This window comes from Burkholderia sp. Bp9012, from assembly GCF_003853825.1.
Lineage (GTDB): Bacteria > Pseudomonadota > Gammaproteobacteria > Burkholderiales > Burkholderiaceae > Burkholderia > Burkholderia diffusa.
This window is the reverse complement of record NZ_QTQA01000037.1, coordinates 1-56,478: the sequence shown is the minus strand read 5'-3', so window position 1 is coordinate 56,478 and position 56,478 is coordinate 1. Positions and strand designations below refer to the sequence as shown.

Annotated in this window: 42 protein-coding genes, 1 rRNA gene and 1 pseudogene; 21 read left to right on the top strand and 23 right to left on the bottom strand. The window is 67.1% G+C overall.

Going from position 1 to position 56,478, the window contains the following annotated elements:
• Window positions 1-254: 254 nt before the first annotated feature.
• Both rrf and DIE11_RS32730 read left to right on the top strand, forming a co-directional pair.
• Window positions 255-367 (top strand): 5S ribosomal RNA (gene rrf, locus DIE11_RS32735).
• 403 nt (window positions 368-770) lie between these two features.
• Window positions 771-2,195: a DHA2 family efflux MFS transporter permease subunit gene (locus DIE11_RS32730; protein WP_124629507.1), complete on the top strand. Its 1,425-nt coding sequence runs from the start codon at window positions 771-773 to the stop codon at window positions 2,193-2,195.
• A 261-nt stretch (window positions 2,196-2,456) separates the two neighbouring features.
• On the opposite strand, the gene DIE11_RS32725 is transcribed toward DIE11_RS32730, so the two are convergent.
• The 3 genes from DIE11_RS32725 to DIE11_RS32715 all read right to left on the bottom strand — a co-directional run bounded on the left by DIE11_RS32725 (window position 2,457) and on the right by DIE11_RS32715 (window position 6,214).
• Window positions 2,457-3,200, bottom strand: coding sequence for a 2OG-Fe(II) oxygenase (locus DIE11_RS32725; protein WP_124629506.1), 744 nt, complete (start codon window positions 3,198-3,200; stop codon window positions 2,457-2,459).
• A 290-nt stretch (window positions 3,201-3,490) separates the two neighbouring features.
• A complete protein-coding gene (locus DIE11_RS32720) occupies window positions 3,491-5,083 on the bottom strand; it encodes an inorganic phosphate transporter (RefSeq protein WP_124629505.1) in 1,593 nt (530 codons plus the stop codon).
• 222 nt (window positions 5,084-5,305) lie between these two features.
• Window positions 5,306-6,214, bottom strand: a complete 909-nt coding sequence (locus DIE11_RS32715) for a LysR family transcriptional regulator (protein WP_124629504.1) — start codon at window positions 6,212-6,214, stop codon at window positions 5,306-5,308.
• A 127-nt stretch (window positions 6,215-6,341) separates the two neighbouring features.
• On the opposite strand from DIE11_RS32715, the gene metE reads away from it, so the two are divergent.
• Entirely contained in the window at window positions 6,342-8,636 is a 2,295-nt protein-coding gene (metE, locus tag DIE11_RS32710; protein ID WP_124629503.1) for a 5-methyltetrahydropteroyltriglutamate--homocysteine S-methyltransferase, read from the top strand.
• A gap of 159 nt (window positions 8,637-8,795) precedes the next feature.
• Here the strand turns inward: metE and DIE11_RS32705 are convergent, their stop codons facing one another.
• Window positions 8,796-10,121: an MFS transporter gene (locus DIE11_RS32705; protein WP_124629502.1), complete on the bottom strand. Its 1,326-nt coding sequence runs from the start codon at window positions 10,119-10,121 to the stop codon at window positions 8,796-8,798.
• A 53-nt stretch (window positions 10,122-10,174) separates the two neighbouring features.
• A complete protein-coding gene (gene speB / locus DIE11_RS32700; protein WP_124629501.1) occupies window positions 10,175-11,131 on the bottom strand; it encodes an agmatinase in 957 nt (318 codons plus the stop codon).
• A gap of 139 nt (window positions 11,132-11,270) precedes the next feature.
• Between speB and DIE11_RS32695 the strand changes: the two genes are divergently transcribed.
• Complete coding sequence (locus DIE11_RS32695; protein ID WP_124629500.1) at window positions 11,271-12,182, top strand: LysR family transcriptional regulator; 912 nt, start codon at window positions 11,271-11,273, stop codon at window positions 12,180-12,182.
• Window positions 12,183-12,250: 68 nt separating this feature from the next.
• Here DIE11_RS32695 and DIE11_RS32690 read toward each other — a convergent pair whose 3' ends face one another.
• Window positions 12,251-12,715, bottom strand: coding sequence for an Lrp/AsnC family transcriptional regulator (locus tag DIE11_RS32690; protein ID WP_044848788.1), 465 nt, complete (start codon window positions 12,713-12,715; stop codon window positions 12,251-12,253).
• Window positions 12,716-12,849: 134 nt separating this feature from the next.
• Between DIE11_RS32690 and DIE11_RS32685 the strand changes: the two genes are divergently transcribed.
• From DIE11_RS32685 to DIE11_RS32675, 3 genes are all read left to right on the top strand, one after another.
• On the top strand, window positions 12,850-13,473 hold the full coding sequence (locus tag DIE11_RS32685; RefSeq protein WP_059598733.1) for a LysE family translocator: 624 nt from the start codon (window positions 12,850-12,852) through the stop codon (window positions 13,471-13,473).
• Window positions 13,474-13,715: 242 nt separating this feature from the next.
• Window positions 13,716-15,308, top strand: coding sequence for a protease pro-enzyme activation domain-containing protein (locus DIE11_RS32680; protein ID WP_124629499.1), 1,593 nt, complete (start codon window positions 13,716-13,718; stop codon window positions 15,306-15,308).
• 75 nt (window positions 15,309-15,383) lie between these two features.
• The gene (locus tag DIE11_RS32675; protein WP_124629498.1) at window positions 15,384-17,060 is read left to right on the top strand and encodes a S10 family peptidase; all 1,677 of its coding nucleotides are present in this window, start codon (window positions 15,384-15,386) and stop codon (window positions 17,058-17,060) included.
• A gap of 79 nt (window positions 17,061-17,139) precedes the next feature.
• Here DIE11_RS32675 and nadE read toward each other — a convergent pair whose 3' ends face one another.
• The 3 genes from nadE to DIE11_RS32660 form a co-directional block, all read right to left on the bottom strand.
• On the bottom strand, window positions 17,140-17,988 hold the full coding sequence (gene nadE / locus DIE11_RS32670; protein WP_124629497.1) for an ammonia-dependent NAD(+) synthetase: 849 nt from the start codon (window positions 17,986-17,988) through the stop codon (window positions 17,140-17,142).
• 231 nt (window positions 17,989-18,219) lie between these two features.
• A complete protein-coding gene (locus tag DIE11_RS32665) occupies window positions 18,220-19,089 on the bottom strand; it encodes a DMT family transporter (protein WP_059598729.1) in 870 nt (289 codons plus the stop codon).
• 253 nt (window positions 19,090-19,342) lie between these two features.
• Window positions 19,343-19,528, bottom strand: a complete 186-nt coding sequence (locus DIE11_RS32660; RefSeq protein WP_006752380.1) for a hypothetical protein — start codon at window positions 19,526-19,528, stop codon at window positions 19,343-19,345.
• Window positions 19,529-19,733: 205 nt separating this feature from the next.
• Here DIE11_RS32660 and DIE11_RS32655 point away from each other — a divergent pair, with 205 nt between their 5' ends.
• On the top strand, window positions 19,734-20,492 hold the full coding sequence (locus tag DIE11_RS32655) for a DeoR/GlpR family DNA-binding transcription regulator (protein WP_059598728.1): 759 nt from the start codon (window positions 19,734-19,736) through the stop codon (window positions 20,490-20,492).
• Between the two features lie 104 nt (window positions 20,493-20,596).
• Window positions 20,597-22,423 carry a phospholipase D-like domain-containing protein gene (locus tag DIE11_RS32650; protein WP_124629496.1) on the top strand — a complete coding sequence of 609 codons (1,827 nt, stop codon included), beginning with the start codon at window positions 20,597-20,599 and terminating at the stop codon, window positions 22,421-22,423.
• 123 nt (window positions 22,424-22,546) lie between these two features.
• On the opposite strand, the gene DIE11_RS32645 is transcribed toward DIE11_RS32650, so the two are convergent.
• The 3 genes from DIE11_RS32645 to DIE11_RS32635 all read right to left on the bottom strand — a co-directional run bounded on the left by DIE11_RS32645 (window position 22,547) and on the right by DIE11_RS32635 (window position 26,321).
• Window positions 22,547-23,221: a TetR family transcriptional regulator gene (locus DIE11_RS32645; protein WP_059464545.1), complete on the bottom strand. Its 675-nt coding sequence runs from the start codon at window positions 23,219-23,221 to the stop codon at window positions 22,547-22,549.
• Between the two features lie 115 nt (window positions 23,222-23,336).
• Window positions 23,337-24,605, bottom strand: a complete 1,269-nt coding sequence (locus DIE11_RS32640; RefSeq protein ID WP_124629495.1) for an FAD-binding oxidoreductase — start codon at window positions 24,603-24,605, stop codon at window positions 23,337-23,339.
• A 135-nt stretch (window positions 24,606-24,740) separates the two neighbouring features.
• Window positions 24,741-26,321 (bottom strand): amino acid permease, encoded by a 1,581-nt coding sequence (locus DIE11_RS32635; RefSeq protein WP_124629494.1) that lies wholly within the window; start codon window positions 26,319-26,321, stop codon window positions 24,741-24,743.
• A gap of 639 nt (window positions 26,322-26,960) precedes the next feature.
• On the opposite strand from DIE11_RS32635, the gene DIE11_RS32630 reads away from it, so the two are divergent.
• Window positions 26,961-28,472: an aldehyde dehydrogenase family protein gene (locus tag DIE11_RS32630; RefSeq protein ID WP_124629493.1), complete on the top strand. Its 1,512-nt coding sequence runs from the start codon at window positions 26,961-26,963 to the stop codon at window positions 28,470-28,472.
• A 131-nt stretch (window positions 28,473-28,603) separates the two neighbouring features.
• Here the strand turns inward: DIE11_RS32630 and DIE11_RS32625 are convergent, their stop codons facing one another.
• Window positions 28,604-31,063, bottom strand: a complete 2,460-nt coding sequence (locus tag DIE11_RS32625; RefSeq protein ID WP_124629492.1) for a DUF3772 domain-containing protein — start codon at window positions 31,061-31,063, stop codon at window positions 28,604-28,606.
• A 419-nt stretch (window positions 31,064-31,482) separates the two neighbouring features.
• Between DIE11_RS32625 and DIE11_RS32620 the strand changes: the two genes are divergently transcribed.
• From DIE11_RS32620 to DIE11_RS32605, 4 genes are all read left to right on the top strand, one after another.
• Window positions 31,483-32,901, top strand: a complete 1,419-nt coding sequence (locus DIE11_RS32620) for an MFS transporter (RefSeq protein ID WP_124629491.1) — start codon at window positions 31,483-31,485, stop codon at window positions 32,899-32,901.
• A gap of 389 nt (window positions 32,902-33,290) precedes the next feature.
• The gene (locus DIE11_RS32615) at window positions 33,291-34,754 is read left to right on the top strand and encodes a hypothetical protein (protein WP_124629490.1); all 1,464 of its coding nucleotides are present in this window, start codon (window positions 33,291-33,293) and stop codon (window positions 34,752-34,754) included.
• A 161-nt stretch (window positions 34,755-34,915) separates the two neighbouring features.
• A complete protein-coding gene (locus DIE11_RS32610) occupies window positions 34,916-36,028 on the top strand; it encodes a porin (RefSeq protein WP_124629489.1) in 1,113 nt (370 codons plus the stop codon).
• A 10-nt stretch (window positions 36,029-36,038) separates the two neighbouring features.
• Window positions 36,039-37,091, top strand: coding sequence for a nucleoside hydrolase (locus DIE11_RS32605; RefSeq protein WP_124629488.1), 1,053 nt, complete (start codon window positions 36,039-36,041; stop codon window positions 37,089-37,091).
• Between the two features lie 6 nt (window positions 37,092-37,097).
• On the opposite strand, the gene DIE11_RS32600 is transcribed toward DIE11_RS32605, so the two are convergent.
• Complete coding sequence (locus DIE11_RS32600; RefSeq protein ID WP_011354000.1) at window positions 37,098-38,009, bottom strand: LysR family transcriptional regulator; 912 nt, start codon at window positions 38,007-38,009, stop codon at window positions 37,098-37,100.
• A 94-nt stretch (window positions 38,010-38,103) separates the two neighbouring features.
• On the opposite strand from DIE11_RS32600, the gene DIE11_RS32595 reads away from it, so the two are divergent.
• Window positions 38,104-39,453 (top strand): NCS2 family permease, encoded by a 1,350-nt coding sequence (locus DIE11_RS32595; RefSeq protein ID WP_124629487.1) that lies wholly within the window; start codon window positions 38,104-38,106, stop codon window positions 39,451-39,453.
• Between the two features lie 46 nt (window positions 39,454-39,499).
• Window positions 39,500-40,600: an adenosine deaminase gene (add, locus tag DIE11_RS32590; RefSeq protein WP_124629486.1), complete on the top strand. Its 1,101-nt coding sequence runs from the start codon at window positions 39,500-39,502 to the stop codon at window positions 40,598-40,600.
• A gap of 30 nt (window positions 40,601-40,630) precedes the next feature.
• Here the strand turns inward: add and DIE11_RS32585 are convergent, their stop codons facing one another.
• The 3 genes from DIE11_RS32585 to DIE11_RS32575 all read right to left on the bottom strand — a co-directional run bounded on the left by DIE11_RS32585 (window position 40,631) and on the right by DIE11_RS32575 (window position 45,130).
• A complete protein-coding gene (locus DIE11_RS32585; protein ID WP_124629485.1) occupies window positions 40,631-41,083 on the bottom strand; it encodes a nuclear transport factor 2 family protein in 453 nt (150 codons plus the stop codon).
• A 118-nt stretch (window positions 41,084-41,201) separates the two neighbouring features.
• Window positions 41,202-43,430: a penicillin-binding protein 1A gene (locus DIE11_RS32580; protein ID WP_124629484.1), complete on the bottom strand. Its 2,229-nt coding sequence runs from the start codon at window positions 43,428-43,430 to the stop codon at window positions 41,202-41,204.
• Between the two features lie 194 nt (window positions 43,431-43,624).
• Complete coding sequence (locus DIE11_RS32575; protein WP_124629483.1) at window positions 43,625-45,130, bottom strand: PLP-dependent aminotransferase family protein; 1,506 nt, start codon at window positions 45,128-45,130, stop codon at window positions 43,625-43,627.
• A gap of 123 nt (window positions 45,131-45,253) precedes the next feature.
• Between DIE11_RS32575 and DIE11_RS32570 the strand changes: the two genes are divergently transcribed.
• On the top strand, window positions 45,254-45,892 hold the full coding sequence (locus DIE11_RS32570) for an FMN-binding negative transcriptional regulator (RefSeq protein WP_124629482.1): 639 nt from the start codon (window positions 45,254-45,256) through the stop codon (window positions 45,890-45,892).
• 24 nt (window positions 45,893-45,916) lie between these two features.
• Here DIE11_RS32570 and DIE11_RS32565 read toward each other — a convergent pair whose 3' ends face one another.
• Window positions 45,917-46,498 carry a thioredoxin family protein gene (locus tag DIE11_RS32565; RefSeq protein ID WP_124629481.1) on the bottom strand — a complete coding sequence of 194 codons (582 nt, stop codon included), beginning with the start codon at window positions 46,496-46,498 and terminating at the stop codon, window positions 45,917-45,919.
• 227 nt (window positions 46,499-46,725) lie between these two features.
• On the opposite strand from DIE11_RS32565, the gene DIE11_RS32555 reads away from it, so the two are divergent.
• Both DIE11_RS32555 and DIE11_RS32550 read left to right on the top strand, forming a co-directional pair.
• Window positions 46,726-47,466: a response regulator gene (locus DIE11_RS32555; protein WP_124629480.1), complete on the top strand. Its 741-nt coding sequence runs from the start codon at window positions 46,726-46,728 to the stop codon at window positions 47,464-47,466.
• The gene (locus tag DIE11_RS32550) at window positions 47,463-48,785 is read left to right on the top strand and encodes an ATP-binding protein (RefSeq protein WP_124629479.1); all 1,323 of its coding nucleotides are present in this window, start codon (window positions 47,463-47,465) and stop codon (window positions 48,783-48,785) included. Before DIE11_RS32555 ends, DIE11_RS32550 begins: the two co-directional genes overlap by 4 nt.
• Before the next feature lie 67 nt (window positions 48,786-48,852).
• Here DIE11_RS32550 and DIE11_RS32545 read toward each other — a convergent pair whose 3' ends face one another.
• From DIE11_RS32545 to DIE11_RS32530, 4 genes are all read right to left on the bottom strand, one after another.
• A complete protein-coding gene (locus tag DIE11_RS32545) occupies window positions 48,853-49,464 on the bottom strand; it encodes an alpha/beta fold hydrolase (protein ID WP_124629478.1) in 612 nt (203 codons plus the stop codon).
• Between the two features lie 53 nt (window positions 49,465-49,517).
• The gene (locus DIE11_RS32540) at window positions 49,518-50,252 is read right to left on the bottom strand and encodes a metallophosphoesterase (protein ID WP_124629477.1); all 735 of its coding nucleotides are present in this window, start codon (window positions 50,250-50,252) and stop codon (window positions 49,518-49,520) included.
• Window positions 50,253-50,349: 97 nt separating this feature from the next.
• Window positions 50,350-50,886, bottom strand: coding sequence for a GNAT family N-acetyltransferase (locus DIE11_RS32535; protein ID WP_124629476.1), 537 nt, complete (start codon window positions 50,884-50,886; stop codon window positions 50,350-50,352).
• A 42-nt stretch (window positions 50,887-50,928) separates the two neighbouring features.
• A complete protein-coding gene (locus DIE11_RS32530) occupies window positions 50,929-51,561 on the bottom strand; it encodes a LysE family translocator (RefSeq protein ID WP_059598713.1) in 633 nt (210 codons plus the stop codon).
• A gap of 314 nt (window positions 51,562-51,875) precedes the next feature.
• On the opposite strand from DIE11_RS32530, the gene DIE11_RS32520 reads away from it, so the two are divergent.
• Window positions 51,876-53,069 carry a porin gene (locus tag DIE11_RS32520; protein WP_124629475.1) on the top strand — a complete coding sequence of 398 codons (1,194 nt, stop codon included), beginning with the start codon at window positions 51,876-51,878 and terminating at the stop codon, window positions 53,067-53,069.
• A 679-nt stretch (window positions 53,070-53,748) separates the two neighbouring features.
• On the top strand, window positions 53,749-55,671 hold the full coding sequence (locus DIE11_RS32510) for an SMP-30/gluconolactonase/LRE family protein (protein WP_124629474.1): 1,923 nt from the start codon (window positions 53,749-53,751) through the stop codon (window positions 55,669-55,671).
• 34 nt (window positions 55,672-55,705) lie between these two features.
• Here the strand turns inward: DIE11_RS32510 and DIE11_RS37290 are convergent.
• Window positions 55,706-56,046 (bottom strand): annotated as a pseudogene (locus DIE11_RS37290) (c-type cytochrome); the annotation flags it as partial.
• Between the last annotated feature and the right edge of the window lie 432 nt (window positions 56,047-56,478).

Here is a 56,478-nt window from a genome sequence, read left to right as displayed (position 1 = left end):
TCAGGTGTGTAAGCGCAGTAATGCGTTCAGCTAACTGATACTAATTGCCCGTAAGGCTTGATCCTATAACAAGTCTGTTTCGACAGTCGTTAGCGCTTCAGCGCTTTACGAATGTCGAACGTCGAGTGCAAGGCACTCGACGTACAGCGGTTGAACTACCGCGTATGTGTGAGATACAACCTCACAACCCAACGAAATTACTGCTTCTTCCCAGATTGGTTCTGTTGGCCACGCCAGCAGAACAACCCTCTTTGCCTGATGACCATAGCGAGTCGGTCCCACCCCTTCCCATCCCGAACAGGACCGTGAAACGACTCTACGCCGATGATAGTGCGGATTCCCGTGTGAAAGTAGGTAATCGTCAGGCTCCCTAAGCCAGAAACCCCCGCCCGACAAGGCGGGGGTTTTTGCATTTGAGCAGCGAAAATACGAGCGGAATGGCGAGTGCAAGGCGGTTGGAGCTGGCATTGTGATGGCCGATGATGAGCGACATTGATCGATGATCGTCGAAAAATGTCACTTTCTGGCAAAATGCGCCCGAATTGATGTTCCCGTCCCTCGACGTGTCATGCCGACCTGATCGCGTACGCCATTCGGTGACTGCAGCACGATATCGTCATAAAAATCTATGCGCATAAAGTCCATTCGCGCATGCCCGGCAGAGCAGACCAGCAGCCCCTCAGGGTAATATCACCATCCATCCCGATTCCTGGCGTTCATCTGCATAGCCGGCACTCGGTGTCCTTCGTATTTCGTTTCCCGCACCATTCATGATTAATAGCCCTGCCCACCGTGGTAGGACGACCGACTTCTTGCCGTATCTGGTCGCTGCAACGTTCTTCATGGAGTATCTCGACACGACCGTGATCGCGACCGCGCTGCCTCAGATGGCACGCTCGTTCGGCGTCGGTCCGAACGCGCTCAGCCTCGGGATAACGGCCTATATGCTGGCGCTCGCGGTGTTCATCCCGATCAGCGGCTGGATTGCGGATCGTTACGGCTCGCGCACGGTGTTTGCCACCGCCATCTTCGTATTTACCGGCGCGTCGGTGCTGTGCGGGCTGTCCGAGGGCGTGATGACGTTTACGGCCGCGCGCCTGCTGCAGGGCGTCGGCGGGGCGATGATGGTGCCGGTCGGACGGCTGATCGTCGTTCGCAGCACTGAGAAGGCCGAGCTGATGCGCGCAATCGCGACGATCACGTGGCCGGGCATCGTCGCGCCGGTTGTCGGGCCGCCCGTCGGCGGCTTCATCACGACCTACGCGTCATGGCGATGGATCTTCCTGCTGAATGTCCCGTTCGGCATTGTTGCGCTCGTCTGTACCTGGCTGATCGTCCGGAACACACGTGCCGACGAGCAACGACCGCTCGACTGGGTCGGCTTCGTGCTGGGAGGCGCTGCGCTGACCTGTCTGCTGATCGGTACCGAAGCGGCTGGCCAGCAGGACGTCGACTTCACGTGCGCGGGTATTCTGGTGGGCGCGAGCGTGCTGTTCGGCATCGCCGTGTGGATGCACGGGCAACGCTGTGCGCATCCGCTGCTCGATTTCTCGACGCTGAAAGTGCCGACATTCTCGGTGACGGTGATCACCGGCTCCATCACGCGGATGGCGATCAACGCCGTGCCGTATTTGCTGCCGCTGCTGTTCCAGATCGGCTTCGGGCTGTCGCCATTCCAGTCCGGCCTGCTGCTGCTCGCGAGCGCGCTTGGCAATCTTGGGATGAAGGCGGGAACGTCGTGGATCCTCGACCGATTCGGTTTCCGGCACGTTGCGCTCGTCGACGTGACGATCGCAGGTCTCTTCACGATCGCGTGTGGCTGGCTGACAGCGTCGACGCCGCTGGCGGTCACGCTGTTCGTCGTATTCGTCTACGGGCTCACGCGGTCGATGCAGTTCACGACGCTCGCGACGCTGGCATATGCGGACATTCCGGCTCGACAGACGAGCGCGGCCAGCACGCTGTGGAGCGCGGCGCAGCAGATGACGATCGGGATGGGGATTGCATTCGGTGCGTTGTCGCTGCGGTTGGCGGCGTTGGTGCGTGGCGACGCGGCCGGCAGGCATTACGTGCTCGACGATTTTCGCTGGGCGTTCGTTGCGGCGGGCGTGCTCGCGCTGCTGACGTTGCCCGGCTATGCCCGGCTGGCTTCCAATGCTGGCGATCACCTCCGGGCAAATGCGGCCAGCAGGTAAGCAGGATTTCTCATTGCATTGGCGTCGCGACGGGTGTGGGCTTCAGATTATTGAAGCTCACTCGAAACGTCGATCCGTCATGGCGACGATCGTCTGAAGTGCAGTGCGCCCCGTCGCCCGTTACCACCAATGATGCGCAGACCGTGCGGTGGCGGCACGGCACAACACAACGATCCTTGCGCAATGATGCGCGGTGCCTGTTGCGCCAACTCATCCGCATGCCGAATGGCGAGACAACATCACGTTGCACCCCGCAGGCCGTCACTGTGCGTCATGGAAGATGATGCCGACCGTGTGGCGGTGGCCGCTTCGGATTCTGCTCACGCCATGGCGCAGGTTGACGCGATAGACGCCGCGCGTTCCCTGCACGGGCCTGCCGTGGACGGCGAAGAACACCGCATCGCCTTGCGTCAGCGGCACCACTTCCGCGCGTGACTGCATGCGTGGTCGCTGTTCCGTCAACACGAACTCGCCGCCCGTGAAATCCCGACCAGGTACCGACAGCAGGATGGCGACCTGAAGCGGAAAGACATGCTCGCCGTACAGGTCCTGATGGAGGCAATTGTAGTCGTCGGGACCGTATTGCAGGATCAGCGGCGTCGGTCGTGTCTGTCCCGCCGCGTGGCAGCGATCGAGGAATGTCCGGTGCTCTTTCGGATAGCGGACGTCGATCCCGAGTGCCTGGTTCCAGCGATTGGCGATCGGCGCAAGATGCGGGTAGAGCGTCATGCGTAGCGCGGCGACGACGCCAGGCAGCGGATACGCGAAGTACTTGTATTCGCCGCGCCCGAAGCCGTGCCGTGCCATCACGATGCGCGAACGATAGAGCGCATCCCGCGGATAGAGCGAGGCGAGCGCATCGCACTCGCTTGCGGAGATCAGGCCCGGTACTCGCGCACATCCGTAGCGACCGAGCTCGACATCGACGGTCGGCCAGTCGATTGTATCGACGCGTTGCGCGATGTCCGTCGATTCGACGGCAGGTTGCAGATTGGCGATATTCACGGGCGTACCTCGGTTCGTCAGCCATGTGGCGCCGTACGCTCGCGCGGAATATTCGCAAGCGTCGCATGCACGGTTGAAGCCACGATGAAAGTTGATGAACCCAGTCTAGCGGCGTCCGTGTGCCGGCACGCTCCAGATCTTGCGCTTCAATCTGGAAAGGCCGAAAAGGCAGGGACGTGGCACGAACCCATCGAATGCCGAGAAGTGTCGAAGCGGAAAAGCGGAGAAGCGACGGCGAAATCTTCCACGGCAGGCGACCGGCTCTCACCGGCCACCCACCGTTTGCCCGATCACGCCACTGACCGGAACAACCAGTAGAGTCCGCCTGCCAGCACGATCGACGCGGGCAGCGTCAGCACCCACGCGAGCACGAGGCTGCGCACCGTGCTCCACTGCAGCCCTGATCCGTTCGCGGCCATCGTGCCCGCGACGCCAGACGACAGCACGTGCGTCGTCGACACGGGTAGCCCGTACACGTCGGCGGCACCGATCGTCAGCATCGCGACGAGTTCGGCCGACGCACCCTGCCCATACGTCAAATGCTGCTTGCCGATCTTCTCGCCGACGGTCACGACGATCCGCTTCCAGCCGACCATCGTGCCGAGGCCAAGTGCGATGGCGACGGCGACTTTCACCCACGTCGGAATGAACTTGGTCGCGTGGTCGAGTTGCTTGCGATAGTTGTCGATGGCGAGCTTGTCGTCGGCGGTGAGCGCGGGCTGCCCCGACTTCTCGATCAGGCGAATCGCTTCGGATACCAGATACATCGTGTTGCGTACGTTGTCGACGTCGCGTTGCGGCACCGCCGCCATCGACCCCGACGTGCCGACTGCGGTCGCGAGCAACGTGGACAGCTGTTGCACGGCAGGCAGCACGGCGGGCGTCAGTTCACGATGCTGCACGTAGTGTTCGACGTCGGCGCGCGGGTTCGCGGACGGCGCGACGCCGTTCGTATACTTCCCGAACGTCGCGGCAGCCTGGTTCGCGACGGCGACGAACGTCTGCGTTTCGGCTGGCGTGACGGCCTTGTTCAGCGCATACGCGGTCGGCACGGTGCCGATCAGGATCAGCATGATGAGGCCCATCCCTTTCTGCCCGTCGTTCGATCCGTGCGCGAACGACACGCCCGTGCAGGTCAAGATCAGCAGGCAGCGAATCCAGAACGGCGGCGGCTGATCCTTCGGCGGCTCCTTGTACAGATCGGGAATCCGCACGAGCGCCTTCAGCACGAGCAGCAGCAGTGCCGCGCACAGGAAGCCGACGATCGGCGAGAACAGCAGCGACTTGCCGACACCGAGCGCCTGGCCCCAGTCGACGCCGCTTGTGCCGGACGGCCCGTGCATCAGCTGGTTCATCAGACCGACGCCGATGATCGACCCGATCAGCGTATGCGAGCTCGACGACGGTAGCCCGAAATACCAGGTCGCGAGATTCCACATGATTGCGGCGATCAGCAGCGCGAACACCATCGCGAAGCCCGCGCCGCTACCGACCTGCAGGATCAGTTCGACCGGCAGCAACTGCAGGATGCCGAACGCGACGGCGCCGCTCGAGACCATCACGCCGAGGAAGTTCCACATCCCGGACCAGATCACCGCGACGTTGGGCGTCAGCGAGTGGGTATAGATCACGGTGGCCACCGCGTTCGCGGTGTCGTGGAAGCCGTTGACGAATTCGAAGCCGAGCGCGATCAGCAGCGCGGCGCCGAGCATGAGGTACGGGAACAGCGACCCTTCGCGGACCGGCGACAGGTCGGCGATCAGGTGAGTGGCGATATACGCGGCGCCGAATGCGAGCACCAGCAGGAACACGGCATAGCCGACCTGCCTGGTGCGTTCGACTGAACCCGAATTGTTCGGCGCGGACGAAGCAGGATGATTCATGACGGCATCTCGTAAAGGAACCGCGTCCGATCCTAGCTTTCGCTAGCAGTCAGTTTGATGACAGTACGGATGGCGAATCATGGTCTTACGGATGTGTAAGGGGCGGTGCCGTAACGTCGTGACGCAACATGTCGTGCACGGCTCGCGTCGTCGTCCATATAGTGAACACGAGCCTGCGCACCGACATGCGGACTGCCGGAAGTGCATAGTGTGCGAACGCGGCTAGCGCCGCATGCGTGGCGCACTCCACGTCGATTCGCGCGCCAGCGCGACGAATGCGGCCAAATAGTCGATCGACGCATCCGCCTCGCGGATGCCGAGGAAGATCTGTTTCGCAATGCCCTTCTTGCCGAGCTTGACCGGCACGACCGGCATCCGGTCCGCGTATTCATCCGCAAGCCACCTGGGCAGCGCGGCCACGCCCCGGCCGCTCGCCACCATCTGCAGCATGATGTCGGTCGTCTCGATCGACTTGTGGCGCCGCGGCACGATGCCGGCTGGCGTCAGGAACTGGTTGTAGATGTCGAGCCGGTCGGTTTCGACCGGATAGGTGATCAGGACCTCGTCGGTCAGCTGCTCGGGCGTCACGTAGTCGGCGTTCGCGAACCGATGCGCATCCGCGACCACGAGCACCTGCTCGTAATCGAACACGGGATCGAAGCGCAGCCCCGGCTTGTTGAGCGGGTCGGGCGTCACGAGCACGTCGATGTCATGGCCGAACAGCGCGCCGATGCCGCCGAACTGGAAGCGCTGCTTCACGTCCACGTCGACGTCCGGCCAGCGCGACAGGTACGGCGACACGACCTTCAGCAGCCACTGGTAGCACGGATGGCACTCCATCCCGATGCGCAGCGTGCCGCGCTCGCCCTTCGCGTACTGCTTCATCCGCTCCTCGGCGAGTTCGAACTGCGGCAGCAGCCGGTTCGCCAGCTTCAGCAGATACTGCCCGCCCTGCGTGAGCCGCAGGCCGCGTCCTTCCCGGTCCCAGATCGGCGTACCGAGCTGCTGCTCGATTTTCCGGACGGTATGGCTGAGCGCCGATTGCGTGAGATGCAGCGCATTGGCGGCCGCGGTCAGCGAGCCCTGGCGCTCGACTTCGCGGATCACGACGAGATGGAATCGTTCCAGCATGGAGATCGTTCACCCAACAGATACATGAACAACTTTAATGGATGAATGAAATAATGCCATTTTATTTCATGGGATGAAATCCCTATGATGGCTGCCGGATCTTCAATTTCTTCTGGATGGCAGCTTCATGGTTACGACACACAACCTCGGTTTTCCGCGCATCGGCGCGAAGCGCGAACTCAAGTTCGGTCTCGAACGCTACTGGAAGGGCGAATCGTCGCGCGATGAACTGAAGGCCCTCGGCGCCGAACTTCGCCAACGCCACTGGAACGACCAGCGCGACCTCGATCTCGTACCGATCGGCGATTTCGCGTTCTACGATCAGGTGCTCGACATGAGTTTCACGCTCGGCAACTTGCCGAAGCGCGTGCAGGACTTCCATGGCGACGCGCTCGACAACTATTTCCGCGTCGCGCGCGGCCGTTCGGCGCAGTCGGCGGAAGAACACGCGGCATGCTGCGGCGGTGTCGCCGCCGGTGAAATGACGAAGTGGTTCGACACGAACTATCACTACATCGTGCCGGAGTTCCACGCGGACACGAACTTCTCGCTCGATCCGTCGCGCCTGCTCCAGCAACTGGCGCAAGCGCAGGCGCAGGGCGTCGCCGCGAAGCCGGTGATTCTCGGCCCCGTCACGTATCTGTGGCTCGGCAAGGCGAAGGACGATTCCGATCGCCTTGCGCTGCTGCCGAAGCTGCTGCCGGTATATGGCGCGCTGCTCGATACGCTGACCGCGCAGGGTGTCGAATGGGTGCAGATCGACGAACCGATCCTCGTCACCGAGCTCGACGCCGAATGGCGCCTGGCGCTGCGCACCGCGTACGACACGCTCGAGACGCGCCGCATCAAGCTGCTGCTCGCGACGTACTTCGGCCAGCTTCAGGACAACCTGACGCTCGCGGCCTCGCTGCCGGTCGACGGCCTGCATATCGATGCGATCAACGCCCGCGACGAAATCGACGCGCTCGTGCGCGAACTGCCGGCCGACCGCATCCTGTCGGTGGGCGTGATCAACGGCCGCAACATCTGGAAGACGGACCTGAACGCGACGCTCGACTGGCTCGAACCGCTCGCGAAGCAACTGGGCGACCGCTTGTGGCTCGCACCGTCGTGCTCGCTGCTGCATGTGCCGGTCGATCTCGCGAGCGAGGAGAAGCTCGACCCGGAGATCCGTGCATGGCTTGCGTTCGCGCTGCAGAAACTCGACGAACTGAAGGTGCTCGCGACCGCGCTGAACGAAGGCCGCGACAAGGTGGCCGACGCGCTCACCGCGAACGCCGCCGCGATCGAATCGCGCCGTCGCTCGCCGCGCGTGAACAACCCGGCGGTGAAGTCCGCGATCGCCCGCATCGACGCGCAACTCGGCAACCGCGCGAGCCCGTACACGCAGCGCGCGCCGAAACAGTCGGCGCGCCTGAATCTGCCGGCGTTCCCGACGACGACGATTGGCTCGTTTCCGCAGACGGCCGAGATTCGCCTGGCGCGTAGCCAGTTCAAGGCGGGCGCGCTGGATGAAGCCGGCTACCGCAAGGCGATGCAGGCGGAAATCGAGCGCAGCGTGCGCGAGCAGGAGTCGCTCGAGCTCGACGTGCTGGTGCACGGTGAAGCCGAACGCAACGACATGGTCGAATACTTCGGCGAGCAGCTCGACGGCTATGTCTTCAGCCAGTTCGGCTGGGTGCAGTCGTACGGTTCGCGCTGCGTGAAGCCGCCGATCCTGTTCGGCGACATCAGCCGCCCGAAGGCGATGACGGTCGAATGGATCGCGTATGCGCAGTCGCTGACGAGCAAGCCGATGAAGGGCATGCTGACCGGCCCGGTGACGATCCTGAACTGGTCGTTCGTGCGCGACGACCAGCCGCGTTCGGTGTCGTGCTACCAGCTCGCGCTGGCGATCCGCGACGAAGTGCTCGATCTCGAGAAGGCCGGCGTGCGCGTGATCCAGATCGACGAGGCCGCGCTGCGCGAAGGGCTGCCGCTGCGCCGCGCGCAATGGGGCGAGTACCTGCAGTGGGCGGTCGAGTCGTTCCGCATCGCCGCGAACGGCGTGCAGGACGATACGCAGATCCATACGCACATGTGCTATTCGGAGTTCAACGACATCATCGCGTCGATCGCCGACATGGACGCGGACGTGATCACGATCGAGACGTCGCGCTCGGACATGGAGCTGCTCGACGCGTTCGACAGCTTCAGGTATCCGAACGAGATCGGGCCGGGCGTGTACGACATCCACTCGCCGAACATCCCGACGCAGGATCACATCGTCGGCCTGATGAAGAAGGCGGCCGAGCGGATTCCGGCGGAGCGCCTGTGGGTGAACCCGGACTGCGGGCTGAAGACGCGCCAGTGGGCGGAAGTGATTCCGGCGCTGACGAACATGGTCGCCGCCGCGAAGACGCTGCGCAGCCAGGTGCGATAACGCGCGAACGCTGGGTGTACGCCGTCGCGATCGACGATCGGATGGCAACAAGCGGCCCGCATGTGTGGGCCGCTTGTTCGGCGGGGTGGGGACGTTGCGGCGTACCGCGGTACGCGCACCGCAAGCGGGCAGGCGATGCCGCCTGCTCGCTGCGTGAGGTTACGCGGTGCGTGCGCCGCTCGGCAGCGCTTCGTCCGACTTGCCGGGCGCGCCGGCATCGTCGATGCTGACGCGGCGCGAGATCAGCCACACGCACACCGACGACAACACGGCGGCGCTCGTATACTGGATCGCGAGCGGCCACCATTGCGGCGCGGTGTTTTGTGCGATCAGCGTGGCGACGAGCGGCGTGAGACCGCCGGCGATCGCGCCGCACACTTGGTACGCGATCGAGATCGCCGTGTAGCGGATGCGCGCGATGAAGATGCCGCTGACGAAACCTGCGACCACCGAGTAGTAGCCCGATTCCGCGAGCGTCGCGAGGCCGACGCCGACGGTGATCGACAGCGGCGTGCCCATGTGCACGAGGGGCAGCATCACGAACGGTACGATCGCGGCCCAGGCGCCGGTGATCAGCAGCACGCGCGTCGTGCCGAAGCGCTGCGCGATGAACGCGGCCGCGAGCTGCACGACGAACTGCAGTACGGCGACGATCGTCATGCAATGCAGCACCATCGACCGGTCGAGCGACAGGAACTGCGTCGCATAGCTGATCATGAAGATGTTGCTGAAATACACGCCGGCGATCCCGTACACGTTCGCGCCGATCGCGAGCAGCAGCAGCGGCCAGTACTTGAGTGCCTCGCGCACCGGGTTCTGCGCGGTGTTGCCGCTCTTCCTGACTTCCTCGAACTCGGGCGACTCGGACACGCTCGCGCGGATCACGAAGCCGACCGCCAGCAGCACGGCGCTCGCGAGGAACGGCACGCGCCAGCCCCAGCTCATCATGTCGTCCTTCGACAGCGTGCTGATCGCGCCGAACGCGAGCATCGACAGGATCAGGCCGCTCGCGCTGCCGAGCTGCGCGAACGACGCGAAGAACGTGCGCTTGCCTTCGGGCGCATGCTCGCCGGCGAGCAGCACCGCGCCGCCCCATTCGCCGCCGACGGCGATACCTTGCAGCACGCGCATCAGAACCAGCAGGATCGGTGCGATCACGCCGGCTTGCGCATGGGTCGGCAGCAGGCCGATCGCGACCGTCGATACGGCCATCAGCATCAGCGTCGCGAGCAGCGAGCGCTTGCGGCCGAAGCGGTCTCCGAGATAGCCGAACATGACGCCGCCGAGCGGCCGCGCGAAGAAGCCGACCGCGAACGAGCCGAACGACGCGAGCAGGCTGACGAAACGGCTTTCGCCGGGAAAGAACAGCGGCCCGAACACGATGGCGGCGGCGGTCGCGTAGCTATAGAAGTCGTACCATTCGATCGTGGTGCCGACGAACGAAGCGAGCGCAGCCCGCTTCGGTTGCTTGATGGCAGTCCCCATCTGTTATGTGCTCCTCTGGAATCCTCTGATTTTGAATAGGTTGTGCGCCGGGATCAGTCGCGGTACGCGACGCCGGGCAGCACGCACAGCAACTCGTAGGCGAGGTTCGCGCCGAGCAGGGCGGTGGTGCCGAATGGGTCGTACGGCGGCGCGACTTCGACGAGATCACAACCGACGATATTCAGCCCCTTCGCGCCGCGGATGATCTCGAGCGCCTGCGGCACCGTGAGGCCGGCGATTTCCGGCGTGCCGGTGCCCGGTGCGTAGGCCGGGTCGATGCCGTCGATGTCGAAGGTGATGTAGACGGGCGTGTCGCCGATGCGCGCGCGCACTTCTTCCATCAACGGCGCGAGCGACTTGTTCCAGCATTCCTCGGCCTGGACCACGCGGAAGCCCTGCTCGCGGCACCAGTCGAAATCCTCGGCGGCGTAGCCGGTGCCGCGCAGGCCGATCTGCGTGACCTTGTCGCCATGCAGCAGGCCTTCCTCGACCGCGCGGCGGAACGGCGTGCCGTGCGCGATCTTTTCGCCCATCATCGTATCGTTCACGTCGGCGTGTGCATCGACGTGGATCAATGCAACCTTGCCGTGCTTGCGGTGGATCGCGCGCAGGATCGGCAGCGCGATCGTGTGGTCGCCGCCGAGCGTGATCGGCTTGCAGTCGTGCGCGAGAATCGCGTCGTACGCGGTCTCGATGCGCGCGATGGAATCGTGCAGGTTGTACGGGTTGATCGCGACGTCGCCGATGTCGGCGATCTGCAGCGAATCGAACGGCGCGGCGCGCGTGGCCATGTTGTAAGGGCGCAGCAGCACGGATTCCGTGCGGATCTGGCGCGGGCCGAAGCGTGCGCCGGTGCGATTGGAGGTGCCGAGGTCGAACGGCACGCCGACGAAACACGCGTCGAGGCCGGCAGCGCTCGTCACGTGCGGCAGGCGCATCATCGTCGCGATGCCGCCGCTGCGCGGCATTTCATTGCCGCCGAGCGGCTGGAAATGGGTGTGGTCGTTCATGGGCTTGTCTCTTCCGATGTGGGGTTGCCGTATCATTCGACGCGGCTTGGCGCATAGTTTTACGCGTCCGGCGGGAAAGAAGAATGCGAAGATATCGACGTAAACATCGATTTTCATCGATGTATGGAAGGGGAATAGCGTGCTGGGGAATCTGTCGACCCTCGATCTGCGGTTGATCCGCGTGTTTCTCGCGGTCACGGACGCGGGCGGCGTGTCGGCGGCGCAGGCGATGCTGAACGTCGGCCAGTCGACGATCAGCGCGCAACTGTCGTCGCTCGAGACGCGGCTCGGCTACCGGCTGTGCGAGCGTGGCCGCAGCGGCTTCCGGCTCACGCCGAAGGGCGAGCGGTTCCACGCGATGAGCCGCAAGCTGCTCGCCGCGCTCGACGAATTCGGGATGGCCGCGCGGCACATGGACCGCCAGCTGGTCGGTACGCTGAGTATCGGCCTGATCGGCCATACGCCGGTCAGCCAGAACGCGCGGATCGCGGAGGCGATCGCCGCGTTCCGCACACGCGACGAGGCCGTGCGCTTCTCGATCTCGGTGCGTGCGCCGGGCGATCTCGAGGAGAAACTGCTGAACGGCGAGATCCAGATCGCGGTTGGCTACTTCTGGCATCGCGTGCCGACGCTGCACTACACGCCGCTGTTCATCGAGCGGCAGGTCGCGTACTGCGGTCGCGGCCATCCGCTGTTCGAACGCGCTGGCGCGCTGACGCCGGCCGACGTCGCGGGATTCGAATGGGCCTGGCGCTCGTATCCGCTGCCGGAGGCGCAGATGTCGACGACGCCCGATCGCGTGAGCGCGACCGCAGACAACATGGAGGCGGTCGCGCTGCTGATCCTGTCAGGCCATAACCTCGGCTACCTGCCGCAGCACTTCGCGGCGCCGTATGTCGCGCAGGGGCTCCTCGCGCCGCTCAACCCGGATCGGCTGCATTACGAGGTCACGTTCCACATGGTCGTGGCGCGCGACGGGCGCGGCGATCCGCTCGTCGAGGCGTTCCTCGAGGATCTCGAACGCGCGCACCAGTCGCCCGACGTCGTGTGAGGCCGCGTGAGGTCGGACAACGCCGGCAATGTGGACGAGTGTCACGCCTGAGCGAGCCGCTGTCTGCATCACGGCACCGGCAACCCCGCATCGTGTTTCACCTCCCGCAACGACAGCGCCGATTCGATCGACGTGACGCCAGGCAGCATCCGCAGCGAGTCGCGCAGGAACGTGCCGTAGTCGTCGAGATCGCGCGCGACCACCTGCAGCAGGTAGTCGGCCGTGCCCGCGACGTTGTGGCACGCGAGGATCCGCTCGATGCCGAGCACTTCCCGTTCGAACCGGTCGGCGACCTTGCGATCGTGCGTCGCGAACCGAACCAGCACGAACGCGACGACGCCGAAGCCGAGCGCCTGGCGTGACAACTGCGCGCGGTAGCGCTCGATGTAGCCGTCGTTCTCGAGACGTTTCAGGCGCCGCGCGCACGGCGTTTCGGACAGGCCGACGGAATCGGCGAGACGCGCGATCGGCAGGCGGCCGTCGCGCTGCACCGCGGCGAGAATCGCGCGATCGGTTTTGTCGAGTTCGGTCATGTTGGCGGAAACCTTGTCTGGATTCCGTAATTGTGGCGGATTCCGCTATGAATCGCCAATCCTGAGCCAAAGATGGCCAGTAATCCCTCTACCTTCAGCGGCAACATATCGTCATTGAAGGACGGGGGCAGACCATGATTTCCACGCATTTGCTGTTGATTTATCTCGCCGCGCTGGCGGCCATCTACGCGGTGCCCGGGCCCGACATGGCGCTCGTGCTGCAGACCAGCATCGGCCGCGGCGTGCGCCCGGGCATGGCGGCGGCGGCCGGCCTTTCGCTGTCGCGCACCGCGCACGTGACGCTCTCCGCGTGCGGCGTCGCGGCGCTGATCCGCAGCGCGCCGTGGCTGTACGAGGCAATCCGTTACGGCGGCGCGCTTTATCTCGCGTACGTCGCGATCCAGGTGTTCCGCTCCCCGGTGTTCACACTCGGCGACGGTGACGAGGCGGCCCCGGGCGAACTGCGGCAGTCGTTCTTCAAGGGGCTGCTGACGAACTTGCTGAATCCGAAGGCGCTGCTGTTCTGCTCGGTGCTGCTGCCGCAGTTCGTGCGCCCCGAGGCCGGGCCCGTCGTGTGGCAGATGTTCGAGCTCGGCGCGCTGCTGGTCGCGGCCGGCGTGTGCTTCGACCTCGCATGCGTGCTCGGCGCGTCGCGCATCGCGGCGTGGATGCGCGCGCATCCGCTCGCGCAGACGGTCCAGCGCTGGACGTTTTCCGCTGCGCTCATCGGGTTCGCGCTGCGGCTGTCGATGGATTGAGCCGCATCGTCACATCGCTGCCGCTCGGCAGCGATGTGACGATCGACAGAGGCCGCGTGCAATGCCGGCCTTCGTGGCCATGCCCCGCCGCAGAAGGGCGTGCGCGCAAATCGTCTGACTGATCTAAACTCCCTTCAACTTCGCGCATTCGCGAACCGACTGACCGAACGGAACCGACTTCCGCCGGCCATGTCCGATTTCCTGGCTGTTCCGTGCAACGCGGTACCAAGGAGGGTCTGAACATGGCAAGGCATCTTCACGCCGACCGTGAACCCCGAATCGTCGCCGAGTCCAAGTGCCTCGGCCCGTGCGATCCGGCAGAACGCATCCACGTCACGATCATGTTGCGGCGGCAGGAAGAAGGGCAACTCGATACGTTGGTCCACCAGCTCGCCGCCGGCGACGCGCAAGCGAAACCGGTGTCGCGCGAAACCTTCGCGCAACGCTTTTCCGCCAATCCCGACGACATTCGCAAGGCCGAGGACTTCGCGCGTCACCACCAGCTGACGGTCGATCGCGTCGATCCCGTTGAAAGCGTCGTCGTCCTGTCCGGCACGATCCAGCAGTTCGAAGCCGCGTTCAGCGTCAAGCTCGAGCGCTTCGAGCATCAGTCGATCGGCCAGTATCGCGGCCGCTCCGGCCCGATCGCGCTGCCCGACGATCTCGGCGATGTCGTCACGGCCGTGCTCGGCCTCGACAGCCGCCCCCAGGCGCGGCCGCACTTCCGGCTGCGACCGCCGTTCAAGCCCGCACGCGGCGGCGCGGCGGGCGTCACGTTCACCCCGATCCAGCTGGCGTCGCTGTACGGCTTCCCGGCCGGCGACGGTGCCGGGCAGTGCATCGCGATCATCGAGCTCGGCGGTGGCTACCGCGCGGCCGACATCCAGCAGTATTTCCACGGGCTCGGCATCAAGACGCCGCCGACGCTCGTCGACGTGAACGTCGGCACCGGCCGCAACACACCGACCGGCGACCCGAGCGGCCCGGACGGCGAAGTCGCCCTCGACATCGAGATTGCCGGCGCAATCGCGCCGGCCGCGAAGATCGCCGTCTACTTCGCGCCGAACAGCGACGCGGGCTTCGTCCAGGCCGTCAACGCGGCCGTCAGCGACAGGACCAACAAACCGTCGGTGATCTCGATCAGCTGGGGCGGCCCGGAGGCGATCTGGCAGGCGCAATCCGCGCAGGCGTTCAACCGCGTGCTGCAGGCAGCGGCCGCGCAGGGCATCACGGTGTGCGCGGCATCCGGTGACAGCGGCTCGGGCGACGGGCTGCAGGACGGCGCCGATCACGTCGACTTCCCCGCATCGAGCCCGTATGTGCTCGGCTGCGGCGGCACGCAGCTCGATGCATTGCCCGGGCAGGGCATTCGCAGCGAGGTCACGTGGAACGACGAGGCGGCCGGCGGCGGCGCGGGCGGGGGCGGTGTCAGCACGCTGTTCGACCTGCCGGCGTGGCAGCAGGGGCTGACCGTCACGCGCGCCGATGGCAGCAGCGCACCGCTCGCGAAGCGCGGCGTGCCGGACGTCGCCGGCGATGCGTCGCCGCAGACGGGCTACGAAGTGTCGATCGCGGGCACGGCCACGGTGATGGGCGGCACGAGCGCGGTCGCGCCACTGTGGGCCGCGCTGATCGCACGGATCAATGCGGCGGGCGGTACGGCCGTCGGCTGGGTCAACCCGGTGCTGTACAAGAACCCGGGTGCGCTGCGCGACATCACGCACGGCTCGAACGGCGCGTATGCGGCCGCGCAGGGCTGGGATGCGTGCACGGGCCTCGGCAGCCCGAACGGCGCGCAGCTCGCGGCGATCCTGACGCGCAAGCCGTCGAGCTGACGGCCGCGGTACACGGCTTTTCGTATGGCGCGGGCTTCCGGCCCGCGCCTTTTTCTCACCTCCAGGAGCAGCACGATGGGCATCGATTCCGCATCTTCCGGCGGCGTGTATCCGCTGCATCACGGCGACCACAATTCGCATGGCGTGCCGCCGACCATCAATCCGGTCGCGCTGAGCCACGGCCGCGACCAGCCGTTCTTCGATCCGGTCGCGTACGGCAATGGCCCCGACGACTCGGTCACCGACACGACCGAAGCGGCTGCGATCACGCACCACACGATCCTGATCGACGGCAAGCGCCTCGCGTACACGGCGACAGCCGGCCATCTCGTGACGGTCGATCCGAGCAGTTCGCAGCCGGCCGCGAAGATCTTCTACGTCGCGTTCACGGCCGACGGCGCGAAGGAGGAAACGCGGCCCGTCACGTTCTTCTACAACGGCGGTCCCGGATCGTCGTCGGTGTTCGTGCTGCTCGGCTCGTTCGCGCCGAAGCGCATCAAGACCTCGATGCCGGGGTTCACGCCGCCTGCGCCGTACCAGATGGAAGACAATCCGGACAGCATGATCGACCACAGCGACCTGGTGTTCATCAACCCCGTCGGCACCGGCTATTCGGCGGCCGTCGCGCCGAACAAGAACCGCAACTTCTGGGGCGTCGACCAGGACGCGAATTCGCTGAAGCAGTTCATCAAGCGCTACCTGACGAAGAACAACCGCTGGAATTCGCCGAAATACCTGTTCGGCGAGTCGTACGGCACCGCGCGCAGCTGCGTGCTCGCGTACAAGCTGCACGAGGACGGCGTCGACCTGAACGGCATCACGCTGCAGTCGTCGATCCTCGACTACCGGCAGGCCGGCAACCCGGTCGGCGCGCTGCCGACCGCAGCGGCCGACGCGTGGTATCACAAGAAGCTCGGCGTCACGCCCGCGCCGACCGATCTCGGCACGTTCGTCGAGGAAGTCGCGCAGTTCGCGCGTACCGACTACCTGAGCGCACTGCGCAACGTGCCGCATGCCGATCCGGCCGCCGTACGGAAGCTGTCGGACTACACGGGCATCGACACCGCGACGCTGCAGACCTGGGGGCTCGACATCGCGGGCTACGACGCGCGTGGCAATTCGTTGTTCCTGACGACGCTGCTGCACGCGCAGGGGCTCGCGCTCGGTTCGTACGACGGCCGCGTGACCGGGATCTCGTCGGGCATCGCCGGCAAGATCGATCCGAACTCGGGCGGCAACGACCCGACGATGACGGCCGTGACGGGTGTCTACACGGCGATGTGGAACAGCTACCTGAACGAGCAGTTGAAGTTCACGTCGAATTCCGCGTTCACGGACCTGAACGACCAGGCATTCCAGAACTGGGACTTCAGCCATATCGATCCGACCGGCGCGCAGCAGGGCATCGATGCGAAGGGGAACGTGATCCTCTATACGGCCGGTGATCTCGCCGCGGTGATGGCGCTGAACGTCGACCTGAAGGTGCTGTCGGCGAACGGCCTCTACGATTTCGTCACGCCGTTCTACCAGACCGTGATCGACCTGCAGCAGATGCCGCTCGAGGATCAGAAAGTGCGGCAGAACCTGTCCGCGCGCTTTTATCCGTCGGGGCACATGGTGTATCTCGACGGCGGTTCGCGCACCGCGCTCAAACGCGATCTCGCGACGATGTACGACGCGACGGTCAGCGATACGGGCGCGCGGATGCGGATTCGCGCACTCCAAGCGAAGAAGACGGGCGGGCACGCGTAGCGTTGCCCGTCGTGCACGTGCCGCGCGTAACCGCCAGGTTCCGCGCGGCGCGGCAGGGTGTTGCGGCGACGGGGCCGGCTTACGCGGCCGGCCAGTCGAACGGCGTGTACGGCAGCGCGCGCTTGTGGCGCGAGCCGTCGTAGAAGCGCAGCACCGTTTCGTACACGCTGTCGGCCACGGGCTTGCCTTCGAGGAAATCGTCGATCTCGTCGTAGGTGACGCCATACGCGTGCTCGTCGGGGCGCAGCGGACGCAGTTCCTCGAGGTCGGCCGTCGGCACCTTCATCACGATCAGTTCGTCACCGCCAAGCGCGCGGGCGACCGCACGCACACGGCGCTTGCTCAGGCCGGCGAGCGGCAGCACGTCCGCGCCGCCATCGCCGAATTTCGTGAAGAAACCCATCAGCGATTCGGCCGCGTGGTCGGTGCCGATCACGATGCCGCGTCGCGCGCCGGCGACCGCGTACTGCGCGATCATGCGTTCGCGTGCCTTGATGTTGCCGTGCACGAAGTCCTGCTGTGCCGGGTTTTCGAACGCATGGCCGGAGGCGACGAGCGATGCGAGCATCGCGTCGGCGGCCGGCTTCACGTCGACCGTGAACGTCTCGTCCGCGCGCACGAATGCGAGCGCGCGCTGTGCATCGGCTTCGTCGTTCTGCACGCCGTTCGGCAAGCGCATCGCGATGAAGCGGGCGTCGTAGCCGTCGGCGCGCAGCCGTTCGACCGCCAGCTGCGCGAGCCGTCCAGCCGTCGAGGAATCGACGCCGCCGCTGATGCCGAGCACGTAGGTCCGCAGGCCGGTCGAACGAAGGTACTGCGCGAGGAAGTCGACGCGCCGGGCGATCTCGGCATGGACGTCGAAGTGCGGGGTGACGTTCAGTTCGGCGATGATCGCGCGTTGGCGGCTGGCGTAATCGGCGGATGTCATGGAGGGTGGTTCCGGAACGAAATGCAAGGCGCCCATCATAAGCGCAATCGCGGTCCGGCGCCGCGCCGGGCATGCGATCCGGCGACCGCGCGTTGCATTGGCGAGACGCGCTGCATCGTCATGGGGCAGCGCGCGGGGCGCGTCGACTCCGGCGTGCACGCGGATGCTTCGTTTCGATGCATGGAAGGGGCGCGGTGACGGACGCTTCCTGCTTTCGCTCGCTCGCTCGCGTCAGCGCCGCGCGAGCACGACGCCCGCCAGCGCGAGCCCGAAGCCGGCGAGCTGGACGGCCGCGAGCGTTTCGCCAAACAGCAGATAGCCCTGCAGGGCGGCGAGCGGCGGCGCGAGGAACAGCAACGACGTCGCGCGCGCGGCGTTGCCGCGCCGCAGCATCCACATCAGCATCGTGACCGCGCCGCCGGACAGGAACACGACGCCCCACACGAGCGATATCCACAGCGCCGGCGCGCCGATCCAGCGCGTTTCGTGCAGCAGCGCGACGAAGACGGCCGCGACGATCGCCGCGCCGAGGTTCTGCACGGCGACGGCCGTGCGCAGGTCGTTCTGCGCGAGCTTGCCCTTCTGATACAGCGAGCCGGCGGTGATCGAGCCGACCGACAGGATCGACACGGCCACGACGAACCACGCGGGCGCGGCGCCCGGTGGCGGCGCGACGCCGCCCGCGACCTTTGGCGCGAGCACGAGCGCGACGCCGGCGAGCCCGAGTGCCATCCCGAGCCAGCCGCGCGCGGGCAGGCGCTCGTTGAACAGCGGCACTGCGAGCACGGCGGTGGCGAGCGGCTGCAGCGCGCCGAGCAACGCCATCACGCCCGCATTCAGTCCCTGCGCGACGGCCCAGTAGCTGGCGCCGAGATAGACGCCTTGCAGCAGCGCGCCCGCGATCAGGTGGCGCGGCCATTCGCGGCGGGCCGGCCACGGCGCGCGCGCGGCGAGCGCCACCGCGCCGAACAGCACGGCCGTGCCGGCGAAACGTGCGAGCAGGAACAGGTTCGGATCGGCGTAGGGCTTGATTGCCCGTGCGACGATGAAGCCGGTGGACCACAGCGCGACGAACGCCGCGGCGACGAGCGAGTTAAACATGCGTGGCGGGCCGCGATACGGCCGGACGAATCGTGAAGTCGGCCAGTATCGGTCGAACCGGTGCCGCCGTCTTGTCGGATTCTGCACTTGCTCGTGGCGCGTGCGCGCTGCATGCGGTTGCCATGCGCGGCGCGTTGGCCGTGGGCGTGACGTGCCGCGAGCGCGGCGGCGCGCCGGCCATTCCGTTACCGGCCGGCCAGATGAAGGTGCTGCGGCATGAAAGCGCGCCGTGGCGCGCGGAAGGGACGGGCGATCAGTCGAGCGAGAACGTGTCGAGCGGCTGGTTCGCGCGCGCGTCGGTCGCGAAGCGCGCAGCGAGCTGTTCGTAAAGCCGGCGCGCCTCGTCGAGCGTCAGGTCGATCCAGTATGGATCGCCCGCTCCGTCGTTGAGTCGTTCTGGCGAAAACTGGATTTCGAGCACACTGCCTTTGCGATACATTCCCCAAGCCCCTTTATGGTTTGTCGTTCGGCGAAACGCAAAGTGTAGCAACCGCTTGCCGTGCCGATTCCCGCGCATCGGGCAATACAGAATTTCGCTTTCGTGAAACGCGACGACCGCCAGCCGCACCGCCGTCAAATGGCGGTCAAGCGGCCGTAATACAATGCTCGGCTTACCCATTACCAGTCGCCTCGGGCGCATTGCGATGCTGGCGGAACAACGTCATCAATACATTCTGTCGGAGCTCGGACGATCGGGCGCGCTGTCGGTAGCCGAACTCGTGCGCTCGCTCGACGTGTCGCGCGAGACGATCCGGCGCGACCTGAATGCGCTCGCGGCGCGCGGCCTGCTCGTGATGACGCATGGCGGCGCGCTGGCAGCGGACCGCCGCGAGCCGAGCCTGTCCGAGCGTGAAGCGGCGAACGCCGAAGCGAAGCGCACGATCGGGCGACGCGCGGCCGAATTCGTGCCCGACGACGCATCGGTGCTGATCGACTCGGGCAGCACGCCGCACGCGGTCGCGCTCGCGCTGGCCGACCGGCACCGGCTGTCGATCTACACGAACGACTGGCGCACGGCGTTCGTGCTCGCGCGGCGCAACGGCAATCGTGTGACGCTGCTCGGCGGCGAACTGTCCGACGACGAGGACGCGACGTTCGGGCTCGATACGATCCAGCAACTCGCGCAATACCATGTCGATTTCGCGTTCGTCGGCGCGGGCGGCATCACGGCCGACGGCGACTGCACTGACTACTCGCGGCTCGCGGCCGAAGTGCGCAGCCGGATGATCGCGGCCGCCGGCACGGCGATCATCGTTGCCGACCATTCGAAGTTCGGCCGCGTGACGCCGGTGCGGATCAACGGCACGTCGGCCGCGCGCTACCTCGTCACCGAGCGCGCGCCGGACAAGGCCGTGCGCCGCGCGCTGACCGCACGCGGCATCGAGCTGCTCGTGTGCGACTGACGCGCGTCCGACATACAAGGTTCATCGAACCGTCATCGCACGGGAAGAACCACCGTCAACACTGACTCATTCATCTCGACCGGGCCGCCCGGCAGGAGCAACGAATGACCGTCAGCGTACGCAGCTATCTTTCTCCGACCCTGGTCCTGCTGGCCTTCGACTGGCCCGACGCGGCGTTGCGCACCGACTTCCTCGGCTTCGCGATCCGGCGCACGCCGGGTTTCTGGACGGCCGACGGCAAGACGCGGGCGCCGTACAGCTGGCTGCCGAACCGGCTCACGTTCGACGGCCCGGCCGCCGACACGCAGGGCGACGCACCGACCGACCAGGCGCCGATCCAGAAATTCATGTGGTGGGACGCGCGCATCGATCCGCAGGACCGCGATGCGTCATTCCGCTATGACGTCTATCCGGTCGTCGGCACGCCGGAGCACCTGCAGGTGCTCGATGCGGAGGCCGGCGTGTGCGAGGTCGTGTTGCCCGCTCATGTCGTGGATGGTGTCGGTACGTGGTTCAACCGTGCGGTCGTCAGCTCGCAGGCGTTCGCGAAGCAGGTCGCGGCACTGGGGCTCGCGCCGGATGCTGCGCCGAGCGCGGACCAGGCACTGAAGCTGCGCACGTGGCTCGCGAACGACATGGAACAGGTGTTCGCGGCGATGCTCGACCCCGCGTCGCGCGCGGTGTCGGCCGTCTACCATCTGACGGACACGCTGTGGGCGCTGCCCGCATTCGAGGCGTTCGGACGGCAACATGGCGAAGCGTCGCTCGCGATCGTCTACGACGCGCACGAGACTGCGCGCAAGGGCAAGCCGCCGCTGCCGTCGCCGAACCAGCCGGCCGTCGACGCGCTGCAGGGCCTCGCGACGCTCGCGCCGCGCGACCGGACGCACATCATGCACGACAAGTTCATCGTGACCGACGCACCGGCGAATGTGGTCACTGCGGTGACGCCCACGCGCGTGCTGACCGGTTCCGCGAACTTCACGACCGAAGGGCTGACGGAGCAGGCGAACGTGCTGCACGCATTCGATTCGCCGGCGCTCGCGGCGCTGTACAACGCGCGTGCGCACGCGCTGGCTGCGAATCCGCCGATCGCGGAGACGGCGAAATTGTCGGCGGGCTGGTCGGCGCCGATGACGATCGGCAGCGCGCAAGTGCGCGTCGCGTTTTCGCCGGAGCCGGCGGGGCAGCGCACCGAGATCGATACGATCGTCGCCGCGATCGCGGCCGCGAAGCATTCGGTGTCGTTCTGCCTGTTCATGCCGACCGACGCTGCGCTGCGCGACGCATGCTTTGCAGCCGGCGACCGCGGCCTGATGATGTTCGGCCTGGTGAACCGCATCAACGTCGGTAGCGCGACGAAGGCTGATGCCGCGCAGCACGACGGGCAGTCGCTCGATGCGGCGACGCTCGCGAACCTCGAGCTTTACCATCGCCAGCGCGATCGGCGCGACGTGATCGATGCCGCCTATTTTTCGCCGGCAACGGTGCCGCAGGGTTTCGAACCGGAGCTGCGCCTCTTTCCGGGCGAGCCGGCGCCGATGTATCCGCCGGTCGTGATCCACCACAAGTTCATCGTGATCGATGCGGAAGGCGCGAACCCGATCGTCTATACGGGCTCGGCGAACATGAGCCGCAACTCCGAGCAGTACAACGACGAGAACCTGCTCGAGATTCACGACACGCGGATCGCGGCGATCTATCTCGCGGAATTCCTGCGGCTCTACGAGCACTACCGCGCGCGGGCGCTGTCGATCGAAACGAAACGGCATGGCGCCGGTGTGCAGCGGCAGCTCGCGCTCGCACCGGATTCGAGCTGGGCGAAGAAATATTACGTGGCGGGAAGCCCGGAAGAGAAGGCGCGGATCGCGCTGGCGTCGACCGTGCCGACGGACTCGCCCGCGACGCACGCGCGGCGTGAGGCGGCATGAAGCAGCGCGCGGCGTGCGCTCGGCTCGTGCCGGTTGCAGGCGGCGCGGCGAGGTTCGGGAGGTGTGCCGGACGGCGAGTGGAATGCTCGCCGGCCGGCCTTCGGGCGGAATCGCGCGGTGCGCCTACGCGGCGACGTAGCGCAGCACGGAGTCGGTGATCGTCTCGCGATGTCGCGCGCGCAGCCGCGGCGCCGACGGATCGCGGCCGAACGCGGCGCCGAACGTATAACGGTTCGACACGCGGTGGAAGCAGAACGAGCTGATCAGCAGATGCAGGTCGAACGCGTCGATGTCCTTGCGGAAGGCGCCGCTCGCCGCACCGCGCTCGAGCAGTTCCTCGAGCGTCTTGATGATGCTGACGTTGCGGTTCTTGAACGACTTCAGCTGTTCGAGATACTTCGCGCCGTGGATGTTCTCGATCGACACGAGGCGGACGAAGTCGCGGTGCTTGTCGTGATAGTCGAACGTGAATTCGACGAGCCGGCGCATGCCTTCGCGCGGCTCCATGTCGCCGACGTGCAGTTCCTGCTCGAGTGCGCGGATGTCGCCGTACACCTTCTCCAGCACGGCCTCGTACAGGCCTTCCTTGCTTTCGAAGTAGTAGTACAGCATCCGCTTCGTGGTGTTCGTACGCTCGGCGATCGCGTCGACGCGCGCACCGGCGAGGCCCATCGCGGAAAACTCCTGCGTGGCGACGTCGAGGATGTTGCGCTTGGTTTGCTCGGGATCGTATTTGCGCCGCGCATCGGTCGCAAGTGCGCGGCTTTCGGACGTGGCGGCCTTGCTTCCAGCTTTCATGTGACTTTGTTGTGGGTTCGCGGCGGCATGAAAAATCCATTCTAGCATGCGGGAAATGCCGGCCCGGCCGACCTTTCGTTCTAATCGGCCGTGCGGTTTCGGCTGCTGCCGCCGCTCAGCGCCGGCACGACGCGAGCGCGTCGCGGGCCTGGTACGCGGTGTACGTGAGCTGCGCGGCGGCGAGTCCCGCGAGCCCGAACGTGCGCGTGAGCCCGAACGCGGCGAAGCCCGCCGGCACGGGCCGCTCCCCGGCCAGCGCGGCGGCGAGCACTTCGCCGGCGACGGTGGTGGGCGCCATCCCGTGACCGCCGAATGCGATCGCGTGCCACACGCCGTCCGCGTCGCGGCCGATTTGCGGCATCTTGTGCCGCGCGTAGCTCATCAGCCCGCCCCAGGCGTATTCGACCTTCACGCCTTCGAGCTGCGGATACACGCGCAAAAGGTCGCGTCGCAGCAGTCGCGCGATCGCGTCGGGGCCTCGGTCGAGCACGGAGATCCGGCCGCCCCACAGAATGCGCGTGTCCTTCAGCGGGCGGTAGTAGTCGAACGCGAAACGCGTATCGTAGATCGCGTACGGCGCGTCGATCGCGTCGGGCAGGCGCGTGCCGAGCGGTTCGGTCGCGATCACGTAGGTCGCGATCGGCAGCACCGCGCGCTCGATGCGCGGCGACACGCCGCGCGCATAGCCGCCGCCGGCGAACACGACGTCCTTCGCGCGCACCGTGCCCTGCGCCGTGCGCACGACGTAGCCGGCGCCTTCGCGCGCGATGCCGAGCGCGGCCGAGCGTTCGTACACGCGCGCGCCGCCGCGCGACGCGGCCGCCGCGACGCCGAGCACGTACTTGAGCGGATGGAAGTGAAACGCGTTCGGCTCGAACAGGCCGCCGTAATAGCGCTGTGTCTTCAGCCGCGCGCGCAGCGCGTCCGTCGAAACGGGTTCCCAGTCGACGTTGAATTCCTGCTTCATCAGCGTGCGCACGCCGTCGAGCCGCGATGGATCGTCGAACCAGTTCGCGAGCATCACGCCCTCGTCGACGATGTCGCAGTCGATCCCGTAGCGGGCGATCCGCGCGCGGATCAGGTCGACCGCATCGACGGTGAGCCGGTACAGGCGGCGGCCTTCGTCGCGGCCGAGCGTGCGCAGCAGGTCCGCGTTGTCGAGGCTGTAGCCGCCGAACACGAAGCCGCCGTTGCGGCCCGATGCGCCGAAGCCGACCCGCTCTCCGTCGAGCACGACGACGTCCTGCACGCCGCGCTCGACGAGGCCGAGCGCCGTGCACAGGCCGGCGAGGCCGCCGCCGACGATGCAGACCTGCGTGTCGATGGCGCCGGTCAGTTGCGGGTAGGGCTGGCGGGTAACGGTGGCTTCGTAGAAGTTCTGCATGCGTTTTCGGTGATTCGTCACGACGGAAAAACGGACGGCGCGCGTCGATCTTGCCTGAACGCGCGCGTCGCGTCGAATGGGTTTTTCAGTGCAACAGCCGCGGCGGTCGGGCGGCGGCCGTTGCACGACCGGGCGTCAGGCGCCCGGCGTCGGGTTGGGCGGGGCGGCAACGTAGGCCGGATAGCCGGTACTGGCCTTTACCGTCGCTTCGGGCGTCGCGTTGCGCTCGATCCACGGCGCGATCTCCATGTCCTCGTAGCGGACGAGCCGGCATTTGCGCACCAGCGCGTAGCCGAGCCAGATCGCGAGGAAGAACGGCAGGCCGATGTAGGTCGCGGCGATGCCGGCCCAGTCGATCCTGTCGGCGAGGAACGCCTGGTAGTCCTGGCCGAGTGCGACGACCGCGCACAACGCGAATGCGAACAGCGGGCCGAACGGAAACCACTTCGACCGGTATGGCAGCTGGTCGAGCCGATAGCCCTGCTTGAGGAAGCCCTTGCGGAACCGGTAGTGGCTGACCGCGATGCCGAGCCAGGTGATGAACCCGGCCATGCCCGACGTGTTCAGCAGCCACAGGTAGACGGTCTTGTCGCCAAACAGCGACGTGAGGAAGCACAGCGCGCCGACGGCGGTCGTCGCGTACAGCGCGTTGCGCGGCACGCCGCCCGGCGACAGCTTCGCGAACAGCCTCGGCGCGCGGCCTTCGACCGAGAGGTTATAGAGCATCCGCGTCGACGCGTACATGCCCGAGTTGCCGGCCGACAGCACGGCCGTCAGGATCACCGCGTTCATCACGCCGGCCGCGAACGCGAGGCCCGCGTGGCGGAACACGAGCGTAAACGGGCTCACGCCCACGTCGGTGACGTCGCTCTTCAGCAGGCTCGGGTCGGTGTACGGAATCAGCACGCCGATCACGAAGATCGCGAACACGTAGAACAGCAGGATGCGCCAGAAGATCTGGCTGACCGCGCGCGGGATCGTCGTGCGCGGGTTCTCCGATTCGCCGGCCGCGACGCCGATCATTTCGGTGCCCTGGAACGAGAAGCCCGCGATCATCGCGACGCCGAGCATCGTTGCCCAACCGCCCACGAAGGGCGCGTCGCCGATCGTGAAGTTGCCCCAGCCCGCGCTCGGGCCGCCTTGCATGATCCCGAAGATCATCAGCAGGCCGACGCCAACGAACGCGAGCACCGTCAGCACCTTGATCAGCGCGAACCAGTATTCGGCTTCCCCGAAGCCGCGCACCGACAGCGCGTTGAGCGCGAAGATCAGCGCGAGGAAGATCGCGCTCCACCAGACGCCTGGCACGTGCGGAAACCAGTAGTGCATCACGAGCTGCGCGGCGACGAGTTCGACCGCGAGCGTCACGGCCCAGCTGTACCAGTAGTTCCAGCCGAGCGCGAAGCCGAAGCCCTCGTCGACGAATTTCGCGCCGTAGGTCGCGAACGAGCCCGACACCGGCATGAACGCGGCCATTTCGCCGAGGCTCGTCATCAGGAAGTAGACCATCAGGCCGATCAGCATGTACGCGAGCATCGCGCCACCGGGGCCGGCTTGCGAGATCGACGCGCCGGACGCGACGAACAGGCCCGTGCCGATCGAGCCGCCGATCGCGATCATCCGCAGATGGCGCGCCTGCAGTGCGCGGTGGAGGGACGGCTTCGCGGGCGGCGAGCCGGACGGACGGGGCGAGTCGGGGCGGGCATCTGAATGCATGGCGGGTGCTGGGCGCTGTCTCCAGGATTGTTTTTTTGGCTACGAAGCGTGACGCGTCGCCGGCCGCCACGGCGGGCAGCGGCACTGCTGCGCGGGCTTGGTCCGGATCGACTGGAACGACCGGTGCACCGGCCGCGACGCGTATGCCTTCGTCTGTCGTCCGGCCGCTGATCGGCGGCGCGTCGGGGCGCCGGGTGCGGTGCACCTCGACGCCGCACCGATCGTATGTGCCGGCCGCATGCGCGGCAAACGATATTTCCGCACAGGGTGATGCAACTTTGTCATCAACTTATCGCGCATCGAAACCGGCCCGGTGGCCCGGCCACCGGCCCCGGACAGGTCCCATGACCGTACCGAATCAAGCGGTCTCGTCCTGCCCGGGTGTTGCGTTTTGGGAATGAAGTCGTGAGTTAATATCAATAGCGGCCCGACTTGTGGCCACCGACAATGTGTCTCATGGATCGTGCCTCGCGAGGCCGGGGCGTGCCGTCCGGCCGGGTTTCCGGCGGCGACGCCACGCGGCGCACCGGGCCTGCCGAGCTGCGCATCCGCTTGCACAGGGCGCGCGAACGCGCTCCAATCGAATCACGCGGGCGGCGTTGCCGCCGCACCGATCAATCTGTCCCTGAAGAGGAAGTGATGCAATTCAACGACATTCTTGCTGCGCTCGACATCGATCTCGCCCAGTGGAAAGGCAATGCGCTGACCGCGCGTTCGCCGCTCGACGGCGCGACGCTCGCGACGCTGGCGGTTGACTCGCCCGCCGACGCCGAGCGCAAGATCGACGCCGCGCACGACGCATTCCTCAAGTGGCGCACGGTGCCGGCGCCGGTGCGCGGCGAGCTCGTGCGCGTGTTCGGCAACGTGCTGCGCGAGCACAAGGCCGAACTCGGCCGCCTCGTCACGCTCGAAGCCGGCAAGATCACGTCGGAAGGGCTCGGCGAAGTGCAGGAAATGATCGACATCTGCGACTTCGCGGTCGGCCTGTCGCGCCAGCTTTACGGCCTGACGATCGCGTCCGAGCGCCCGGGTCACCGGATGATGGAGACGTGGCACCCGATCGGCGTGTGCGGCGTGATCTCGGCGTTCAACTTCCCGGTCGCGGTGTGGGCCTGGAATGCGGCGCTCGCGTTCGTGTGTGGCGATTCGGTCGTGTGGAAGCCGTCGGAGAAGACGCCGCTCACCGCGATTGCGTGCCACGTGCTGCTCGAGAAGGCGATCCGCGAATTCGAGAAGACCCACCCGGGCGTCGCGCCGAAGGGCCTGAGCCAGTTGGTGCTCGGCATGCGCGATGTCGGCGAGGTGCTGACGTCGTCGAAGAAGGTGCCGGTCGTCAGCGCGACGGGCAGTGTGCGGATGGGCCAGGAAGTCGCGAAGGTGCTGAGCCAGCGTCTCGCACGCGGCATCCTCGAGCTCGGCGGCAACAACGGGATGATCGTCGCGCCGAGCGCCGACCTCGACCTCGTGGTGCGCGCCGTCACGTTCGCGGCGGTCGGCACGGCCGGCCAGCGCTGCACGACGCTGCGCCGCCTGATCGTGCATCGCAGCGTTGTCGACCAACTGCTGCCGCGCATCGAGAAGGCCTATGCGTCGGTGAAGGTCGGCAGCCCGCTCGAGGAAGGCACGCTCGTCGGCCCGCTGGTCGACCGTGCGTCGTTCGACGCGATGCAGAAGGCGCTGGCCGACGCACGCGAGCAGGGCGGCGAAGTGAAGGGCGGTGAGCGCGTCGATGTCGGTCACGCGGATGCGTACTACGTGCGTCCGGCCATCGTGCGGATGCCGAAGCAATCGGCGGTGGTCGAGCGCGAGACGTTCGCGCCGATTCTCTACGTGATGGTCTACGACAACTTCGAGGACGCGATCGACGTGCACAACGCGGTGCCGCAGGGCCTGTCGTCGGCGATCTTCACGAACGACATGCGCGAGGCCGAGCAGTTCATGTCGTCGGCGGGCAGCGATTGCGGGATCGTCAACGTGAACATCGGCACGAGCGGCGCGGAGATCGGCGGCGCGTTCGGCGGCGAGAAGGAAACGGGCGGCGGCCGCGAGTCGGGTTCGGATGCGTGGAAGGCATACATGCGCCGTGCGACGAACACGATCAACTACAGCCGTCAGCTGCCGTTGGCGCAGGGCGTGAAGTTCGACGTCTGACGGAGGGGCCCGCAAGGGCGCGTTGACGTTCAATGACAAGGGCCGGTTGCCGCGAAGGCGGTAACCGGCCCTTGTCGTTTTCAGCGATGCGTGCGCGGCGATGCCCGATCTGCGCCCGCCCGATCACGTATTCATTTGTGATGGGCGGATCCGTCGATTGCCGGCATGTTCTGCACGACCAGCATCTGCGGCGTCGACAGCGTGATCTGCGACGCCCGCAACTGCTTCAGGATCTCGAACAGCAGGTCGCTCTTCGTCGCGCTCGCGATCCGCGGGCTCGCCACGTAGCCCGTGACGCTCAGCGTGATCCCGTCGGGCGCCAGCTGGCTGAACGTGACCGACGGCGCCGGCTTGTCGAGAATCGCCGGATGCTCGCGATACGCGTCGAGCAGCAGGTCGCGCACCTGCTCGGGGTCGGTGTTCAGCGGGAACGTCAGCATCAGCGTCGCGACGCCCTGCGTGCTGTTGCCCATCGTCACGTTGCGCACGTTCTGCGAGATCAGTTGCGAGTTCGGCACGATCACGGTCGAGCGGTCGCTGAGCTGGATCTCGGTCGCGCGCACGTTGATGCGGCGGATGTCGCCTTCGACGCCCGCGATGCTGACCATGTCGCCCACCTTCACCGGCCGCTCGGTCAGCAGGATCAGCCCCGACACGAAGTTCTTCACGATCTCCTGCAGGCCGAAACCGATACCGACCGACAGCGCGCTGACGATCCACGCAAGGTTGCTCCATCTGACGCCGAGCAGCCCGAGCGCCATCAGCACGAGCAGCACGTAGCCGACGTTGGTGAACAGCGTGATCAGCGACACGCGCATTCCCGCATCCATGCCGAGTGCCGGCATGAACTCGCTGTCGAGCCAGCGGCGCACCGAGCGCAGCAGGTAGAAGCCGATCGCGAACCCGATCACCGCGTTCATGATCCGGTCGGGCATGATGTTCAGGCTCTGCAGCCGCTGGCCGCCGATCATCGCGACTGCGCTGTCGAGGAGGTCGCTCGGCGTCGTGCCGAAACCGCCCGTCAGCAACGCGATCGCCGCGACCAGCATCAGCAGGCTCGTGCCGAGGCCGGACACGACGGTATGGGCCTGGTCGAGATGTCGGTCGTCGAGCGCGAACAGGTGCTTGATCTGCCTGCCGGTCGACAGGTTCGCGGAGAACAGGCTTTCGCTCGCGTCGCGCGTCAGCTGCGTCATGATGTAGACGCTGCACAGCACGATCTCGAACCACACAAGCTCGTAGGTGATGAAGCGTGCGACCGTGATGTAGCCGATCAGCAGCGCGCCGAGCGACACGACGATCGCCAGCGTGACGCCCGCATGGATCAGCCCCGCGAGCGTCGAGCGATCCTCGGGTGCCTCGCCGGATGCCGCAAGCGCGCTGCGTACGCGATTCGCGCGCAGGATCGACGCGCCGACGGTCAGCGCGACGACGAGCGAGACGATGCCGCGGCCGAACAGCGTGACGGACAGGCTGGTATCGACGATCCGGTTGATCGATTCGAGCGTGCCCGACATCAGCAGCAGCGCGGCCAGCACGCCGGGGAACGGCTTCATCGCGAGCGCGACGGGATCGGCGAGCGCGGGCAGCCGCCACGACGGATGCTTCGTGCAGAGCAGCGCGCGGCCGAGGCCGGCGATCAGCGCGCAGGTCACGGCGAGCTTCGCGAACTGGTCCCACAGATCGGTCATCGACGACGTGAGCTCGGAGTGGCGGGCGAGCGCGAGATAGAGGATCTGGACGGCGACCGCGGTCGCGAGCAGCGTCGAGAACGCCGTGGCCAGCGCCAGCGCACTGCGGCGCAGCCGGGTGGGCGGCAGGCGGTTCAGGCAGAACCACGCGAGCCCGCGTTCGACGATGCGGCGGCCGCCGAGCCAGACCGCGAGCGCTGCGATCATCAGCACCGTGGTGAGCGCGCGCTGGCCGGGTGTCCAGGACGAGCGCAGCATGTCGCGCAGTTCGTCGTTGAAATCGTCGAGCCGCTGCACGTCGTCCGGCGACAGATGGAACAGCGGCAGCCAGAACTGCGCGCCGAAGATGCTGCCGGAACGGAACGCGAGCTGGTTCTTCAGCAGGCTGCGGTGCAGCTTCGAGAACTGGTCGTTCAGGTTCGCGAGGTTGGTCTTCTGGTCGGCGGCCTGCTTCAGCGCCGCGTCGATCTGCGCCTTGCGCGCGTTCAGCGTCGCCCGCTGCTGTTCGACGGCGGGTGTTTCGGGCGATGCGCCCGGGGCCGGCGGCGGGCCGAGCACGTCGAGCTGCGCCTGGACCTGCGTGCGCTGCGGCGCGAGCTGGCTCTGCAGCTTGTCGACGTCGGCGCTCAGTTCCTGGGTCGCGTCACCGAGCTCGTCGAGCTCCTTGCTGTTGGTCGCGTTCGACGTCTGCTGCTTGATGCGGTCCTGTTGCACCTGCATCTGCTTGAGTTGCGCAACGGCGTCGCTGAGCGAAATCGTCGGCACGGGGACGCCGACGCCGCTTGCGCCCGGTGCGGACGCGGCCGTCGGAAATGCCGACGCGGTCGCGATCGCCGCGAACTGCAGCAGTGCGAACAGCGCGATCCGGCGTGCGTACGTGGATAGTCGTTGTATGGACATGGAATGCTTACGTTTTGCCGACAATGCCGGGTGCCGCAAGGCGCCCGGAAGCCGGGAGTTGGCCCGGTAGCATGTTACCGGGGCATGGCGGCCGCGGCGCTGCCGATCGTGCGCCTTCCCTTTCGCGTACAGCGGTGCCCGCACGGGCATGCGATTGCCGCGCGGGCCCTTGCCGGCGGGGCCGTGACGGTCGCATTCGCAGTCCGGCAGCGCAACGTCGTGACGCCGGCGAACCTTACAGATCCGACAGAACGTTACGCAATTTACACAATAGCCGGCGCGAAAGTGGGGTGTCCGAACCGGTTGGCCATGCAACGCGGCCCGAGCGGCGTGCCGGTACAATGCAGCGAATCGCCCGACGGCGGCCCGCTGGCCGCCGGACAACAAAACACACGACACGATCAGGAGACACGACCAAGATGGTCTCAACGGACAGCTTTCCACAGGCAACCGCCTCGTCCTCTTCCATCGACGCCGGCTCGATTTCGGCCCGCCTCGATCGCCTGCCGCCGACCCGCAGCGTCTGGAAGCTCGTCGTGCTGCTGAGCCTCGGCTTCTTCTTCGAACTCTACGATCTGCTGTACAGCGGCTACGTCGCGCCGGGCCTCGTGAAAAGCGGGATTCTGTCCGCGACGACGCACGGCCTGTTCGGCACCACGGGCGTCGCGAGCTTCATCGCCGCGCTGTTCTCCGGCCTTTTCATCGGCACGATCGCATGCGGCTTCCTCGCGGATCGCTTCGGCCGCCGCGCGATCTTCACGTGGTCGCTGCTGTGGTACACCGCCGCCAACGTCGTGATGGCGTTCCAGGATACGGCAGGCGGATTGAACTTCTGGCGCTTCGTCGTCGGCCTCGGCCTCGGCGTCGAGATGGTGACGATCGGCACGTACATCTCCGAACTCGTGCCGAAGCAGATCCGAGGCCGCGCGTTCGCGTGCGAGCAGGCGGTCGGGTTCGTCGCAGTGCCGGTGGTCGCATTCCTCGCGTACCTGCTCGTGCCGCACGCACCGCTCGGCCTCGACGGCTGGCGCTGGGTCGTGCTGATTGGCGCGCACGGCGCGCTGTTCGTGTGGTGGATTCGCCGCGAGCTACCGGAGAGCCCGCGCTGGCTCGCGCAGCAGGGTCGCGTCGACGAAGCCGATCGCATCATGCGCGCGCTCGAGGCGAAGGTCGAAGCCGAATACGGCCGGCCGCTGCCGCCGCCCGCGCCGGCCGAGCCGGTGCCGCCGCGCGGCAGCTTCCGCGACATGTGGGTGCCGCCGTACCGCAGCCGCACGATCATGATGACGATCTTCAACGTGTTCCAGACGGTCGGCTTCTACGGCTTCGCGAACTGGGTCCCGACGCTGCTGATCAAGCAGGGCATCACGATCACGTCGAGCCTCATGTATTCGAGCGTGATCGCGCTCGCCGCACCGCTCGGCCCGCTGATCGGCCTCGTGATTGCCGACCGCTTCGAGCGCAAGTCGGTGATCGTCGCGATGGCGGCGGCGATCGTCGTCTGCGGGCTGCTGTTCAGCCAGACGACGGTGGGCGCGTTCCTGATCGTGCTCGGCATCGGTCTCACGCTCGCGAGCAACATCATGTCGTACAGCTTCCACGCCTATCAGGCCGAGCTGTTCCCGACGTCGATCCGCGCGCGCGCAGTGGGCTTCGTCTACTCATGGAGCCGCTTCTCGGCGATCTTCTCGTCGTTCGTGATCGCGGCCGTGCTGAAGGGCTTCGGCACGTTCGGCGTGTTCGCGTTCATTGCCGGCGCGATGGTGATCGTGATGGCCGCGATCGGATTCATGGGGCCCCGCACGAAGGGCATCGCGCTCGAAACCATCTCGAAGTAACCGGTAGATGTGAACGCGTGTCGCACGGTTCGTGCGGCATGCGTGCCATGCGACGGCCTCGCATCGTGCGTATGGTGTATCGGAAATGATATGGCATGCGAATCGATTTTAAGAAGCCGTCGCTGCATAGCAGAAAACACGGCTTCCCGTGTCGGTCTCGAATGCCCAATCGACAAGCTTGCCACGCAACGAAAGATGGGGCGGCAACGAGTTGAAACAAAGCGTGACGAAGCGCAAATCCGCCGTGAAACCGCGCGTTGCGCCGCTGCCGATTCCTGCCCGGACGCGTAAAATGAAGGGCCTGACGACTCATTAGCCGCCATCGGACCGGTCGCGTTGCATCAGCGAACGGCTCCACCGCGAAGAGGCGTCGGCGCCGGGCGCACACGATGCGCCGGACGTGTCGATGGCTCGCGCGGAAGATGCGCCGCTCGCAACAGCAGCATGCGGCGGCCGGATCGGCCGATGGCTTCGAACGTATGAAGTTTTTCAGCTTGATGCGGCGATTTGCGAAGCCGCGTTGTCTTGCTCGTGCCGCCGCTGCGTGTATTGGGCTCGCCGCGGCACTGCCGATCTCCGTGCTCGTCGAGCGGCCTGTCTTTGCGGCGTCCGACGCACCGTTGCCCGCCGCTACGTCATCCCCATCAGTCGAGTCGCCCGCACCGGCGGCTTCCCGCGCGCATGCCGCTTCGTCGGCGCATGCATCGTCGGGTGCGTTGGCGGCCCAGCCCGCGCGTGCCGCATCACACGCACATCCTGCGGCGCCTGCCAGCCCGGCGTCGGGCGCATCGAGTGCATCGGGAGCATCTGCGGCTTCCCGCGCGCATGCCGCTTCGTCGGCGCATGCATCGTCGGGTGCGTCGGCGGCCCAGCCCGCGCGTGCCGCATCACACGCACATCCTGCGGCGCCTGCCAGCCCGGCGTCGGGCGCATCGAGTGCATCGGGAGCATCTGCGGCTTCCGCCGTTTCCGCCGCGGCACCTGCATCGGCCGCTTCCGCGACGCCCGCCAGCGAGGCCGAGGTACCCGCACCGACTCCGCCGCGCAAGCATCCACCCCTGTCGGCCGACGAGGCGAAGAATGCGACCGCACGCGCGGTCGACATGCGCAAGCGCTTCACGCAGGAAGTCACGCGGCGCCTGAACGTGCCGGCAAGCGAGCAGCGCGCGTACGGCGAGCGGCTCCAGAAGGCGCTCGCCGATGCGGATCTCGGCGACCTCGCCGGCGAATACGTCGCGATGGTCGACCGCGCGCCGAACGTACAGGCACTGTTCATCTACTTCCGCGCGACGCCGGCCAACGCGTGGATGATGATCGGCGCATCGCCGGTCGGCACCGGGCTGCCGGGCAAGTACGACCATTTCCTGACACCGCTCGGCGTGTTCCATCACTCGCCGGACACGATGGATTTCCGCGCGGAAGGCACGACGAACGAGAACGGCATCCGCGGCTATGGCCGCCGCGACATGCGTATCTACGACTTCGGCTGGGTGGATGGCGAGCGCGGCTGGGGCAAGGGCGGCGTGTCGCCGATGCGCTTCCAGATGCATGCGACCGACCCCGATCGCCTCGAATCGCTGCTCGGGATCCGGCACTCGAAAGGGTGCGTGCGGATTCCCGCGTCGCTGAACACGTTCTTCGACCGGCACGGCCTGCTCGACGACGATTACCAGGCGCGTGTCGAGGCCGGCAAGTCGCTGTGGGTGCTGCGTCGCGATCGCGATATCACGCCGATCGCGGGCCGCTACCTGGTCGTGATCGACAGTGCACGCAAGACGCGGCCGGCGTGGTCGCCGTTGCCGGGGCGCAAGGCGTGGTCGAAGGTGCCGAAGGGCGGCGACACGGCGGATTGACGGCCGGTGCAGCCGGCACGGGGGTGATCAGGATGAGAATAAATCCGTTTTATTGAACCATAACAAAAGCAAACTTTTATTATCAGATCCGGGTTCGTATAGTCGAGGCCAGTTTCGCGGAACCCTGCCGCGCCTGGACCACCACCGATCACACGACCCGCATGAAAACTCTCTACAAGCTCGCCCCGCTCGCGGTGCTCGGCGCCTTCGCGACGCATGCCTGTGCGCAAAGCAGCATCACGCTGTACGGTCTCATCTCGGCCGGTGTCGGGTTCGCGACCAACCAGGGCGGCAAGAACGCCTGGCAGGCGCTGTCCGGCACGAACCAGAACCCGCGCTGGGGGCTGAAGGGCAAGGAGGATCTCGGGCAGGGGCTGTCTGCAGTCTTCCAGCTGGAGAACGGCTTCAACGTGATGACGGGCACGGCCGCGCAGAACGGCCGCGAGTTCGGGCGGATGGCGTACGTCGGCCTCGCCGACCGCACCTACGGCGCGCTGACGTTCGGCCGCCAGTACGACGCGATCCACGACTACATCGGGCCCGTGATCATCGCGAGCAACGGCGTGAACATCGGCGACAACGACAACGGCTACAACGACATCCGCGTGCAGAACTCGGTGAAGTACGTGAGCCCCGTCTACTACGGCCTGAAATTCACCGCGCTGTACGGCTTCAGCAACGCGACCGGCTTCGCGAACAACAGCGCCTACAGCTTCGGCCTTGGCTACGAGCAGGGCCCGCTGCGCTGGAGCGTGGTCTACGCGCAGTACAACCATCCGTACAGCGCGACGAACCAGGATGGTGCGATCGCGAACGACTATGCGTCGCCGCTGCTGATCTTCAGCAAGAGCGCGATGTCGCCCGCGGCCTACGCGAGCCGGCAGCGGATCGCGGGCACGGGCGGCTTCTACACGATCGGCCGCGCGCAGTTCGCGGCGATGTTTACCGACGTGCGCTACGATTACCTCGACAATACGCACCTGCACCTGCAGAACCTCGGCGTGAACGTCGTCTACACGATGACGCCGCAGCTCTTTCTCGGCGCCGCGTATGCGTTCACGAACGGCAAGTACGACGTGATCGACAAGCGGCCGAAATGGCACCAGGTGAACCTGCAGGCCGATTACTACCTGTCGAAACGCACCGACGTCGCGCTGACGGTGATCGCGCAGCAGGCGGCCGGCGACGCGGACCATGCGCAGATCTTCGCGTACGCGCGCTCGACCGGCACGCGCCAGATGATGGCGACGCTCGGCGTCCGGCACGTTTTCTGAGCGCCAGACCATGACCCATCCGATCGCATCACGCCGCACCTTCCTGAAACTGTCCGCCGCGCTGGCCGGCACTGCGCTGCTGCCCGAAACGGGCGCGTTTGCAGCCGGCGGCGACGCCGCGCGCCGCACGGTGATCATCGATACCGACCCCGGGCAGGACGACGCCATCGCGATCCTGTTCGCGCTGGGCGCGCACGACCGGCTCGACGTCCGCGCGCTGACCGCCGTCGCGGGCAACGTGCCGCTCGACCTGACCGAACGCAATGCGCGGATCATCCGCGACTGGGCCGGCTGCACGAAGACGCTGCCCGTCTACGCGGGCTGCCCGCGTCCGCTCGTGCGCGACCTCGTGACGGCGGCGAACGTGCACGGCAAGACCGGGCTCGAAGGCGTCGAACTGCACGAACCGCGCGCCCCGCTTGCCGCCGGCCACGCTGTGTCGTATCTCGTCGATACGTTGAGCCGCGCGGCGCCGAACAGCGTGACGCTGTGCGCGCTCGGCCCGCTGACGAACGTCGCGACCGCGCTGGTCGAGGCGCCGCAGATTCGCGGCGCGCTGCGGGAAATCGTGCTGATGGGCGGCGCGTTCTTCGAGCGCGGCAACATCACGCCGGCCGCGGAGTTCAACATCTACGTCGATCCGCAGGCGGCCGAAGTCGTATTCGGCAGCGGCGTGCCGATCGTCGTGCTGCCGCGCGACGTCGCGGTGAAGGCGCCGATCACGCCGGCGCGCGTCGCGCCGTTCCGTGCGCTCGGCAACCGCAGTGGCGCGATCGTCGCGGACATCATGGATGCCGAACTGGCGTACAACAAGAAGCGACGCGGCGTCGAGGACGCGCCGATGTACGACCCGACCGCGGTCGGCTATCTCGTCGATCCGACGCTGTTCGGCGGACGCAAGGTGAACGTGATGGTCGAGACGACCGGGCAGTGGACGCTCGGCGAGACCGTCGTCGACTGGAACGGGCGCAGTGGCCGTGCGGCGAACGCGACGTGGATCAACGAGGTCGACGCGGACCGCTTCTACGCAGCGCTCGTCGAGCGCATCGCGAAGCTGCCCTGAGCGCAATCAGATGTGCTTCGCAATCCACTCGCGACAGGCCCGCACGTGCGGGCCGCGATCGTCGCCGGCGAGCGAAATCAGCGAGATCGCGCGCGTGACGCGCGGCTTGTCGACGCGCAGTGCGACGAGTTCGGGGTCGTGCAGATGCATCGTGTAGAGGCTCGGCAGCACGGCGGTCGCGAGGCCGTTGCGCGCGAGCGCGTAGAGCGGCTCGGTGTATTCCATCCGGTACGTGACGTTCAGGCGCAGCTTCTCGGCGCCGCCGGTGCGATGCAGCGATTCGCTGACGCTGCCGCGCACGAATACCGCGAGCTCGCGATCGACGAGCTTTGCCCACGTGACGCTCTTCGCGCGGGCGAGTGGATCGTCATGCCGCACGACGATCACGATCTCGTCCTCGAAGAGCTGCCGGTAGCGCAGCGTGCCGTCGTCGCTGTCCGGTTCGCGCACGCCGATGCCGAGATCCGCGACGCTGTCGCGCACGGCTTCGACGAGCGCGCTGTTCGGCAGGTCGGTTAGCGTGAAGCGCAGCGTCGGGTGTGCGTCGCGCAGTGCGTTGAGCGCGGGCAGCAGGCGGCCCGCGACCGACGGGATGAACGCGATGCGCACGGTCTGGATGCGTTCGCCGATGAGCCGCGTCATGTCGTCGAACGTGCCGCGCGCCTGGTTGAGCAGGCGTTCGGCGAGCGGCAGCACGGCTTCGCCCGCGGAGGTGAGCGTGAGCCGGTGCGCGGAGCGCGCGAACAGGCGCCCGCCGAGCAGGAACTCGATCTGGCGGATCGACGCGGTGAGCGCGGGCTGCGTGAGCGACAGCGCCTGCGCGGCCTGCGTGAAGCTGCGTGCGTGGGCGAGCACGACGAAGTGCTGGACCTGCCGCAGCGTGAGTGCGGGCAGCAGCGACGAGCGGTCGGACGACATCGGGCAATAACGGTCGGGATGCGGTACGCGGCAGTATAAGACCGCGCTGCATGAATCGACACAGGACAATATTCGGAATCACAGGAGAACCACCATGTCAGCGACTGACACGATGCCGGCACGAGCGCCGGCCAACTGGCTCGAACGCCGCTTCGCGCTCGCCGCGCGCGGCACGAGCGTGCGCACCGAGACGATCGCGGGCGTCACGTCGTTTCTCGCGGCCGCGTACCTGCTCGTCGTGATTCCGTCGCTGCTTGCGACGGGCGGGATGGAGCGCGGCGCGGCGACGACCGCGACGATCATCGTGTTCGTGCTGTTCACCACGCTGATGGGGCTCTACGCGAACCTGCCGTTCCTCGTCGGCCCCGGCATCGGCGGCTCGGTGATCATCGGCGTGACGCTCGCGACGACGGAGCACGTCGGCTGGCAGACGGGCCTCGGCATCGCATGCGTGTCGGGCGTGCTGTTCTTCCTGCTGACGATCCTCGGTGCGCGCGGCGTCGTGGTGCGGCTGATTCCGGTGCAGATCAAGCTCGGGCTCGGCGCGTCTATCGGGCTGTTCGTCACGATGCTCGGGCTGCGCAATGCGGGGATGGTCGTCGCGAACGCGAAGACCAATGCGTTCGCGCTCGGCGATTTCTCGCGGCCGGGCGCGCTCGTCGCGCTGATCGGCCTCGCGGTCGCGGTCGTGCTGCAGGCGCGCAAGGTGCCCGGCGCGATCCTGATCGCGATCCTCGTCGCGGCCGCGGCCGGTGTGCCGCTCGGCGTCACGCATCTGCCCGCGTCGTTCGTGTCGCTGCCGCACAGCATCGCGCCGATCGCGTTCAAGCTCGATATCGGCAGCGCGTTGAGCCTCGCGGCTGCGCCGTACCTGTTCGCGTTCTTCGCGGCGGAATTCTTCTCGACGCTCGGCACCGCGCTCGCGGTCGGCGCGAAGGCGAACCTGCTCGACGAACAGGGCAACCTGCCGAACATCAACCGGCCGTTCCTCGTCGATTCGCTCGCGGCGACGATCGGGCCCGTGTTCGGCATTCCCGCGCTGACCGCGCTGATCGAATCGGCGGCAGGCGTCGAGGCCGGCGGCCGCAGCGGGCTGTCGTCGCTGGCGGCGGCCGTGCTGTTCGCCGCGATGCTGCTGTTCGTGCCGGTCGCACTCGCGATCCCGAAAGAGGCGACCGCGCCGGCGCTGATCCTGATCGGGCTGTCGATGTTCGCGACGATCCGCCATACGCATTTCGACGACTTCACCGATGCGCTGCCCGTGATGTCGATGGTGCTGCTCACGCTGATGTCGAACAGCTTCGGCACCGGCATCGCGGGCGGGCTGCTGTGCTACGTGCTCGTCAAGCTGCTGGCCGGCCGCTGGCGCGACGTGTCGTGGGGGCTCGTCGTGCTCGCGATTCCGCTCGGCTATTACTTCTGGACCGTCGTGAAGCCGCACTGAGAGACGGTTTTCGCGACGCATCGGCACTACCCCAAAAGAGACTGCAATGAAGGCAACACCAGGTAACGTCCCGGCCGCGCGCACGGGCATCGAGATCACGCCGGCCCATCGGGCCTTCTTCCATGCGCTGCCGAAGGTCGAGCTGCATTGCCACCTGCTCGGCGCGGTGCGGCACGATACGTTCGTCGCGCTTGCGGAGCGCAGCGGCGCGCCGATCGAGCGCGCGGAGATCGACGCGTTCTATGCACGCGGCGAGAAGCCGGTCGGCGTGCTGCACGTCCTGCGCGCGCTCGACAAGTATCTGCTCACACAGCCGGATGACCTGCGGCGGATCGCCTACGAGTATCTGGAGGATGCGGCCGCGCACAACGTCCGGCATGCGGAATTCTTCTGGAATCCGACGGGTACGGTGCGTGTGTCGGGCATCGCGTATGCGGACGCGCAGGCCGCGATCGTGACGGCGATCCGCGACGCCGCGCGCGACTTCGGGATCGGCGCGCGCCTGATCCCGAGCATCGACCGCGAGCAGGATCCGGACGAAGCCGTGGCGATCGTCGAATGGATGAAGGCGAACCGGGCGGACGAAGTGGCGGGGCTCGGAATCGACTACCGCGAGAACGACCGGCCGCCGGAACTGTTCTGGAAGGCTTATCGCAATGCGCGCGCGGCGGGTTTTCGCACGACCGCGCATGCGGGCGAGTTCGGGATGCCGTGGCGCAACGTCGAGACGGCCGTCGATCTGCTGCAGGTCGATCGCGTCGATCACGGCTATACGATCGTCGACAACCCCGAGCTGTGCGCGCGCTATGCGGAACGCGGGATCGTCTTCACCGTCGTGCCGACGAATTCATACTACCTGCGTACGCTGCCGCCGGAGCAATGGGCGGAACTGCACCCGATGCGCAAGATGCCGGGCCTCGGGCTGAAGATCCATCCGAACACCGACGATCCGACGCTGCACAAGGTCAATCCGTCGGAGGCGTGGGAGCTGATGTTCAGCCATTTCGGCTTCACTGTCGCCGAGCTGAAGCAGTTCATGCTGAACGGGATCGACGGCGCGTGGGTGGACGACGCGACGAAGGCCGCGTGGCGTGCGGCGTGGGCGCCGGAGTTCGATGCGCTGGCAGAGACGCTCGCCGCAGGCTGAGCGCGGCTGCGTTGTGCACCGGCCGGCGCTTCAACCGGCCGGCGATTCGCTCAGGTTCAGGTGGTAGCGCAGGTCGCCCGCGAAATCGAACAGCGTGTAATCGCGGAACGAAAAGCGCCACGCCCCGTCGACGCGTTCGAATGCGTCGTGATAGCGGCCCGCCGCGATCGGTTGCAGCGGGAACCCGTCGACGGCCTGCAGCACCGTGTAGTACGAGCGTGCCGTCGCGCGATGCGCGGTTTCGTCGATCTCGATGATCGGATTGCTCACCACATGCTTCGTGCGCGGCGTGCCGCACGGGTAGCGCTTCACGCTCGCGCCGAACAGCGCGAGCAGTTCATCCGCGCCAATCGTCGGCGCACCTTCCCGCGTCTTGATGCGCGCGTGTCGGAACAGCCCGGCCACGCCCGGCAGGTCGCCGGCGTCTATGAGTTCCGCGTAGCGGTAAAGCAGGTTCGCGATATCGACTGCGCTTTGTGTCATGCGGGCTCCACCGTCGTTGAGCGATGACGACGATGGTGCGCGGTGTGCAGCAAGTCCGCTTCGTCCGGGTGGACTAATCCGGCGCTCCGCGTGCTCCCCGTCTTTGTGTTTGCCTGCATCAGCGGAAGAACCTCAGCCAGTCGAACAGGCCCGGATGCGGCGCGCGCCGCCGCGGCGCCGGCGCGCTGCGCGGCCGGAAGTCGGGCGAGAACTGCACGTGCGGGTCGATCGCCCGCGCGCGCAGCGCCGCATCGTAGAACGTGCCGACGATCGGCAGCGCGCTGTGTGCGCCCGCGCCCCAGTAGTCGCTGCGCAGCGTCACGCTGCCGTCGTCGAAGCCGACCCACGCGCCGGCCACGAGCTGCGGATGCATCAGGATGAACCAGCCGTCCGCGTTGTCCTGCGTCGTGCCCGTCTTGCCGGCGACGTCGATGCGGATCCCGTAGCGCGAACGGATATCGGCGCCGGTGCCGCGATCGACGACGTCGCGCATCACGTCGACGAGCGTCTGTGCCGCGGGCTCGGGCAGCGCACGTTCGGGCGGCGCGCTGCCGAAGGCGGCGAGCACCTTGCCGTCGCGATCCTCGATGCGCGTGATCATCTGCGGCGCGACGTACACGCCGCGGTTCGCGATCGTGCCGTACGCGGACGCCATCTCCTTCAGCGTGACGGGGCTCGTGCCGAGCGCGAGCGACGGCACTGCGTCGAGCGGGCTCTCGCGCACGCCCATCGCGCGCGCGAGCTGCACGACCTTCGCCGCGCCTTCCTGCTGCATCACCTGCGCGGTGATGCGGTTGCGCGACAGCGCGAGCGCGTCGCGCAGCGTCATCGGTTCGCCCGTGGGCGGCTCCTCGTCGGTCGGGCGCCAGACCGCGCGGCCGCCGATCGGGATCGCCACGGGGCGATCGACGAACGTATCGCCCGGCCGCATGCCGTCCGCGAACGCGGCGCCATAGACGAACGGCTTGAACGTCGAGCCGGGCTGGCGCCGCGCCTGCGACACGTGATCGAACGGCTCGCTGCCGAAATCGGGGCTGCCGACCCACGCGCGGATCGCGCCGTTGCGCGGGTCGATCGCGACGAAGCCGGCCTGCACCTGCGTCTTGCGCTCGCACAGCGCGCGCATGAATTCCCGATTGGCGCCGAGCTGCTTCAGCGCCGCGACATCGGTGAGCCCGGTGTCGCGTGCTTGCCGATAGTCGGGCGTCTGGCGGACGAAGCCGCGGAACAGGTCATTGCGCAGCCCGCAGCCGGACGGGCCGCGCCACGCGCTGTCGGCGATCGCCTGCAGCTGATCGGTCTGTCGCGTCAGCGCCTGCGTGGCCATGTCCTGCAGCCGCGCGTCGAGCGTCGTGCGCACGACGAGGCCGTCCGAGTACAGATCGTAGTTGTTGCGATCGGCCCACGCGATCAGCCATTTGCGCAACTGCACCGCGAAGTGCGGGGCGAGGCCGGGCTGCCCCGACTGCGGCTCGAAGTCGACGCGCAGCGGCTGGCGCTGCAGTTTCGCGAGCTGCCGCGGCGTCAGCATGTGCATCTGCGCCATCCGGTCGAGCACGATGTTGCGCCGTTGTACCGCGCGTTCGGGATTCAGCACCGGGTTGTAGTAGCTGTTGCCCTTCAGCATCCCGACGAGCGTCGCGCTTTCGACGATGTCGAGCTGGTCGGCCGATTTGCCGAAGTAGGTGCGCGCGGCCATTTCGACGCCGTACGCGTTGTACAGGAACGGCACGGTGTTCAGATAGGTCTCGAGAATCTCGTCCTTGCTGTACACCGACTCGATCTTGAACGCGGTGATCAGCTCCTTCACCTTGCGCGTGAGCGTCGGCGCGCGGCCGACTTCATCCGGATACAGGTTGCGTGCGAGCTGCTGCGTGATCGTCGAGCCGCCCTGGCGGTTGCCCGAGAACGTGTGCAGCCCGGCCGCGAGCGTGCGGCGCAAGTCGATGCCGTGATGCGTGTAGAAGCGGTGATCCTCGGTCGCGATCAGCGCATCGACCATGTGCGGTGAGATCTGCTTGAGCGGCACCCATTCGCGGTTGACGGGCCGGAACTCGGTGATCAGCTGGCCGTCGGCGGACAGCACGCGCGCGGGGCGGTCGATGCGCGCCTTGCGGATGTCGCCGATGCTCGGCGTGAACGGAACGAACGCGAGCAGCACCAGCAGGCCCAGCACCGGTATCGCGGCGAGCGTCAGCGCGACGCCGCGGCGTGTCGGATGACGCAGGCGATGCAGCACGCCGGCGCCCAGCGCGCGGATGCGCGCGCGGCAGGCAGCGGCGAACGGTGCGACGCGGGCGCGGCAACGGAGCCACGCGTCTCGAAGAAGCGGCACGAAGCGATTCAAGGCGGCAGGAGCGCGGATGGAAGAGGCGCGATCCTAGCAAACTGCGCAGGTGCGCCGGCCGTGAAAACGGTCGTTTGCTTGCAGGATTTACAGACGATTACGTTTGTTGCTCGCTGACAATCATTTGCGGCACGCGCGGTTGCGATTCCGCAGACGAATCGCTGCCTGCCGGCCGTTGCGCGGGTGCCGCCCGATCAGCGCTGCGCGACGCCGGTGGCCGTGGCGACCACATCCGCGAGCCGCTGCGCGGCCGCTTCCATCTGAGCGCGGCCGAACCCGCCGAAGCCCAGCACGAGCCCCGGGCGGGCCGTGCCGGGCGCGAACATCGGCGACACCGCGCGCACCGCGACACCGGCTTGCGCGGCGCGCTCGACCACGTCGAGATCGTCGATCCCTTCCGCGAGCCACAGCACGACATGCATCCCCTGGTCGCCCGGCTGCACCCACGCGCGTTCGCGCGGCAGCCGCGCACCGAGCGTGTCGATCAGCAGAGCGCGCTGCTCCGCGTACACGCCGCGCACGCGGCGGATGTGGCGGTCGAGATGGCCTTCCGCGATGAACGCGGCCAGCACGTGCTGGTCGGCAGTCGGCACGTGACGATCCATCAGCACGCGGGCGCCGCAGAACGCGGGCACGAGATCGTCGGGGGCGATCACGTAGCCGAGCCGCAGCGACGGAAACAGGATCTTGCTGAACGTGCCGAGGTAGATCACGCGATCGGGGTCGAGCCCCTGCAGCGACGGGAACGGATAGCCTTCGTAGCGCAGCTCGCTGTCGTAGTCGTCCTCGACCACCCACGCGCGCCGTGCACGCGCCCACGCGAGCAGCGCATTGCGCCGCGCCATGCTGAGCGGCATGCCGAGCGGATACTGGTGCGACGGCGTGACGAACGCGACCCGTGCGTGAGGCGCGGCGCGGATGCCGGCCTCGACGTCGAGGCCGTCGGCGTCGACCGGCACCCGCACCATCGCGTCGCGCCGCCCCGTGCTGTCGAGCAGCGCGGTGATGCCGCGATAGGCCGGATTCTCGACCCACGCCTGATCGTCGGCGCCGAGCAGTACCTGGCTCGCGAGATGCAGCCCCTGCTGCGTGCCGCTCGTGATCACGACCTGGTCGGCATGGCAGCGCACCGAGCGCGAGCGGCGCACGTAGTCGGCGATCGCCTCGCGCAACGGCAGCGCGCCTTGCGGATCGGCATAGCCGGACGGCGCGCCGGCGCCGCGTGCGCGCAGGCGGTTGCCGAGCCGGCGCCAGATGTCGTCGGGGGCGGTGAGGCCGATCGGCACCGAGATCGCGAACGGCATGGCCGGCAGCGGACGGAATTCGCCGGCGATCCGCGCGAAGGTGGCGGCCGGCTCGGGCAGGCCGGTGTGCACCGGAGGGCGGCGTGGCGCGGACGGCACGGGTTCGGGGCCGGGAAGGGGCTCCGCGAGCGCGTTCGCCACCCGCGTGCCCGCGCCGCCGCGCGATTCGAGAAAGCCTTCGGCGATCAGTTGCGCATATGCATCGACGACGGTGCCGCGTGCCACCTGCAGCGACGTGGCGAGCAGCCGTGTGGACGGCAGCGTGTCGCCGGGCCGGACGTCGCCGCGCCGCACGGCTTCGCGCAGCGCCTGCGCGAGCTGGCGACTCAGGTCGCCGGCCGCGCGATCAAGCGCGCCGAGCGACGGGATTTCGACGTTCCGGGTCGTTCTTGCCATGATTCTGGTCTGCGGAAATTGTTCCAAACCGGCTCTACAGCATAAACCAGTTTGGAGCCACAATCGCCGCATGACGGGCCAGCGCCTGATCCATTCCAACCGCTGCATGACCGTGGAGCCGACATGTACGTCCCCGCCGATTTCAACGAACCCAACCCCGACGCGCTGCGCGAGCTGATCGTGCAGCATCCGTTCGGCAGCCTGATCACGCACGGCAACAGCGGGCTCGACGCGAACCATATCCCGTTCGAGTTGCTGCCGTCCGACGGCGGGCTCGGTGAACTGCATGCGCACGTCTCGCGCGAGAATCCGGTCTGGCAGGACGTCGCGAACGGCGACGAGGTGCTCGTGATCTTCCGCGCGGGCGACGCATACATCTCGCCGACCTGGTATCCGAGCAAGCATGTCGCGCACCGGCAGGTACCGACGTGGAACTACGTGGTCGTGCATGCGCACGGCCGCATCACGGTGCGCGACGACGAGAAGTTCGTGCGCGGCGTGGTCGCCCGGCTGACGCGCACGCACGAGGCGTCGCAGCCGGTGCCGTGGAAGATGGGCGACGCGCCGGCGGATTATCTCGACGCGATGCTGCAGTCGATCGTCGGGCTGCAGATCGAGATCACGCGACTCGTCGGCAAGCGCAAGCTCGGGCAGAACAAGGCGGAGGCGGATATCCGCGGCGCGGGCGACGCGCTGGTCGCGAACGGCAACCTCGCGATCGGGGAAGCGATGATCGAGGCGGCCGACGCGAAGCGCGGGTGAGCGCCACGTCCGCGCGCCGGCCCGTTACTGCGTGCGCGTCGTGCCTTTCGCGCCTTCACCGGCCTGCGCCAGCGCTTGACGAATCGCCGCCTCCGTCTTGTCGTACCCGCCTTCGCCATAGCGCGTGTAGACGACCTTCCCGTTCGCGTCGATCAGGTACAGCGCGGGCCAGTACTGGTTGCCGTACGCACGCCACGTGTCGTAGCGGTTGTCCTGCGCGACCGGATACCGGATGCCGAAGCGCTTGATCGCATCGGCGACGTTGCCCGCGTCGCGCTCGAACGGATACTCGGGCGTATGCACGCCGACCACGACGAGCCCCTGGTCGCGATATTTCCGGTCCCACTCCTTCACGTACGGAATCGTATGAATGCAGTTGATGCACGAGTACGTCCAGAAATCGACGAGCACGACCTTGCCGCGCAACTGGCCGAGCGTCAGCGGCGCGCTGTTGTGCCAGCGGTCGATGCCGGTGAAATCGGGCGCCGCCGTGCCGGCCTGCGAGGCCGGCATGTCCGCGTCGTCGCGGGTGCCTGCGAACGCGGCGAGCCCGGCCGTGGCGGCGAGGGCGATGACGAGGGCGGCGATCTTGAATCGGGGCAGCATGGCGTTCTCCTGAGCGGGAGGCCACCGCTCGGAGGCGGTGGCCGGACGTGTTTCGACAGGCCCCATTAGGCTGCGCCGACGTATCTGCGATGTGTCCGGCAGGCCGCGCGTGTGCAATGTTGTGTGTCGTCGCGGCGGCGCGATACATTGGGATACAAACGCATGCCCGCCGTGCGGTATAAAAGCGGACATCGCCTGCCCGAATACCCCGACACCGACCACGACTCATGGACAAGATCGACCACGTGCTGATCGTCGACGACGATCGCGCGATCCGCGAACTGATCGCGGACTATCTGGAGAAGAACGGCATGCGCGTGTCGCTTGCCGCGAACGGCCGCGAGATGCGCAACGCGCTCGACGACGGCGCGCCCGACCTGATCGTGCTCGATCTGATGATGCCCGGCGAGGACGGCCTCACGCTGTGTCGCGACCTGCGCGCGGGCAAGTTCCGCACGGTGCCCGTGCTGATGCTGACCGCGCGCGGCGAGGAAACCGACCGCATCATCGGCCTCGAGATGGGCGCCGACGACTACCTGGCCAAGCCGTTTGCGGTGCGCGAGCTGCTCGCGCGGATCCGCTCGGTGCTGCGCCGCGCACGCATGCTGCCGCCCGGCATGCAGGTGACGGAAACGGCCGAGATGCTCGCATTCGGCGAATGGCGGCTCGACACGACCGGGCGCCACCTGCTCGACGCCGAAGGCACGCTGGTCGCGCTGAGCGGCGCCGAATACCGGCTGCTGCGCGTGTTCCTCGACAACCCGCAACGCGTGCTGACGCGCGACCAGTTGCTCAATCTCACGCAGGGGCGGCAGTCCGATCCGTTCGACCGGTCGATCGACCTGCTCGTGAGCCGGCTGCGCCAGCGCCTGCGAGACGGCGCGCGCGAACCGCGCTACATCAAGACGTTGCGCAACGAGGGCTATGTGTTCTCGTCGGCCGTGACCGCCGTCGACGGTACGCCATGAGCGCGCGCACGCCGTGGCACTGGCCGCGCTCGCTGTTCGCGCGGCTCGCGCTGATCCTGTGCGTGGGCCTCGCGCTCGCGCAGACGCTGTCGTTCTGGCTCACCGTGACCGAGCGCGACCAGGCGACCACCAACCTGATGATGGGCTACATCGAGCGCGAGGTCGCGAGCTCGGTCGCTTTGCTCGACCACCTGCCGCCGGCCGAGCGGGCCGCGTGGCTGCCGCGCCTCGCGCGGCGCAGCTATGCGTTCATCCTCGGGCCCGGCGAGACCGGCACGCCGCCGGAAGCGCGGCTGTCGGCGCGCGTCGAGCGGTCGATCTCGGACGGCATCGGCGGCGACTACCCGCTGACCGCGAACGCGATCCCCGGCGACCGCGAACATCTGCAGGTGCACCTGCGCCTGACCGACGGGTCGCCGCTGACGATCGACATCCGTCCGATGTCGACGGTGCCGCTGTCGGGCTGGCTGCCGGTCGTGCTGGTGCTGCAGCTCGCGGTGCTGGCCGCGTGCTGCTGGCTCGCGGTGCGGCTCGCGACGCGGCCGCTCAAGCAGCTCGCGCAGGCCGCCGATGCGCTCGGCCCCGACCTGAAGGGCGAGCGGCTGAACGAGGGCGGGCCGTCGGAAGTCGCGCGCGCCGCCCGGGCGTTCAACGCGATGCAGGATCGCATCGCGCAGTACATGGCCGAGCGCATGCAGATCCTCGCGTCGATCTCGCACGACCTGCAGACGCCGATCACGCGGATGCGCTTGCGCGCCGACATGATGGACGACGACGCGCAGGGCGCGAAGCTGCGCCAGGACCTGCTCGAGATGGAGCATCTGGTGAAGGAGGGAGTGGCGTACGCGCGGACGCTGCACGGCACCGAGGAGGCCGCGCGCCGCATCGATCTCGATGCGCTGCTCGACAGCATCGTGTGCGACTACACGGATGCGGGGCAGGACGTCGCGCTGCACAGCCGCGCGCCGCTCGCGCTCGTCACGCGGCCGAAGGCGCTGCGCCGCATCGTCGGCAACCTCGTCGACAACGCGCTGAAGTTCGCGGGCGCGGCCGAGATCGACGTGCACGCCGCGCCGGACGGCGGCGCGGTGATCGCCGTGCTCGACCGCGGGCCCGGCATTCCGGACGATCAGCTCGACGCGGTGTTCGAGCCGTTCCGGCGCGTGGAGACGTCGCGCAACCGCGAGACGGGCGGCACGGGGCTCGGCCTCGCGATCGCGCGGCAACTCGCGCTCGCGATGGGCGGCACGCTCACGCTGAGCAACCGGACGGATGGCGGCGGGCTGGAGGCGCGGCTCACGCTGAGGAGTGCAGGGTGATGGGGGGCGGCGCGGTTTCGGCTTTGTGCTGAAACCGAAGCTGACGTCGAGGCTGCGGCGCGCGACGTCACACGCGCTGCAGATGCGCATCGACGAGCGGTGCGAGCGTCTGCGCATGCACGGCAGCAAGATCGTGCCGGCCGCCGTGCAGGATATGCAGCCGGGCGTCGGGCAACCGTTCGAGCAGGCGCCGGCCGGCCGCGAGGGGGCTGATCGGATCGTCGTCGCCCCACAGCAGCAGTGTCGGCTGCGCGATGCGGCCGATTTCCCGCGACAGGTCCGCCCGGAACGTCAGGAACCAGTCGGGAAGCTGCGGATTGGCTTCCGCGAAACCGGTGCGCCAGTCCTGCGCGCCGAGCCCTGCCATGTCGAGTCCGCCGGACGTGACCGTCAGCACGAGGTGCGTGATCAGTTCGGGCTTGTCGAGCGCCGCGCGCATCGCGATCACGCCGCCCATCGATTGGGCGATCACGGCGGTCGGCCGGTCGATCGTTTCCAGAACATGACGCACGAGGCTGTCGAAATCGTCGACGGCCGGATCGCGCGGCGTGTCGCCGAAGCCCGGATAGCCGACGATCCGGCGCTCGGCCGGATGCGTCAGCAGATTGGCCAGCGGTTGCCAGAAGGCGGTGCTGGCCGATGCGCCGGGCAGGAAGAGCAGTTGCGACGGAACGGGCATGGCGGTGCGGTTTTCCGGTGAATGAAGTGAAGCGGAAGGGTGAGCCAGGCGCGTCAGCACCGGCCGGTGCGCAGCGCGACGGTCCAGTCGTCGCGTCCGCGCGATGCCGCAGTGGCGGCCGCCGTGTGCCAGTCGTATTCGACCGCATGGAATTCGACGTTCCAGCCGGCCGCCGTGCGCGACACCATCGCGTAGCGCGCATGCGGCGAGCCCGTCTCGATGCGGTGCGGATGCGGCAGGTCGTCCGCATACGCCTGCAGCCCGACGCTGCCCGGGTTGACGATCAGCCGGCCGTCGTCGAGCTTCGCCGTGCGCGGGATATGCGTGTGGCCGCACAGGATCAGCGACGCCGGTTCGTCGCCCGCACGCCGCGCGATTTCATCGGGCGTGGCCGCGCGGCAGCCATCGGGCGTCACCGTTTCGAGGAAATAGACGAGGTCGCTGGCGGGTGTACCGTGCACCATCAGCACGTCTTCGTCGAGCGTCAGGCGCTCGGGCAGCGCGGCGATCCACGCGCGATGCTCGTCGCGCAGCGCATCGTGCGCCCAGCGATCGGACAGCCGCATCGTGTCGCGATCGCCGGTCAGCAGTTGCCGTTCGTGATTGCCCTTGATGGTTGGCAGGTCGAGCGCGATCAGGCGGTCGGCCGTTTCGGCCGGATGGAGCGCGCCCGACACGATGTCGCCGAGGTTGACGATCACGTCGGCGCCGCGGCGACGCACGTCGTCGAGCACCGCGTCAAGCGCGGCGAGGTTGCCGTGGATGTCGGACAGCGCGGCGATTTTCATGGTGAGCAAGTCGAGGCGGGGAACGGCGATTGTCGCGAATTCGGCGCGGTTCGTCCAATCGCGTCGGTGACGCGACACGCGCGACGCGCGGCGAGTTTCAGTCGGTCGCGATGCGCGCGTACATCGCGAAATCGCCCGGCACGCCGCGCACCATCCGGTACGCGCGCAACAACCCTTCGTACCGGTAGCCGCATTTCTGCAGGACGCGCGCGGAGGCGGCGTTGCTGCTCAGCACGACGCCCTGGATGCGCATGAAGCCACCTTCGGCGAACGCCCACGCGGTGACGCTCGCGCACAGCGCGCTCGCGATGCCGCGCCCCCAGTGCGACGGTGCGAGGTCGTACGCGATCTCGGCCGAGCGGTTCGCGGCGGACACCGTATGCAGTCCGATCGTCCCCGTGAGCGCGCCCGACGCGTCGTCGACGATTGCGAGACGGCGGATCGAATCCGGATGAGTCGACTCGATATCGTCGAACAGCGGCAGCAGATCGTCGCGCGCATGCAGGTTCCAGCTCGTGTGGCGGACGACGTCGCGCCTCGACAGGTACGCGTACCACGCGTCGAGATCCGAGCGGTCGAGCTGCCGGAGCGACAGGCCGGGGAAACCGGCGCGGGGCGGCGCGGCGATCCTCATCGCGCACCCATCACGCACGATGCGGCGCGCATGCCGACGCGCCTATGCGGCATGACGCCGGTACAGCGCGAGCGAACCGGCCAGTGCGAGCAGCATCGCGCCGCATGTGCGTTCGAGCCACAGCGCGCCCGAGCGCTTCAGCAGCCGCACCGCACGAGCGCCGAGCAGCGCGTAGCCGAACATCACCGCCCCGTCGAGCAGCGCGAACGTGACCGCGAGCGCGACGTATTGCGGTGCGAGCGGCGCGGACGGATCGAGGAACTGCGGCAGGAATGCGGAGAAGAACAGATAGCCCTTGGGATTGGTCACCGCGGTCAGGAAGCTCTTCGCGAAGATCGACGCGTTGCGTCCGTGCGCCGTGCCGCCATGCCCGACGGTGACGTCGAGCGAGCCCTTCGACGTGAGCAGCCGGATGCCGACATACGCGAGATAGGCGGCGCCCAGCCATTTCACCACCGAGAACCACAATGCCGAGGCCATCAGCAGGGCGCCGAGGCCGAGCGCGACCGCGACGATCAGCACGAAGTCGGACAGCATCGCGCCGGCGAAACCGTAGGCCGCGCGGCGCACGCCGTAGCGCGAGCCGTTGGTCAGCGCGAGCAGCACGGTCGGGCCTGGCGTCGCGATTCCGACGAACGCGACGGCGGCGAAGATCAGCAAGGTCGTTTGATGCATGCCGATGGCTCCATGTGGAACGCGGGTGCTCGATTATCGGGCGCGCGTTGTCGCGCTGTACAGCGGCGTTCGCTGCGCGACCGATTATCTCGATTCTGGCAAGAAGTTGTTTTCATTATTGCGCTGTTGATGGGAACCGGTTCCAACTACCATGGCGGCCGTGGCGGGCATGCTCGCCGCGACGTCGCGCGCGCGTATCGCACGCGCGCGTTCCCGTGTGCGGACGCGGCCGGCGTCGCATGCCGGCGGGGCTCCCGGCCGCACGCGCTACTCGCATAGAACAACGGGCTCACCGCCCGGAGACGCTAAAAACCATGAACAAGCAACTGATCGCAGCACCGCTGCTGCTCTCGCTCGCGGGCATCGCATCCGCGCAAAGCTCCGTCACGCTGTACGGCATCGTCGACGCGGGCGTGACCTATCGCAGCAACGAACGGGTCGGCTCGCCGGGCGCCTATACAGGGCATTCGAACGTCGGGCTGACCACCGGCAACCTGTCCGGCAGCCGCTGGGGCATCAAGGGTTCCGAGGATCTCGGCGGCGGGATGCGCGCGCTGTTCGTGCTCGAGAACGGCTTCGACATCACCAACGGCACGTCGGGTCAGGGCGGTCGCCAGTTCGGCCGGCAGGCCTTCGTCGGCGTCGGCAGCAACCGTTACGGCACGGTCACGCTCGGCCGCCAGTACACGTCGCTCGACGACTTCGTGAGCCCGGTCGGCCCGTCATCGTTCATCGGCGGTTTCGGCGCGCACCCGGGCGACATCGACGATCTCGACCAGACCGCGCGCGTCGACAGTTCGATCAAGTACACGAGCGCGAACTACGCGGGCTTCACGTTCGGCGCGCTGTACGGCTTCGGCAGCCAGCCGGGCAGCATGAAGCAGCGCAACACGTGGAGCATCGGCGCGGCATACGCGGCGGGGCCGCTGCGCGTGGGCGTCGGCTACGAGCGTTCGGACAACAGCAAGACGGGCGCGACCGACCCGACGGTCGGCAAGTGGCAGAGCACCGACGACGGCCTGTTCAACTCGTCGATCAACGAAGGCTATGCGAGCGCGCAGTCGCAGCAGATCATCGCGACCGGCGCGACGTACGACTTCGGCCCGGCCGTGGTCGGCGTGAACTACAGCAACGTGCAGTACCGCAGCGGTGCCCAGTCGCTGTTCAACGGCCACGCGACCTTCAACGTCGCGGGCGTGTTCACGCGCTGGAACGTGCAGCCGCAGACGCAGCTGTTCGCGGGCTACAGCTACACGCGCGGCAGCGACGTCGACGGCATCGACAGCCGCGCGCAGTATCACAACGTCACGCTTGGCGCGGTCTACGACCTGTCGAAGCGCACCAGCGTGTACTTGCTCGGCGCGTATCAGCATGCGTCCGGCACGACGCTCGACGCGCTCGGCCGGCCGGTGGCCGCGACCGCATCGGTGTCGGACAAGGCGAACGGCCACGCGTCCGACTCGCGGTCGCAGGCGATCGTCAGCCTCGGCCTGCGCCAGAAGTTCTGACGTCACGCGCATGACCGGCCGCTCGCGTTCGATGCGGGCCGCCGGTTGCGTGGCCCGCTGCTGATCGATGTCTGTTCCACCGCCAGCGCGTGATCGACGTCGTCGATGCGCTGCCCAGGTACCTCGACGGTTGGGGCGGCGCGACGCTCGACAGCGCGAGCTGACCTGAACCGGCCGCACGCCCGGCCGGGGCGCTGCCTTCCTCATCATCGCTGTCCACCTCTCCTTCGCCGCACGCGCGGTACATCCCGCTCCTCATCCGCATCTTCATTGGCAACGGCAACCCGCCGGACGTCGCCTTATTTCATGTATTCACGATTTTCCCGGCAATGCAGCGCGCACGGGACAATATTTTTTCTCTTTCATTTTAATTTCGATTTGTAATCATTTAATCGATTCGACGGCAATGGAAGTTCAATGCGCGCGAATCAGAAAAAATGACGCGTTATGGTCAGGTGTTTCGGAATAAAGTGCCGGAAAAAGCGGCTCGCGAGAGCGCTGTCGGGCGGGGGCTGCGATACGAAGCCCGGAGCGATGCGTCTTCAGTCAGGCGGCATCGCGCGGTAAAGGAATGTAATGAATCATTCGCAGCGAAATTGAATCGGTTTTTGAAAAAATCACCAATATTTCATACGCGGCGAATTAGAGTGTAAAAAACGATCGTCCGGGAGCATCATTCATGTTATCGAAACAAATTCGTGCGGCATTGCTTGGGCTGTGCATGGCAATGCTGGCGCCGGCCGGTCACGCCCAAGCGCAATACACGACGGACTGGCTCGCGAACACGTTCGGCACGCTCGCCGCGCACGTCGGCAACGGTGCGCGCTCGCTTTGGGTCGCGCCCGAGGGCGTGATCTATACGGCGTCGCGCTGGGACGAGAACGCGGGCGGTGTCGCGATCTACCAGAACGGGCAGACGCTCGGCACGATCGGCATCCATGACGAATTCCAGGGTGGCGCGATCACCGGCAACGCGAACTCGCTGTTCGTCGCGCTCGGCTACAACCGCACGTTCGGCAGCGGCTCGGTCGGCCGCTACAACCGCAGCACGAACCAGCGCGACCTGCGCATTCCTGTCAGCACGTGGACGGGCATCCAGTACGCGGACGTGATCACGGGTCTCGCGACGACCGGCAACCTGCTGTACGTGAGCGACTTCTACGGTAACCGCGTGCGCGTCTACACGACGGACGGCGTGTGGCAGCGCGATATCGGCGTATCGGGCCCCGGTGCGCTGGCGCTCGATGCGGCCGGCAACCTGTGGGTCGCGCGCAAGAGTGCGGGTGTCGTCGCGCAGTTCAGCCCGACGGGCACGGCGATGAGCACGATCCAGATGGCGGCCCGCGCGCGGCCGGCGTCGCTGTATTTCGATGCGCCGAGCGGGCAGTTGCTGGTGGGCGACGAAGGCCCCGACATGAACATCAAGATCTACGCGCTCGTGGGCCAGCCCGTGCAGCGCGGCACGTTCGGCGTGCAGGGCGGGTATCTCGACACGACTTCGGGCATCAAGGGGCAGGTCGGCGACAAGCGCTTCACGCGCGTCGCCGGCATGGGCAAGGACGCGGCCGGCAACCTGTACGTGCTGAACAACGCGTGGGGTGGCGGCTGGGATCTCGGGCGCAATGGCAGCACCGACCTCCATTCGTACAGCCCGACGGGCGTGCTGCAATGGAAGCTGCAGGCACTGAACTTCGAGGCTGCCGCCGCGCCCGATCCCGCCACCGACGGCGCGTTCTTCTACAGCGGCAACAACGTGTACACCGGCACCGCGGGCGGCACGTTCGTCGCGAACACGATCGATCCGTTCACCTATCCGAAGGACCCGCGCCTCGACATGAACGACTACCAGCGCGGTCAACATTTCGGCCAGCTCGCGCTCGTGAACGGCACGCGGATGCTGGTCGCGACCGGACAGAATCCGGGCAACTACAACATCTATCACTTCAACGGCGCGAGCGGCTACATCGCGATTCCGGACGGCTCGATCCCCGGCAAGCCGTTCAACACGACGCTGCAGGTGACGGCCGGCTTCTCGCTCGACGACAACGGCGACGTGTGGGCCGGGCTCGATCGCACGAACAACATTTCGCATTATCCGATGACGGGTTTCGACGCGACCGGGAAACCGACATGGGGCAAGCCGGTGCAGATTCCGATTCCGCGCACCGTGCTGCCGCTCACACGAATCATCTACCAGGCCGACAGCGACACGATGATCCTCGCGCAGGGCATCTCGGGCAGCTGGGACTGGACAGCGATGAACGGGCACATCGAGGTCTATCGCGGCTGGAAGGCCGGCAACACGAGTACGCCGAACGTCGCGATCAACCTGACGAGCGCGAATCCGAAATCGATGGCGGCGGCAGGCCACTACCTGTTCGTCGGCTACGTGCACACGGTGCCGAACGTCGACGTGTTCGACCTGAACACCGGCAGCCTCGTGACCACGCTGACGAATTCGAACACGTCGGCGATGGACGTCGGCAACGACGTCGACTCGATGTACGGCATCCGTGCGTACCTGCGCTCGACCGGCGAATACGTGATCACGAAGGACAACTACAACGGGTCGAGCCTCGTCGTGTATCGCTGGCATCCGTGATCTGGCATGCCGCGCCGCTCGGGCAAGCTAGGTTTCATGGCGCGCCGAGCACGCGGCCGTTCACTTCGCGCCCGTACATCGAGGCGGGCGTGTCGTGGAATTTCGCGCGGGTGTCCTGCACCGAGCCGGTGAAACGGGGGGGGGGGACTGCGGGCGCTCGTGACTGTCCATGAAGGTCGCGACCTCCCACGCTTCCTGATCGGTCAGCGTGCCGCCGAGCCCAAGCAGCATGTTCGCCTTCACGAAACCGGCCGCGTTGCGGATGTCGCCCATGCCCGCGCCCCAGTTGAACGAGCGTGCACCCTAGAGCGCCCTAAAGACCGGCTTGCCGCCGCTCGATTGCACCTGGCCGTCCGCGCCGTGGCACAGCGTGCAGGCCTCGGGCGCGCGGCGGCGAGCAGCGCGGTGCCGGCCGCGAGGCCGAGTGTCTTGAGCGCGCCTCGGCACGCATGCCGGTCGGACATGGCTCATCTCCCGGAATCGTTTGTGTGAGGGCGTGTCGCGTTGCCGTACGACGATGCTGCGTCGAGAATGCGTCGCCAGTCTAGCCACGCGCGCTCGATACGGAAAATCGCGATATCGGATGGGAGATATCCGGGGGGGCTGATGATTTGGCAGGAGGGCGGGGGCGGTGTGATCGCTTCAACCACCATCGGCTCGAATGTTGCAACGGGCCTTTTTGAGGATCGCCGGGTTGTTTAGGGTCTTCCAGCGGACGGCTCCGGTTTCAGTCGGCAAATTGCTCACCTTATTGATATGGATGACTGATTATGTGAGGTGGGGAGTAGAGGAGCGACTTGTATAATT

What these genes read in the sequence shown, in the direction of transcription:
- DIE11_RS32720 (WP_124629505.1), bottom strand. Translation starts at nt 5,083, where the DNA reads ATGAATCATCCTGCTTCGTCCGCGCCGAACAATTCGGGTTCAGTCGAA.
- DIE11_RS32665 (WP_059598729.1), bottom strand. Translation starts at nt 19,089, where the DNA reads ATGTTTAACTCGCTCGTCGCCGCGGCGTTCGTCGCGCTGTGGTCCACC.
- DIE11_RS32640 (WP_124629495.1), bottom strand. Translation starts at nt 24,605, where the DNA reads ATGCAGAACTTCTACGAAGCCACCGTTACCCGCCAGCCCTACCCGCAA.
- DIE11_RS32565 (WP_124629481.1), bottom strand. Translation starts at nt 46,498, where the DNA reads ATGCTGCCCCGATTCAAGATCGCCGCCCTCGTCATCGCCCTCGCCGCC.
- DIE11_RS32510 (WP_124629474.1), top strand. Translation starts at nt 53,749, where the DNA reads ATGTTATCGAAACAAATTCGTGCGGCATTGCTTGGGCTGTGCATGGCA.
- DIE11_RS32660 (WP_006752380.1), bottom strand. Translation starts at nt 19,528, where the DNA reads ATGTATCGCAAAGGCAGTGTGCTCGAAATCCAGTTTTCGCCAGAACGA.
- DIE11_RS32730 (WP_124629507.1), top strand. Translation starts at nt 771, where the DNA reads ATGATTAATAGCCCTGCCCACCGTGGTAGGACGACCGACTTCTTGCCG.
- DIE11_RS32545 (WP_124629478.1), bottom strand. Translation starts at nt 49,464, where the DNA reads ATGCCCGTTCCGTCGCAACTGCTCTTCCTGCCCGGCGCATCGGCCAGC.
- DIE11_RS32690 (WP_044848788.1), bottom strand. Translation starts at nt 12,715, where the DNA reads ATGACCGAACTCGACAAAACCGATCGCGCGATTCTCGCCGCGGTGCAG.
- DIE11_RS32635 (WP_124629494.1), bottom strand. Translation starts at nt 26,321, where the DNA reads ATGCATTCAGATGCCCGCCCCGACTCGCCCCGTCCGTCCGGCTCGCCG.
- DIE11_RS32520 (WP_124629475.1), top strand. Translation starts at nt 51,876, where the DNA reads ATGAACAAGCAACTGATCGCAGCACCGCTGCTGCTCTCGCTCGCGGGC.
- speB (WP_124629501.1), bottom strand. Translation starts at nt 11,131, where the DNA reads ATGAACGACCACACCCATTTCCAGCCGCTCGGCGGCAATGAAATGCCG.
- DIE11_RS32530 (WP_059598713.1), bottom strand. Translation starts at nt 51,561, where the DNA reads ATGCATCAAACGACCTTGCTGATCTTCGCCGCCGTCGCGTTCGTCGGA.
- DIE11_RS32650 (WP_124629496.1), top strand. Translation starts at nt 20,597, where the DNA reads ATGACCGTCAGCGTACGCAGCTATCTTTCTCCGACCCTGGTCCTGCTG.
- DIE11_RS32655 (WP_059598728.1), top strand. Translation starts at nt 19,734, where the DNA reads ATGCTGGCGGAACAACGTCATCAATACATTCTGTCGGAGCTCGGACGA.
- DIE11_RS32685 (WP_059598733.1), top strand. Translation starts at nt 12,850, where the DNA reads ATGATTTCCACGCATTTGCTGTTGATTTATCTCGCCGCGCTGGCGGCC.
- DIE11_RS32575 (WP_124629483.1), bottom strand. Translation starts at nt 45,130, where the DNA reads ATGGCAAGAACGACCCGGAACGTCGAAATCCCGTCGCTCGGCGCGCTT.
- DIE11_RS32620 (WP_124629491.1), top strand. Translation starts at nt 31,483, where the DNA reads ATGGTCTCAACGGACAGCTTTCCACAGGCAACCGCCTCGTCCTCTTCC.
- DIE11_RS32585 (WP_124629485.1), bottom strand. Translation starts at nt 41,083, where the DNA reads ATGACACAAAGCGCAGTCGATATCGCGAACCTGCTTTACCGCTACGCG.
- DIE11_RS32705 (WP_124629502.1), bottom strand. Translation starts at nt 10,121, where the DNA reads ATGGGGACTGCCATCAAGCAACCGAAGCGGGCTGCGCTCGCTTCGTTC.
- DIE11_RS32680 (WP_124629499.1), top strand. Translation starts at nt 13,716, where the DNA reads ATGGCAAGGCATCTTCACGCCGACCGTGAACCCCGAATCGTCGCCGAG.
- DIE11_RS32570 (WP_124629482.1), top strand. Translation starts at nt 45,254, where the DNA reads ATGTACGTCCCCGCCGATTTCAACGAACCCAACCCCGACGCGCTGCGC.
- DIE11_RS32630 (WP_124629493.1), top strand. Translation starts at nt 26,961, where the DNA reads ATGCAATTCAACGACATTCTTGCTGCGCTCGACATCGATCTCGCCCAG.
- DIE11_RS32605 (WP_124629488.1), top strand. Translation starts at nt 36,039, where the DNA reads ATGACCCATCCGATCGCATCACGCCGCACCTTCCTGAAACTGTCCGCC.
- DIE11_RS32625 (WP_124629492.1), bottom strand. Translation starts at nt 31,063, where the DNA reads ATGTCCATACAACGACTATCCACGTACGCACGCCGGATCGCGCTGTTC.
- DIE11_RS32615 (WP_124629490.1), top strand. Translation starts at nt 33,291, where the DNA reads ATGCGCCGGACGTGTCGATGGCTCGCGCGGAAGATGCGCCGCTCGCAA.
- metE (WP_124629503.1), top strand. Translation starts at nt 6,342, where the DNA reads ATGGTTACGACACACAACCTCGGTTTTCCGCGCATCGGCGCGAAGCGC.
- DIE11_RS32540 (WP_124629477.1), bottom strand. Translation starts at nt 50,252, where the DNA reads ATGAAAATCGCCGCGCTGTCCGACATCCACGGCAACCTCGCCGCGCTT.
- DIE11_RS32600 (WP_011354000.1), bottom strand. Translation starts at nt 38,009, where the DNA reads ATGTCGTCCGACCGCTCGTCGCTGCTGCCCGCACTCACGCTGCGGCAG.
- DIE11_RS32610 (WP_124629489.1), top strand. Translation starts at nt 34,916, where the DNA reads ATGAAAACTCTCTACAAGCTCGCCCCGCTCGCGGTGCTCGGCGCCTTC.
- DIE11_RS32715 (WP_124629504.1), bottom strand. Translation starts at nt 6,214, where the DNA reads ATGCTGGAACGATTCCATCTCGTCGTGATCCGCGAAGTCGAGCGCCAG.
- add (WP_124629486.1), top strand. Translation starts at nt 39,500, where the DNA reads ATGAAGGCAACACCAGGTAACGTCCCGGCCGCGCGCACGGGCATCGAG.
- DIE11_RS32550 (WP_124629479.1), top strand. Translation starts at nt 47,463, where the DNA reads ATGAGCGCGCGCACGCCGTGGCACTGGCCGCGCTCGCTGTTCGCGCGG.
- DIE11_RS32595 (WP_124629487.1), top strand. Translation starts at nt 38,104, where the DNA reads ATGTCAGCGACTGACACGATGCCGGCACGAGCGCCGGCCAACTGGCTC.
- DIE11_RS32645 (WP_059464545.1), bottom strand. Translation starts at nt 23,221, where the DNA reads ATGAAAGCTGGAAGCAAGGCCGCCACGTCCGAAAGCCGCGCACTTGCG.
- DIE11_RS32535 (WP_124629476.1), bottom strand. Translation starts at nt 50,886, where the DNA reads ATGAGGATCGCCGCGCCGCCCCGCGCCGGTTTCCCCGGCCTGTCGCTC.
- nadE (WP_124629497.1), bottom strand. Translation starts at nt 17,988, where the DNA reads ATGACATCCGCCGATTACGCCAGCCGCCAACGCGCGATCATCGCCGAA.
- DIE11_RS32555 (WP_124629480.1), top strand. Translation starts at nt 46,726, where the DNA reads ATGGACAAGATCGACCACGTGCTGATCGTCGACGACGATCGCGCGATC.
- DIE11_RS32675 (WP_124629498.1), top strand. Translation starts at nt 15,384, where the DNA reads ATGGGCATCGATTCCGCATCTTCCGGCGGCGTGTATCCGCTGCATCAC.